55 protein-coding genes (1 of these 55 only partly in view) are annotated in these 56036 nt (G+C 73.2%); 32 read left to right on the top strand and 23 right to left on the bottom strand.

All coding sequences use genetic code 11. The annotated features are described in order from the left end of the window. Window positions 1–412 carry the 5' portion of a GNAT family acetyltransferase gene (locus OF852_RS10920; RefSeq protein WP_271119188.1) on the bottom strand. It extends 11 nt beyond the left edge of the window, so only the first 412 of its 423 coding nucleotides appear in the window; the start codon lies at window positions 410–412; its stop codon lies beyond the left edge, outside the window. A 135-nt stretch (window positions 413–547) separates the two neighbouring features. After that, entirely contained in the window at window positions 548–2650 is a 2103-nt protein-coding gene (locus tag OF852_RS10915) for a DEAD/DEAH box helicase (RefSeq protein ID WP_271119187.1), read from the bottom strand. Window positions 2651–2889: 239 nt separating this feature from the next. Between OF852_RS10915 and OF852_RS10910 the strand changes: the two genes are divergently transcribed. After that, window positions 2890–4011 carry an alpha/beta hydrolase gene (locus OF852_RS10910; protein ID WP_271119186.1) on the top strand — a complete coding sequence of 374 codons (1122 nt, stop codon included), beginning with the start codon at window positions 2890–2892 and terminating at the stop codon, window positions 4009–4011. After that, window positions 4008–5018, top strand: coding sequence for an alpha/beta hydrolase (locus OF852_RS10905; RefSeq protein WP_271119185.1), 1011 nt, complete (start codon window positions 4008–4010; stop codon window positions 5016–5018). The genes OF852_RS10910 and OF852_RS10905 overlap by 4 nt, the downstream gene beginning before the upstream one ends. A 28-nt stretch (window positions 5019–5046) precedes the next feature. On the opposite strand, the gene OF852_RS10900 is transcribed toward OF852_RS10905, so the two are convergent. Then, window positions 5047–8322 carry an efflux RND transporter permease subunit gene (locus OF852_RS10900; RefSeq protein ID WP_271119184.1) on the bottom strand — a complete coding sequence of 1092 codons (3276 nt, stop codon included), beginning with the start codon at window positions 8320–8322 and terminating at the stop codon, window positions 5047–5049. Between the two features lie 133 nt (window positions 8323–8455). Beyond that, entirely contained in the window at window positions 8456–8890 is a 435-nt protein-coding gene (locus OF852_RS10895) for a DUF2000 domain-containing protein (protein ID WP_271119183.1), read from the bottom strand. 48 nt (window positions 8891–8938) lie between these two features. Between OF852_RS10895 and OF852_RS10890 the strand changes: the two genes are divergently transcribed. Continuing rightward, on the top strand, window positions 8939–9784 hold the full coding sequence (locus OF852_RS10890; RefSeq protein ID WP_271119182.1) for a helix-turn-helix transcriptional regulator: 846 nt from the start codon (window positions 8939–8941) through the stop codon (window positions 9782–9784). A gap of 341 nt (window positions 9785–10125) precedes the next feature. Beyond that, window positions 10126–10863, top strand: coding sequence for a hypothetical protein (locus OF852_RS10885; RefSeq protein ID WP_271119181.1), 738 nt, complete (start codon window positions 10126–10128; stop codon window positions 10861–10863). Window positions 10864–10891: 28 nt separating this feature from the next. On the opposite strand, the gene OF852_RS10880 is transcribed toward OF852_RS10885, so the two are convergent. Further along, on the bottom strand, window positions 10892–11134 hold the full coding sequence (locus OF852_RS10880; protein WP_271119180.1) for a ribbon-helix-helix protein, CopG family: 243 nt from the start codon (window positions 11132–11134) through the stop codon (window positions 10892–10894). Between the two features lie 55 nt (window positions 11135–11189). Between OF852_RS10880 and OF852_RS10875 the strand changes: the two genes are divergently transcribed. The 5 genes from OF852_RS10875 to OF852_RS10855 are packed head-to-tail and all read left to right on the top strand — an operon-like array spanning window position 11190 to window position 14662. Further along, a complete protein-coding gene (locus OF852_RS10875) occupies window positions 11190–11654 on the top strand; it encodes a multiubiquitin domain-containing protein (protein WP_271119179.1) in 465 nt (154 codons plus the stop codon). Continuing rightward, window positions 11651–12034: an E2/UBC family protein gene (locus OF852_RS10870; protein ID WP_271119178.1), complete on the top strand. Its 384-nt coding sequence runs from the start codon at window positions 11651–11653 to the stop codon at window positions 12032–12034. Before OF852_RS10875 ends, OF852_RS10870 begins: the two co-directional genes overlap by 4 nt. Then, complete coding sequence (locus OF852_RS10865) at window positions 12031–13407, top strand: ThiF family adenylyltransferase (protein WP_271119177.1); 1377 nt, start codon at window positions 12031–12033, stop codon at window positions 13405–13407. The genes OF852_RS10870 and OF852_RS10865 overlap by 4 nt, the downstream gene beginning before the upstream one ends. Continuing rightward, window positions 13395–13730: a DUF6527 family protein gene (locus tag OF852_RS10860; RefSeq protein WP_271119176.1), complete on the top strand. Its 336-nt coding sequence runs from the start codon at window positions 13395–13397 to the stop codon at window positions 13728–13730. The genes OF852_RS10865 and OF852_RS10860 overlap by 13 nt, the downstream gene beginning before the upstream one ends. After that, entirely contained in the window at window positions 13727–14662 is a 936-nt protein-coding gene (locus tag OF852_RS10855) for an SDH family Clp fold serine proteinase (RefSeq protein WP_271119175.1), read from the top strand. Before OF852_RS10860 ends, OF852_RS10855 begins: the two co-directional genes overlap by 4 nt. Window positions 14663–15083: 421 nt before the next feature. Here OF852_RS10855 and yczR read toward each other — a convergent pair whose 3' ends face one another. After that, window positions 15084–16508 (bottom strand): MocR-like transcription factor YczR, encoded by a 1425-nt coding sequence (gene yczR / locus OF852_RS10850; protein WP_271119174.1) that lies wholly within the window; start codon window positions 16506–16508, stop codon window positions 15084–15086. Between the two features lie 61 nt (window positions 16509–16569). On the opposite strand from yczR, the gene yczE reads away from it, so the two are divergent. Beyond that, on the top strand, window positions 16570–17244 hold the full coding sequence (gene yczE / locus OF852_RS10845; protein ID WP_271119173.1) for a membrane protein YczE: 675 nt from the start codon (window positions 16570–16572) through the stop codon (window positions 17242–17244). A gap of 137 nt (window positions 17245–17381) precedes the next feature. On the opposite strand, the gene OF852_RS10840 is transcribed toward yczE, so the two are convergent. Continuing rightward, window positions 17382–18149 (bottom strand): MerR family transcriptional regulator, encoded by a 768-nt coding sequence (locus OF852_RS10840; protein WP_271119172.1) that lies wholly within the window; start codon window positions 18147–18149, stop codon window positions 17382–17384. A 130-nt stretch (window positions 18150–18279) separates the two neighbouring features. Here OF852_RS10840 and OF852_RS10835 point away from each other — a divergent pair, with 130 nt between their 5' ends. The 6 genes from OF852_RS10835 (at window position 18280) to OF852_RS10810 (ending at window position 23153) form a co-directional block, all read left to right on the top strand. After that, window positions 18280–19080, top strand: a complete 801-nt coding sequence (locus tag OF852_RS10835; RefSeq protein ID WP_271119171.1) for a DUF4097 family beta strand repeat-containing protein — start codon at window positions 18280–18282, stop codon at window positions 19078–19080. Further along, a complete protein-coding gene (locus OF852_RS10830) occupies window positions 19077–19712 on the top strand; it encodes a PadR family transcriptional regulator (protein ID WP_271119170.1) in 636 nt (211 codons plus the stop codon). Before OF852_RS10835 ends, OF852_RS10830 begins: the two co-directional genes overlap by 4 nt. Window positions 19713–19715: 3 nt before the next feature. Continuing rightward, complete coding sequence (locus OF852_RS10825) at window positions 19716–20177, top strand: anthrone oxygenase family protein (protein ID WP_271119169.1); 462 nt, start codon at window positions 19716–19718, stop codon at window positions 20175–20177. A gap of 74 nt (window positions 20178–20251) precedes the next feature. Then, window positions 20252–22318 carry an APC family permease gene (locus tag OF852_RS10820; RefSeq protein WP_271119168.1) on the top strand — a complete coding sequence of 689 codons (2067 nt, stop codon included), beginning with the start codon at window positions 20252–20254 and terminating at the stop codon, window positions 22316–22318. 26 nt (window positions 22319–22344) lie between these two features. After that, on the top strand, window positions 22345–22776 hold the full coding sequence (locus tag OF852_RS10815) for a FluC/FEX family fluoride channel (protein WP_271119167.1): 432 nt from the start codon (window positions 22345–22347) through the stop codon (window positions 22774–22776). Next, a complete protein-coding gene (locus OF852_RS10810) occupies window positions 22773–23153 on the top strand; it encodes a fluoride efflux transporter FluC (RefSeq protein WP_271119166.1) in 381 nt (126 codons plus the stop codon). Before OF852_RS10815 ends, OF852_RS10810 begins: the two co-directional genes overlap by 4 nt. Window positions 23154–23556: 403 nt before the next feature. Here the strand turns inward: OF852_RS10810 and OF852_RS10805 are convergent, their stop codons facing one another. The 3 genes from OF852_RS10805 to OF852_RS10795 all read right to left on the bottom strand — a co-directional run bounded on the left by OF852_RS10805 (window position 23557) and on the right by OF852_RS10795 (window position 26107). Next, on the bottom strand, window positions 23557–24432 hold the full coding sequence (locus tag OF852_RS10805; RefSeq protein WP_271119165.1) for a DUF3592 domain-containing protein: 876 nt from the start codon (window positions 24430–24432) through the stop codon (window positions 23557–23559). A gap of 22 nt (window positions 24433–24454) precedes the next feature. After that, window positions 24455–25603 carry an AAA family ATPase gene (locus OF852_RS10800; protein ID WP_271119164.1) on the bottom strand — a complete coding sequence of 383 codons (1149 nt, stop codon included), beginning with the start codon at window positions 25601–25603 and terminating at the stop codon, window positions 24455–24457. Window positions 25604–25984: 381 nt separating this feature from the next. Then, complete coding sequence (locus OF852_RS10795; RefSeq protein ID WP_271119163.1) at window positions 25985–26107, bottom strand: hypothetical protein; 123 nt, start codon at window positions 26105–26107, stop codon at window positions 25985–25987. A gap of 26 nt (window positions 26108–26133) precedes the next feature. On the opposite strand from OF852_RS10795, the gene OF852_RS10790 reads away from it, so the two are divergent. Beyond that, a complete protein-coding gene (locus OF852_RS10790) occupies window positions 26134–26421 on the top strand; it encodes a hypothetical protein (RefSeq protein ID WP_271119162.1) in 288 nt (95 codons plus the stop codon). Here the strand turns inward: OF852_RS10790 and OF852_RS10785 are convergent. The 4 genes from OF852_RS10785 to OF852_RS10770 form a co-directional block, all read right to left on the bottom strand. After that, a complete protein-coding gene (locus OF852_RS10785) occupies window positions 26418–27317 on the bottom strand; it encodes a carbohydrate ABC transporter permease (protein ID WP_442908624.1) in 900 nt (299 codons plus the stop codon). The genes OF852_RS10790 and OF852_RS10785 overlap by 4 nt on opposite strands. Continuing rightward, on the bottom strand, window positions 27314–28435 hold the full coding sequence (locus OF852_RS10780; protein WP_271119161.1) for a carbohydrate ABC transporter permease: 1122 nt from the start codon (window positions 28433–28435) through the stop codon (window positions 27314–27316). Before OF852_RS10780 ends, OF852_RS10785 begins: the two co-directional genes overlap by 4 nt. 77 nt (window positions 28436–28512) lie before the next feature. Beyond that, window positions 28513–29739 carry a sugar ABC transporter substrate-binding protein gene (locus OF852_RS10775; protein WP_271119160.1) on the bottom strand — a complete coding sequence of 409 codons (1227 nt, stop codon included), beginning with the start codon at window positions 29737–29739 and terminating at the stop codon, window positions 28513–28515. After that, entirely contained in the window at window positions 29739–30896 is a 1158-nt protein-coding gene (locus OF852_RS10770; RefSeq protein WP_271119159.1) for a LacI family DNA-binding transcriptional regulator, read from the bottom strand. Before OF852_RS10770 ends, OF852_RS10775 begins: the two co-directional genes overlap by 1 nt. Before the next feature lie 101 nt (window positions 30897–30997). Between OF852_RS10770 and OF852_RS10765 the strand changes: the two genes are divergently transcribed. Then, a complete protein-coding gene (locus OF852_RS10765) occupies window positions 30998–32890 on the top strand; it encodes a glycogen debranching N-terminal domain-containing protein (RefSeq protein WP_271119158.1) in 1893 nt (630 codons plus the stop codon). A gap of 150 nt (window positions 32891–33040) precedes the next feature. Next, window positions 33041–33265, top strand: coding sequence for a toxin-antitoxin system YwqK family antitoxin (locus OF852_RS10760; protein ID WP_271119157.1), 225 nt, complete (start codon window positions 33041–33043; stop codon window positions 33263–33265). On the opposite strand, the gene OF852_RS10755 is transcribed toward OF852_RS10760, so the two are convergent. Then, the gene (locus tag OF852_RS10755) at window positions 33262–34359 is read right to left on the bottom strand and encodes an FAD-dependent oxidoreductase (RefSeq protein WP_271119156.1); all 1098 of its coding nucleotides are present in this window, start codon (window positions 34357–34359) and stop codon (window positions 33262–33264) included. The genes OF852_RS10760 and OF852_RS10755 overlap by 4 nt on opposite strands. Window positions 34360–34530: 171 nt before the next feature. Between OF852_RS10755 and OF852_RS10750 the strand changes: the two genes are divergently transcribed. After that, the gene (locus OF852_RS10750; RefSeq protein ID WP_271119155.1) at window positions 34531–34740 is read left to right on the top strand and encodes a DUF3073 domain-containing protein; all 210 of its coding nucleotides are present in this window, start codon (window positions 34531–34533) and stop codon (window positions 34738–34740) included. Between the two features lie 21 nt (window positions 34741–34761). On the opposite strand, the gene OF852_RS10745 is transcribed toward OF852_RS10750, so the two are convergent. The 4 genes from OF852_RS10745 to OF852_RS10730 are packed head-to-tail and all read right to left on the bottom strand — an operon-like array spanning window position 34762 to window position 37699. Further along, the gene (locus OF852_RS10745) at window positions 34762–35034 is read right to left on the bottom strand and encodes a hypothetical protein (RefSeq protein ID WP_271119154.1); all 273 of its coding nucleotides are present in this window, start codon (window positions 35032–35034) and stop codon (window positions 34762–34764) included. Window positions 35035–35045: 11 nt separating this feature from the next. After that, window positions 35046–36155 carry a phosphoribosylformylglycinamidine cyclo-ligase gene (purM, locus tag OF852_RS10740; RefSeq protein WP_271119153.1) on the bottom strand — a complete coding sequence of 370 codons (1110 nt, stop codon included), beginning with the start codon at window positions 36153–36155 and terminating at the stop codon, window positions 35046–35048. Between the two features lie 40 nt (window positions 36156–36195). Next, entirely contained in the window at window positions 36196–37296 is a 1101-nt protein-coding gene (locus tag OF852_RS10735; protein ID WP_271119152.1) for a hypothetical protein, read from the bottom strand. 58 nt (window positions 37297–37354) lie between these two features. Further along, entirely contained in the window at window positions 37355–37699 is a 345-nt protein-coding gene (locus OF852_RS10730; RefSeq protein ID WP_271119151.1) for a hypothetical protein, read from the bottom strand. 183 nt (window positions 37700–37882) lie between these two features. On the opposite strand from OF852_RS10730, the gene purF reads away from it, so the two are divergent. Continuing rightward, window positions 37883–39340: an amidophosphoribosyltransferase gene (purF, locus tag OF852_RS10725; RefSeq protein ID WP_271119150.1), complete on the top strand. Its 1458-nt coding sequence runs from the start codon at window positions 37883–37885 to the stop codon at window positions 39338–39340. Between the two features lie 180 nt (window positions 39341–39520). Beyond that, window positions 39521–41383 carry an anthranilate synthase family protein gene (locus OF852_RS10720; protein ID WP_271119149.1) on the top strand — a complete coding sequence of 621 codons (1863 nt, stop codon included), beginning with the start codon at window positions 39521–39523 and terminating at the stop codon, window positions 41381–41383. A gap of 90 nt (window positions 41384–41473) precedes the next feature. Here OF852_RS10720 and OF852_RS10715 read toward each other — a convergent pair whose 3' ends face one another. Both OF852_RS10715 and OF852_RS10710 read right to left on the bottom strand, forming a co-directional pair. Further along, window positions 41474–41836, bottom strand: coding sequence for a hypothetical protein (locus tag OF852_RS10715; RefSeq protein WP_271119148.1), 363 nt, complete (start codon window positions 41834–41836; stop codon window positions 41474–41476). Window positions 41837–41900: 64 nt separating this feature from the next. Further along, the gene (locus tag OF852_RS10710; protein ID WP_271119147.1) at window positions 41901–42278 is read right to left on the bottom strand and encodes a sterol carrier family protein; all 378 of its coding nucleotides are present in this window, start codon (window positions 42276–42278) and stop codon (window positions 41901–41903) included. 37 nt (window positions 42279–42315) lie between these two features. Here OF852_RS10710 and purD point away from each other — a divergent pair, with 37 nt between their 5' ends. The 8 genes from purD to OF852_RS10670 all read left to right on the top strand — a co-directional run bounded on the left by purD (window position 42316) and on the right by OF852_RS10670 (window position 48527). After that, window positions 42316–43575, top strand: coding sequence for a phosphoribosylamine--glycine ligase (gene purD / locus OF852_RS10705; protein ID WP_271119146.1), 1260 nt, complete (start codon window positions 42316–42318; stop codon window positions 43573–43575). Continuing rightward, window positions 43572–44480, top strand: a complete 909-nt coding sequence (locus OF852_RS10700; RefSeq protein ID WP_271119145.1) for a phosphoribosylaminoimidazolesuccinocarboxamide synthase — start codon at window positions 43572–43574, stop codon at window positions 44478–44480. The genes purD and OF852_RS10700 overlap by 4 nt, the downstream gene beginning before the upstream one ends. A 166-nt stretch (window positions 44481–44646) precedes the next feature. After that, the gene (locus OF852_RS10695; RefSeq protein WP_271119144.1) at window positions 44647–45507 is read left to right on the top strand and encodes a VOC family protein; all 861 of its coding nucleotides are present in this window, start codon (window positions 44647–44649) and stop codon (window positions 45505–45507) included. A gap of 101 nt (window positions 45508–45608) precedes the next feature. Beyond that, window positions 45609–46367: an SGNH/GDSL hydrolase family protein gene (locus OF852_RS10690; protein WP_271119143.1), complete on the top strand. Its 759-nt coding sequence runs from the start codon at window positions 45609–45611 to the stop codon at window positions 46365–46367. Beyond that, on the top strand, window positions 46364–47077 hold the full coding sequence (locus tag OF852_RS10685; protein ID WP_271119142.1) for an SGNH/GDSL hydrolase family protein: 714 nt from the start codon (window positions 46364–46366) through the stop codon (window positions 47075–47077). The genes OF852_RS10690 and OF852_RS10685 overlap by 4 nt, the downstream gene beginning before the upstream one ends. Before the next feature lie 40 nt (window positions 47078–47117). Beyond that, on the top strand, window positions 47118–47363 hold the full coding sequence (gene purS / locus OF852_RS10680) for a phosphoribosylformylglycinamidine synthase subunit PurS (RefSeq protein WP_271119141.1): 246 nt from the start codon (window positions 47118–47120) through the stop codon (window positions 47361–47363). Continuing rightward, a complete protein-coding gene (gene purQ, locus OF852_RS10675) occupies window positions 47363–48061 on the top strand; it encodes a phosphoribosylformylglycinamidine synthase subunit PurQ (RefSeq protein ID WP_271119140.1) in 699 nt (232 codons plus the stop codon). The genes purS and purQ overlap by 1 nt, the downstream gene beginning before the upstream one ends. Window positions 48062–48068: 7 nt before the next feature. Next, complete coding sequence (locus tag OF852_RS10670) at window positions 48069–48527, top strand: DUF3817 domain-containing protein (RefSeq protein ID WP_271119139.1); 459 nt, start codon at window positions 48069–48071, stop codon at window positions 48525–48527. A 35-nt stretch (window positions 48528–48562) separates the two neighbouring features. On the opposite strand, the gene OF852_RS10665 is transcribed toward OF852_RS10670, so the two are convergent. Further along, on the bottom strand, window positions 48563–49732 hold the full coding sequence (locus OF852_RS10665; RefSeq protein WP_271119138.1) for a mechanosensitive ion channel family protein: 1170 nt from the start codon (window positions 49730–49732) through the stop codon (window positions 48563–48565). 248 nt (window positions 49733–49980) lie between these two features. Then, window positions 49981–50754 carry an isocitrate lyase/PEP mutase family protein gene (locus OF852_RS10660; RefSeq protein ID WP_271119137.1) on the bottom strand — a complete coding sequence of 258 codons (774 nt, stop codon included), beginning with the start codon at window positions 50752–50754 and terminating at the stop codon, window positions 49981–49983. A 134-nt stretch (window positions 50755–50888) separates the two neighbouring features. Here OF852_RS10660 and purL point away from each other — a divergent pair, with 134 nt between their 5' ends. Continuing rightward, a complete protein-coding gene (gene purL, locus OF852_RS10655) occupies window positions 50889–53210 on the top strand; it encodes a phosphoribosylformylglycinamidine synthase subunit PurL (protein ID WP_271119136.1) in 2322 nt (773 codons plus the stop codon). 158 nt (window positions 53211–53368) lie between these two features. Continuing rightward, window positions 53369–55933: a hypothetical protein gene (locus tag OF852_RS10650; RefSeq protein WP_271119135.1), complete on the top strand. Its 2565-nt coding sequence runs from the start codon at window positions 53369–53371 to the stop codon at window positions 55931–55933. The last annotated feature ends 103 nt before the right edge of the window (window positions 55934–56036 follow it).

Raw genomic sequence — 56036 nt, 5'->3', positions numbered from 1 at the left:
GGATGAGTCGCCGGCCGAGCGAGACGCTCGCGTCGCGCACATAGCCGAGCGCCGCGTAGAAGGCGAGCGCATCCTCGTTGGTGTCGCGCACCTGGAGGTTGAGCTTCGGGCAGCCGCGCTCCAGGAGCAGCCGCTCGACCTCCGCCATGAGCGCCCGCGCGTGGCCGAGCCGCTGCGCGCTGGGGTCGACGGCGAGGTAGTTGACCCAGCCGCGGTGCCCCTCGTAACCAGCCATGGCGGTTCCGATCACGGCATCCTCCTCGTCGACGCCGACGAGGAACAGCTCGCGCTGCACGGCGAGCTTCCGCTCGATGTCGCGGTGCGGGTCGTTCCAGGGGCGGACGAGGCCGCAGGCATGCCAGAGGGCGACGACCGCCTCCGTGTCGGACTCCTCGAAGGCGCGGATTCGCATCCCACCACGCTAGCCGCCGCGCTTCTCGCCCATGCCCCCGCAACAGACATGTCTCCCGCTCCAGGGACAGGCCGGTGAGGCCGTCCCCGCCGCGAGAGACATGTCTATTGCGAGAAGGGAGAAGGGAGGTGCGGGTCAGTCCTCGTCGTCGGACGCCTCGGCGAGGATCCCGGCGACCTCGGCGACGAGCGCGTCGCCCGGGCGCACCTCGGTCCACTCCGCCTCGATCTCGGCGCGCTTCAGGAGATCCTGCGTGCGGCGACGGCGGTTGAACGGCACCAGCGTGACGACGACGCCGTCCTTGCCCGCGCGGCCCGTGCGGCCCGAGCGGTGGAGGTACGTCTTGTACTCGTCGGGGGCGTCCGCCTGGACGACGAGCTCGATGTCGTCGACGTGGATGCCGCGGGCGGCGACATCGGTCGCGACGAGCACCGAGGCCCGGCCGCTCGTGAGGCGCTCGAGGTTGCGCGTGCGGCGCGACTGGTTGAGGTCGCCGTGGAGCGCGACGGCACGGATGCCCTCGTCCTCGAGCATGTCGGTGAGGTCCTCCGCGAAGGCGCGGGTGCGGGCGAACACGAGCTTCTTGCCGGGGCCGGAGACCAGCTCCGCGAGCACCGACTGCTTGTCGCGCTGGTCGAGCATGAACACGCGGTGCTCGATCGTGGAGGCGTCCTGGCCGTCGTTCGCGACCTCGTGCACGGCGGGCTCCGACAGGAACTCGTCGACGAGCGTCGCGACGCCGGAGTCGAGGGTCGCCGAGAAGAGGAGCTTCTGGCTGCCCTCCGGGGTGCGGCGGATGAGGCGCTGCACCGGCTCGAGGAAGCCGAGGTCGCACATGTGGTCGGCCTCGTCGAGCACCGTGATGGCGATCTGCGAGAGGTCGAGGCGGCCCTGCTCCACGAGGTCCTCGATGCGGCCGGGCGTGCCGATCACGATGTCGACGCCACGCTGCAGCGCACCCACCTGGCGGGGGTAGGGGACGCCGCCGTACAACTGCGTCGTGAAGAGGCCGACGCTCTGCGCGATCGGCTGCACGGTGCGGTCGATCTGGAGCGCGAGCTCGCGGGTCGGCGCGAGGATGATCGCGCGCGGGGCGCGGCCCGGGCGACGGCGCTGGCCGGGGGCGGCGTCCGCCTGCATCTGCATGAGGCGCTCGACGAGGGGGGCGCCGAAGGCGATCGTCTTGCCGGAGCCCGTGCGGCCGCGACCGAGGACGTCGCGCGCCGCGAGCACGTCGGGGATCGTCGCCGCCTGGATCGCGAAGGGGCTCACGGCGCCGAGCTCGGCGACCGCGCGGGTGATGTTGCCGCCGAGGCCGAGATCGGCGAAGGTCATTCCCTCGACGTCCTGGGCCTGGATGGCCTCCGCCTCGAGGCGCTCGAGCACGACGTCGTCGCGCTGCGCCTCCTTGGCCTTCGCCTCGGCGCTCGGGTAGAAGGAGCTGTCATCGCGGCGCACGGGGCGCTCGTCGCGGCGGTCGCGGTCGAAGCGACGCGGGGCGCGGTCGTCACGGTCGAAGCGACGCGGGCGGTCGTCCTCGAAGCGCCGGGCGGGGCGCTCCTCGCGGTCGAAGCGGCGGGGCGCGCGGTCGTCGCGGTCGTCGCGGTCGAAGCGTCGGGGCGCACGGTCGTCGCGGTCGAAGCGACGCGGCGCGCGGTCATCGCGGTCGAAGCGACGCGGCGCACGGTCATCGCGGTCGTCGCGGCGCACGGGGCGCTCGTCGCGGTCGAAGCGACGCGGGCCGCGATCGTCACGGTCGTCCCGACGGGCCGGGCGCTCCTCGCGCTCGAAGCGGCGGGGCGCGCGGTCCTCCCGCTCGAAACGGCGGGGCGCGCGGTCGTCGCGGTCGAAGCGACGCGGCGCGCGGTCGTCACGACCGCCGCGGTCCTCGCCGAAGCCACGCGCGTCCTTGCCGCGGGGCTCCCAGTTGGGGCGCTCGCCGCGTGCGGGGCGCTGCGTGCGCTCGCCGCCGCGGAAGCCGCCGGAGCCGCGGTCGTCGCGGCCGCCGCGCTCGTCACGCGAGCGCTCGCCGCGCGGACGCTCGGCGCTGTGGCCGCGGGCGGAGCGCTCCTCGGCGCTCCAGCGCGACTTGCGGCCGGCATCCCCCGACTCGGCGTCGGGGCGGTAGCCGCGGTGCTTGGGGCTCGGGCCGCCCTTGCCGGCGCGCTTGGGGGCGCCGAAGGAGCGGGCGGAGGAGTTCGAGGGCGCGCGTCGGCCGCCCTTGTCGTTGCTGGGCATGGTGATGCTGTCTTCCGGTGTTCGTCGAAATGAGGCACCGCGGGCCCTGGGGCGCGCGATGAGAACCCGGGCAGTCGTCGACCGGGGCCGTTTTCTCTCGAATGAGTCCTCGATGCGAGATGTCGCATCGATCCGGCCCGCACGACGTACAAGTGAAGCGACCCGGGAACACCGGGCATGTCGTGAGCCGACCCTCCAGAGTACCCCAGCCTGGCCTCACCTGTAAACTGGACCGCCATATGCGCCCGGCACCCCTCACCCTCGCCCTCGCGGGAGGCGCGACCCTGGCGCTCCTGGCGGGGATCGCGGCCTGCGCCCCGCAGGGCGACCAGCGCGACCGGGTGGCCGAGGGCACGACCCCCGTCTTCGAGCTCGACCCCGAGGTCCCCGTCGTCGAGGACCTCGTCTACGCGACCGCCGACGACGAGGAGCTGCGGCTCGACATCTGCCTCCCGCCCGACGATGCCGTCGCCGAGGCGGAGGACTCCGGCGAGGACCACGGCGAAGCGCCCGACACCCCTCGCGGCGACCAGCCCGATCTCGATCCGGTCCCGCTGCCGACGCCCGAGCGCGGCCCCACGGCATCCCCGACCCCCGACGAGGGCGGCGCCGTCCCCGAGGGCGAGGATGCCGAGGCGGCCGAGCAGGTCGGCCTCCGCCCGGCGATCCTCATGGTCCACGGCGGCAGCTGGACCCGCGGCGACAAGGCGGACGTGCACTGGCGAGCGACCTGCCAGTGGCTCGCGAAGGCGAGCGGCTCCCCGGTCGCGAACATCAACTACCGGCTCGCGCCCGCGCATCCCTTCCCGGCCGCCTTCGACGACGTGCGCGCCGCGGTGACGTGGCTGCGCGCGCCCGAGCAGTCGGAGCGCTACCGCATCGACCCGACGCGCATCGGCGCCTTCGGCGGCTCGGCCGGCGGCAACCTCGTCTCGCTGCTCGGCACGCGGGGATCGGGCGCGACCGACACGGGCACGCGCGTCGCGGCCGTCGTCGATCTCAGCGGCCCGAACGATCTGACCGGCATCGCCGTGAACCCCGTCTTCGAGCCCGTGCAGCGCGACTACCTCGCGTGCGCGGAGGGCGAGGTCTGCGATGCGGCCTTCGCGGCATCCCCCATCTACTCGGTCGACGAGACGGACCCGCCCTTCCTCGTCGCGCACTCGAGCGAGGAGCTCATCCCGATCCAGCAGTCGGCGCGCTTCGTGTCGGCGCTGCGCGGCGCCGGCGTCGACACGACCTTCGTCGAGGTGCGGGGCACCCGGCACTCGGTCGGCATGCTCGACGAGGAGCTGCGGGCGCAGATCGTCGCCTTCTTCCGGGAGAAGCTCGCCGACCGGCCCGCCGGCGTCGTCCCGTGAGCCCGGCCGCCGCGGGCACCGCCGCGATCACGGTCGTGCCGACGCCCGCCCGCCGGGGCGGTCGACGGAGGGGGCTCGCCGTGCTCACCTCGGCGCTCGTCCTCGCGGGCCTCGTCGGCCTCGCCGGCTGCACGCCGGAGCCGCCCGAGCGGGCGGTCCCGACGCCGTCGGCGTCGCCGCCCGCGGAGTCCGCCACCGCCTGGGATGCGCCCGCACCCGTCGTCGAGGACGGCGTGGAGGTCACCCGCGGCATCGTCTACCGCGAGGTGGAGGGCCAGCGTCTCGCGCTGGACGCATACCGGCCGCCCGGCGGCGAGCGGCTGCCGGTGCTCGTCATGGTGCACGGCGGCGCCTTCGTCGCGGGCGACCGGGCGCGGGAGCGTTTCGCCAGGTTCGGCCCCGCCTTCGCGCGCGCGGGCTGGCTCGCGGTCTCGATCGACTACCGGCTCGCCCCGCGCTGGACCTACCCGGCACCCGTCGAGGACGTCACGGCGGCGGTCGACTGGGTCCGGGCGCCCGGCGCGGTCGGACACCTCGGGGCCGACCCGGAGCGGGTGGCGCTGTTCGGCAGCTCCGCCGGCGGCACACTCGCGGCGCTCGCCGCGCTGCGGCCGGCCGGCACCGCGGACCGGGTGGATGCCGTCGTCAGCCTCTCCGGGGTCCTCGACTTCGCCGATACACGGCTCGGCGAGCTCGAGGGAGGGTCGCTCCCGAGCCTCGGGCGCAGCTTCCTCGACTGCCCGGAGGCCGCGACGGCCGCGGAGTGCCCTGCCGCCGCCGAGGCCTCCGCGGTCGGCGCGGTCGGCCCGGACTCGCCGCCCTTCTACCTCCTCACCGGCGACCGGGAGGCGATCCCCGACTCGCAGGCGCGGGGGATGGATGCCGCCCTCCGCCGGGCGGGCGTCGACAGCGTCCTTCGGGTGCTGCCCTCCGGGGAGCACGCGACCGACCTCGTCGACGACGCGGTCCTCGCCGAGATCATCGGGTTCCTCGCGGCCCGCTCCTGAGGCTCGCCCCGGCGGTCGCGGCGGGGCTCTACATCGCCGGCGTCTCCGACCCCCGCTCCGCCTCGGCGCGCCTGGCCGCCTTCGCATCCCGTCGCGTCTGCCGCCGCTCGCGGGCGCCCTCGACGAGCCAGTACAGCGAGGGCAGCACGATGAGCGTCAGCACCGTCGAGGAGACGAGCCCGCCGATGACGACGATCGCGAGCGGCTGCGAGATGAAGCCGCCGTGGCCGGTGAGCCCGACCGCCATGGGGATGAGCGCGAAGATCGTCGCGAGCGCCGTCATGAGGATGGGGCGCAGACGCCGGGCGGAGCCGTGCACGATCGCCTCCCGCGTGTCCATGCCGCGCTCGCGGTACTGGTTCACGAGGTCGATGAGGACGATCGCGTTGGTCACGACGATGCCGATGAGCATGAGCACGCCGATGAGCGAGGCCACGCCGAGCGGGATGCCGGAGATCACCTGGAGGATGATCGCGCCGGTCGCCGCGAAGGGCACCGAGATGAGCAGCAGCAGCGGCTGACGGAGGCTGCGGAAGGTCGCGACCATGACCGTGTAGACGATGAGGATCGCGGCGAGGAGGGCGAGCCCGAGCTGGCCGAAGGCGTCGGCCTGGTCGGCGGTGACGCCGCCGATCTCGGCGGTCGCGCCGGCGGGGAGGTCGACGGCGTCGAGCGCCTGGGTGACCTCGGCGGAGGCGGTCGTCAGGTCCTCCGTGGAGGGCGTGATGGTCACCGTCGCGCTGCGCACGCCCTGCACGGTCGTGATGGTCGAGGGGCCGTCGACCTGCTCGACCGTCGCGATGTCGCGGAGGCGCACGCTGTCGCCGGTCGCGGTCGGGATCTCGAAGGCGCGCAGCTCCCGCAGCGTCGTCGGGGAGTCCGGGTCGTCGATGTAGACGTCGAGCGTGTCGCCGTCGATCTGCACCGAGCCGATCGCGGAGGGCAGCATCGCCTCCGCGACGAGCCCGCCGACCTGCATGTCGCTGAGCCCGCGGTCGGCGGCCTCCTCGCGGTCGATCTCGATCGCGAGGTACGGCTGCACGGAGGAGAGGTTGCTCTCCGCCTCGGCCGTGACGTCGAGGTCGCGGACCGCGTCGAGCACGTCCTGCGCTCCCGACTCGAGGGCGTCCGCGGTCGGCGCCGTGATGTCGATCTCGATGTCGGTCGAGGCGAAGCCGGAGCCCGAGGCGGCGACCGAGACCTCGCCCACGTCGTCGAGTCCGGCGACCGCCTCGCGGACGTCCGCCTGCAGCGCCGTCTGGTCGGCATCCGCATCCGTCGTGATCGAGTAGGTGACGTCGCCGCCGCCCCCGAAAGCCGCCGCCACGCCGGAGCCGCTCGTGCCGATCGAGAGCTGCACGGTGTCGACGCCGTCGACCTCGAGCAGCGCGTCCTCGACGACCTGCGCGGCCTCGTCGGTCGCGTCGAGGCTCGTGTCGGCGGGGAGGGTCTGGGTGACGGTGAGGGTGTTCTGCCCGCTGTCGCCGATGAAGTTCGTGGTGAGCTGGGTCGCGAGCGCGCCGCTGCCGACGAGCACGAGGAGAGCCGCGAGCAGCGTCACGGCGGGGAGCTTGAGCGTGCCGCGCAGCACCGGGAGGTAGACGCGCTGGAGCCGGGTGGGCCGGTCGAGCTCGTCGACCTCCTCGGCCGAGCCGGCGGCCGCGACCGGCGCCGCATCGCCGTCGTGCCGGTGCACCTTCTTCGCGCCGAGGAACCAGTACGCGAGCACCGGCACGATCGTGAGCGAGACGAAGAGGGATGCGGCGAGCGCGATCGTGACGGTGAGCGCGAAGGGTCGGAACAGCTCGCCCGTGATGTCGCCGACGAGCGCGAGCGGGAGGAAGACGGCGACCGTCGTGACGGTCGAGGCGGTGATGGCGGCCGCGACCTCCTTCACGGCGGCCTGGATGGCGGGCAGCTTCTCCTCGCCGAGGCCGATGTGCCGCTTGATGTTCTCGATGACGACGATCGAGTCGTCGACGACGCGGCCGATCGCGATCGTGAGCGCGCCGAGCGTGAGGATGTTGAGCGTGTAGCCGGTCGCGAGCATCCCGATGAAGGTGATGAGCACGGATGCCGGGATCGAGATCGCGGTGACGAGCGTCGAGCGGATCGACAGCAGGAACACGAGGATGACGACGACCGCGAAGGCGAGGCCGAGCGCGCCCTCCGTCGCGAGGGCCTCGATGGACTGCTCGATGAAGGGCGCCTGATCGAAGACGACCGTGAACTCGGTGCCCTGGCCGAGGCCGTCGGCGAGCTCGGGGAGCAGCTCGCGGACCTCGTGCGAGACGTCGACCGTGTTGCCGTCGGGCGTCTTCGTGACGGCGATCGTGAGGGCGGGCTCGCCGTTCACGCGGGAGATGCCGGTCACGGGGTCGTCGGCGACGCTCACCTCGGCGACCTCGCCGATCGTGCTCGGCTCGGGGACCGCCGGCGCGACGGGGGCCGACGGCGCCGCCGCGTCGGGCGCAGCCGCACCGGCACCCGCACCGGCACCGGCGTCGGCACCGGCGTCAGCGCCTGCCCCGGAGCCCGCACCCGAGGCCGCGCCCCCGCTCGTCGCGCCGAGCAGCGGCAGCCGCTCGACGTCCTTCGCGGACTCGAGGCGCGATCCCGCCTGGACGGTCAGCGTCGACCCGTCCTCCGTGATCTCGCCGGCCGCGAGGAGGGCGCCGTTCTGCTGGAGCGCATCCCGGATCGCCTGCGTCGTGAGGCCCGCGTCCGCGAGCTCGTCGAGGTCGGGTCGGATCTCGAGCCGCTTGCCCGTCGTGCCGAGCAGGCTCACCTCGCGCACGTCGTCGAGCTGCTCGAGCTCGGTGATCGTCGAGTCCTCGAGCAGCGCCGAGAGCTCGTCGGAGTCGGCGTCGCTCGTGACCGCGACCTGGATGACGGGCAGATCCTCGATGGAGCCCGTGATGACCTGCGGGTCGACCGCGTCGGGGAGCTGGCCGCCGATGCGGTTGATGGCGAGCTGCACGCGCTGCTCGATGCGCGTGATGTCGGTGCCGTAGTCGAAGGTCGCGCTGACCGTGCTCGAGCCGGAGGAGGAGGTCGCGGTCGTGCCGTTGAGCCCCTGCACCGACTGGATCGCGGTCTCGATGGGCGTCGAGACGTCCTCCTCGACGACGTCGGGACTCGCGCCCGGGTAGCTCGTCACGACGACGAGCTGCGGGAAGGTCACCGAGGGGATGAGCTCCTGCTTGAGCGAGGTGAGGGCGATGCCGCCGAACACCCCGACGACGATCGTCACGAGCGCGATGAGCGCCCGGTTCCGAAGGCTGAAGACGGACAGCAGGTGCACGGGGGAGTCTCCTGATCGAGGCGCTGTGCTGGTGGGACCGCGCAACGTCGCGCCACCTCAGTATCGTCCCGACCCCCGACGGCGGCGTACTCCCGCCGGACGAACCCTGCGACATCCCAGGAAGCGCCGGGCGTCAGCGGTGCAGCCGAGCCGCCTTCGTCATCCGGTCAACCGCGTTGCGCGGGCCGTGCACCGCGACGCCCACGAGATCCAGCTCGCCGCTCGGGACGGCGCGCACGGCGGCCCGGTTCGCGGCGTCGTGTCCCGTGCCGAAGAGCTCGGCCGTGTAGACGGCCGGCCGCAGCCCGCGCTCGACCGACTTCGCGCGCACGGCCGCGAGCGTCGCCGCGTCAGCGGAGTAGAGGAGGATCGGCTGCCCGATCATGGGCGCGTACTCGATGCCGTCGGCGTCGAGATAGGGCGCCCCGACGATCTCGGGGCGGGTGAGGCCGCTCACGAGGAACGCGGCGACGTTGAGCTCCTGCCACGGCTCGAGGTCGTCGCGCAGGAGCACCGCGATGCGGGTGTCGAACCGCACCTCGGCGGCGGGGTCGTGCTGCTCGATCATGTTCTCAGGCTGACGGCGCGCGGCGCCGCGGTCTTGTACGTTTCGGACATGGACGGCGACGGGCTCGGCGAGCGGGTGCGGGCCTGGGCCCCGCGCGTCCCGCTCGTGCACGAGGTCCTCCACGCCCGTTTCGACCGCCACGCCTACCCCGCCCACGTGCACGCCGAGTGGACGCTGCTGCTCGTCGACCAGGGCGGCGTCGACTACTCGATCGGTCGCCGCGCCCGCATCGCGGACGGCGCGGTCGTGACGCTCCTCCCGCCCGGCGTCCCCCACGACGGGCGGGCCCGGGATGCGGCGGCCGGCTTCCGCAAGCGCGTCGCCTACCTGGATGCCGGCTGGCTCGGCGAGCGCGCCGTCGGCGTCGCCGCCGACCACCCCGCGATCGGCGAGCCGGCCGTCCTCCGGGTGGTGCGTCGACTCCACGCCGCCCTCGCGGTGCCCGGCGCCGAGCTCGCCGCGGAGCAGCTCGTCCACGAGCTCGGTGCGACGCTCCGGCGGCGCCTCGCTGGGGAGCCGGTGCCGGATGCCGCGCCCGCGCACGCGGCCCGGCTCCGCGAGCTCCTCGACGCCGACCTCCGCACCCCGCCGACGCTCGAGGCGGCCGCCGCGGAGCTCGGCACCCACCCCGGCGCGCTCGGCCGAGCCTTCGCGCGCGCCTACGGCATCCCGCCGCACCGCTACCTCACGGGCCGCCGCGTCGACGCGGCCCGGCGGCTCCTGCTCGACGGCACGCCGCCGGCGCTGGCGGCCGCGGAGCTCGGCTTCGTCGACCAGGCGCATCTCACGCGACGCTTCCGGCAGACGCTCGGCGTGACGCCGGCGGCCTTCGCGCGCGGTACGACCCGGCCCGGCCTCCCCACTAGACCACCTGCGCGGGATCTGGGCCGGTGACCCGACGGGATGCCGCGAGATCGCGCCCAGGCCCGCTCAAGCGCCTCGAGCGAGCGCTCGAGATTCTCCATCGGGTGACTGAAGGAGATGTCGCGCTGGGCCTTGAGCCGGGCGACGCCGTCAACTGGCGCTGTGTGTCGCATGCGATGCCGCCACCATCAGCAACCAGGGTGGCGATGCTCTCTCGCTGATCCATCCGGTTCACAGCAAGCCGCAGGCGTCATGCGGCAGCATCTGGGCGAAAAAAATGAACCCCGACCGTCACACTTTCGTGCGCTGCGTCGGGGGCTATGCCCTTTATCGTAGACCGAAGACCCGACACCCGCAACGAAGGGGCCCGTATGCACCGGCTGCGCGCCACCATCCCCGAAGCCCGCATCGCTCGCTACGACGCCGCCTGCGCCGGAACCGGCGTCGACGGGATCGAGGTCTACCGGTGGGCGAGCTCCGTCGCCCTCGCCGTGTTCGATGACCTCGCCACCCTCGAAGTGGCCATGCGATCCGCGATGGCCCGCGAACTCGCCGCCGCACACGGAGTCACCTGGTTCCGCCGGACCGACCTCCTCGACGACGACACCCTCAAACTCATCGCCGACGCCTGGAGGGTCGGACGGCTACAGGCTCTCGCCGCCGATCCGAAAGTGATCCACGGCAAGCTCGTCGCCACCTTGATGTTCGGATTCTGGGTGAAGATCCTCGGCCGCGGCACCTACCAAGGCCAGCGACCCACGAGACAACGCCGCATTTACGACACCACCCTCTGGAAGGCGGCGCTGCGCCACGCATTCCCGAACGTCGGCGACCTCGACCGGGCGCGCGTGGAAACCGCCGCCCGACGGGTCCAGTCGCTGCGCAACCGCATCGCGCACCACGAACACATCGTCTGGGGTGTCCCCCTCGCCGGAGAACGCAATCCTGACGGCAGCAGCGTGCGCCTCTCGGTCAGCGACGCCCACGACACACTGGTTGATCTCGCCGGGTACGTAGACACGGACCTCGCCGCATGGATTCGCCAGCACAGCGCCGTTCCGGCCCGCCTGACGCAGTGCCCCGTCGACGCCGGGAACTTCTTGCTCTAGACGATTCCTTCGTTGATGCGACGGGGGATCAGCGCAGCAGACCGCGCGCGCGCGCGATGCGCTCGCGCAGGCCCTCTTGGAACTTTTCGTCCTTGCTGACGGTCTCGATATGGCTCGCGATCGCGGCGCGGATGACATCCGACACAGGCTGATTCTCCACGCTCGCGACGGTCTCGAGCTGGTCGGCCTGTTCGGCGGAGAGACGAATGGTCATTGCTTTCTGCCCCGACATGCCCTCGATACTGCCACCGAACGGTGAGAACATCAACATGACTCGGTGGTATGGTATCTTGGTGGCAAACCACCGTTATGCAAGGAGTATACCCATGGACGCACAGGCCGAAGCCCGAGCGAAGAAGAGCACCATCCACATCGACGGCGACCCGTACAAGATCGCCGCCGGCCCGACCCCCGTCAGCGCGCTCCGCGCGCTGCGCCAGCCGCCCGTGTCCGACGGCAAGAACCTCTGGCTCGACATCGAAGACGAGCAGGACCAGGAACTCGACCCGACCGCCACCATCGACCTCGTCGACGGCATGCGGTTCTTCACCGAGATCGACGCGATCGCCATCCGCATCGACCGCGTCGAGTACGAGGTCTACAAGCGGAAGATGACCGGCGCCGAGCTGCGCGTCGTCCCCAGCCCCGACGTCGCCGCCGACCGCGACCTCTGGCGCGACGTGCCCGACAAGCGGGACGTCAAGGTGCAGGACGAGGACATCGTCCGCCTCAAGGACGGCATGCGGTTCTTCACTGCCCCTGGCCGCATCAACCCCGGACAGGAGTCGTGAAGCTGCCCGAGCCGGACCGCGAGTTCCTCGACCGGTCCGGCATCACCTACCGGGTCTTCGACGACGACACCGGCATGCTGAACGTCGAGCTGATCGACTTCCCCCTGCCCCCCGGGCTGAGCGCCAGCACCGCCAGCGTGCTGTTCCGCCTGTCGGCTAGCTACCCGGACACCCCGCCGGACATGTGGTGGGTCATCCCCCACCTCACCCGCATCGGCGGCGGCGTCATCCCCGCCACGGAGATCATCGAGACTCACGACGGCCGCAGCTGGCAGCGCTGGTCCCGGCACCTCGACCCGAGCGCGTGGCGGTCCGGGATCGACTCCCTGGAAAGCTACGTGCGACTGCTGCGCACCGAACTGGGGAGCGCCGCCGCATGAGCGCCACTCTCCGCCTGACCGGCCCTCTTCACGACGGGCTGGTGGTCATGGCCACCAGCCCGATCGAGACCGGCGCCGTCCTCCTCGCCCACCAGCTCACCCTCGATGACGGCACCGTCATCCTGTTCGGCGACGACCTCATCGCCGTCCCCGACGACGCGTACGAGATCCGCACCGACCGGGCCCTGCAGATCACCTCCGACGGGTACATCCACGCGCTCAAGACCGCCCGCGACCGCGGCATGATCGCCCTCTGGGTGCACAGCCACCCCGGCGATCGCGCCATCCCCCGGCCCAGCACCCACGACCGCCGTGTGAACGAACAGCTCGAACCGCTCTTCGGCGACCGCACCGAAACCGAGCAGTACGGCTACCTCGTCGTCAGCCACGACGCCGGCGCGCTCACCTTCACCGGCGAGCTCAGCGGACAGGTCACCACCTCGATCACCCGAATCGCGGTGAGCTGGCAGCGGTGGATCTTCCGCCCCGCCTACGACGCGCCCACCGGCGCCGACCGGGCCCTGTTCGACCGGAACATCCGCGCCTTCGGTGACGGCATCCAGAGCACCATCAGTGGCCTCACCGTCGCCATCGTCGGCGCAGGCGGCACCGGTTCCGCCACCGCCGAACAGCTCACCCGGCTCGGGGTCCGCTCGTTCATCCTCATCGACCCGGACACCCTCTCCGACTCCAACACGACCCGCGTCTACGGCTCTACCCCCGCCGACGTCGGTCGCCCGAAAGTCGACGTCCTCGGGGACTACCTCGAGCGCATCGCCCACGGCGTGCACACCACCCGCATCCAGGGCTCCATCCTCACCGAGGCCGTCGCCCGCACCCTCATCGGTGCGGACGTCGTGTTCGGCTGCACCGACGACAACGCCGGCCGGCTGCGCCTGTCCAGGCTGCCGTATTACTACCTCACCCCCGTCATCGACTGCGGCGTGCAGATCCCCTCCGACCAGGACGGACTCATCTCCGGCGTGTTCGGCCGGGTCACTACCCTCCACCCCGGGGCGGCGTGCCTGGCCTGCCGGGACCGCATCGACTTCGCTCTCGCCGAAGCCGAAACCCGATCCGCCGAGGAACAGCAGCGGCTCGAGAAGGAGGGATACGCGCCCGCACTGCCCGGGGTCGAACCCGCGGTGGTTACCTTCACCACCCTCGTCGCCGCGACCGCCGTCAGCGAACTGCTGGAACGCCTCGTAGGCTACGGCGATACCCCTACCCCGTCCGAACTGATCCTCTACATCCACGACCGCACCCTCCGAGGCAACATCGAGGACCCGCACACCGGCCACTATTGCGACCCGGCCACCCGCCGGATCGGCACCGACGCCGACATGTTCCTGGGGCTGAATTGGGCATCCTGAACCGACTCCGCTACTGGCGGCGCCTGAAAGCCGACCTCACCGCCCGCTCCGCCGCCGACATCCCCGACCGGCTCCCCGCACGGCACGGGGTCATCGTCGGCACCGACAACCACCCCAAATGGCTGGTGTTCGACTGCCCGTGCCGGCGCGGACACCGGGTGATGCTGAACCTCGACCCCGGACACACGCCCCGCTGGCGCGTCAGCGCCACCACCCCGCTCACCCTGCACCCCAGCGTCGACGAGCGCAGCCCCGTCGGGCACTGTCACTACGTTGTACATGAAGGCCGCGTGCGCTGGATTGAACGAACGGATCGACGATGACCACCCCCGACGCTGAACCCGCAGACCACCCCGGGTACGTCCCCACGCCCCCGCCGCGCCCCGAACCGACCCCGGCGCCCAAAGGCCCCACCCGCACACCGCTGTACGAAGCGATGAACGCGGAACGGTATGCCCGGCAGACCCTCATCAAAGCAATCGAGAAGGTCACCGACACCACCCTCATTTGCTACGTCGCGTCGCACCCGCAGATCGACCGCACCGACGTCGTCGGAATGGTCGACCTGCTGCACAACATCACTCCCGGCACCGCGATCGACCTACTGCTGCACTCCCCCGGCGGCAACATCGACGCCGCCGAGAAGCTCATCCAGCTGATCCGCAAACGCGCCGGCAGCTCGCCCGTCCGGGTCATCGTCCCCGACTACGCCAAGAGCGCGGCCACCCTCATCGCGCTCGGTGCCAACACCATCGTCATGTCCGACTCCTCCGAGCTCGGCGCGATCGACCCGCAAGTCGACCTCCCCGACTCCAACGGTCACATGCAGCAACTCTCCGCGCAGAGCTACCTCGACGCGTTTCACCTCCACGCTGAACGACTCAAAGACAAACCCGACGACCCCGTCGCCCGGCTCATGCTCGGCAAGATGGAACCGGCCACTGTCCGCAAGCTAGAGCGCATGATCAAACGATCCCGCTCCATCGCCGAAGCCCTCCTCGGCCAGGTGATGATCAATGACGACGCCCGCGCCACCGAGATCGCCAACCAGCTCAGCGACACCAAGAAGTGGCACTCACACGGGCAGATGATCTCTCACGAGACCGCACGGGGTCTCGGCCTGAACGTCACCTACCTCGCCCCGCACGACGAACTCTGGGCGATGTACTGGCGACTGTTCTGTCTGCAACTGTGGTCCACCACCGGCAAAGCCAAGCTCTTCGAAAGCTCGTGGGCCTCTCTCGCCATGTCCTGACCACCACGCCCTTCTGATTCCATCCACTCGTCCACTCGCGGCTGCGGAATCGCTGCCGTTGGCCTTCGTGGAAACTGGCGCTCGCGAAGTTGGAATCCTGCCGGGCTATGACTGGTCGGGGTCGGAGGATCTGTGCGGGGCAGAGCAATTGTTCGGCTAGTCGCCCGGCGAAATGCGAGGTAGTGAAGGCTTCCCCGCATCACATCTTGGCGGGCGGATTTCCGGCGGGCGACCCTGTCGGAGCGCATCGCGATCCCGCGCCACTGCTCGAGCTTGTCGAAGCACAGCTCGACAACGTTGCGGCGGCTCCATCCTCAGAAACAACGGCCCGATCGCAGCCCAGGCTTTATCCGAGGTCACATCACGCGACGCGCGTTCACGGCCTGCTCGCGCGGAGGCCGAAGGTGCTCGGCAACACGGCCTACACCACCTGCGCGAGATCCGCGCCCGTGACCGCGACGGGGTGCCGCGAGATCTGCGCCCAAGCGCGTTCGAGCGCCTCGACCGAGCGCTCGAGGTCCTCGATGGGGTGGCTGAAGGGGATGCGGAGGTAGCGCTCGAAGACCCCGTCGAGCCCGAAGCGGGGACCGGCCGCGATGACGACGCCCTCGCTCCGGGCCGCCAGCGCGAGCTGCGAGCTGACGGGCGTGCCGAGGTTCACCCATGCGGTGAGCCCGCCCTCGACGTGCGGCATCCGCCAGGCGGGCAGCCGGTCGGCGAGGAGCGCGGCGAGCCGGTCGCGGTTCTCGCGGAGGAAGATGCGGCGGTCGGCGAGGATCTGCTCGTAGTCGGGCAGCAGGTCGGCGACGATGAGCTGGTCGAGCACGGGAGTGCCGAGGTCGTAGGTGAAGCGCATGCGCGCGATGCGCTGGATGATCTCGCGGTCGGCGCGGATCCAGCCGATGCGCAGCCCGCCCCAGACGCTCTTGCCGACCGAGCCGATCGTGATGACGGGACCGCCGAAGATCGCGAAGGGCGGCGCCTCGGGCTGTCCGTCGAGGCCGAGCCCGCTCATGGTCTCGTCGATGACGAGCGTGGTGCCCTGGCGCTGCGCGAGCGCGATGACCCGGCGCCGCAGCTCAGGGCTCATCGAGCGTCCGGTCGGATTGTGGAAGTCGGGCATGAGGTAGGCGAGCGTGGGGCTCGTGCGTTGGATGGCCTGCTCCATGGCGAGCTCGTCCCAGCCGTCCTCGGTGGAGACGCTCACCGGCACGAGCCGGCCGCCGGCCGCGCGCAGCGCCTCGAAGGCGTGCGGGTAGCTCGGCGACTCGACGAGCACGCGGTCGCCGCGCCCGAGCAGGGTGCGGGCGACGTGCGCGATCGCGCTCTGCGCGCCGACCGTGACCATGATCTCGTCGGCGCTCGTCGGGAGCCCCCGCCGCGTGTAGCGGTCGGCGAGTCCCTGGCGGAGGATGTCGAGGCCGAGCGCGTCGAAGCCGGACTCCCCGAAGTACTGCGGCAGCAGCACCGCGGCCCGCTCGGTCGCGCCGAGCACGGCGGGGATGCCGGGCATGGTCGCCTTCGAGAGGTCGAGGAACTCGGGGGTCGTGGTGACGCCGGGGTCGGGGGCGCGGGCGGGGAGGCGGACGACGCTGCCCGAGCCGCGGAGGCTGTCGACGTAGCCGGTGTCGCGGAGCTGCCCGTAGGCGGCGCTCACGGTCGTGCGGCTGAGCTGCAGCTGCGCCGCGAGCTCGCGCTCGGCCGGCAGCCGCGTGCCGAGCGGGATGCGGCCGTCGATGACGAGGAGGCGGATCCGGTCGGCGAGCGCGCCGTAGGCCGGACCGGTGGTGGCATCGCGCCAGCCCGTCGCCAGGGTGGCCAATGAGCGCGAGGAGAGGGATGCCATGCCGCCACGGTACCCGGATTGGCACCTTGCATGAAGACCAATCGGGGAATTGGATTGCATCATGTCCCAGCGCCTGCTCCTCACCCGCCGCATCGCGCAGCTCCTCGTCGGCCTCGTGCTGTACGGGATCTCGCTCGCGATGATGGTGCGCGCCGGCCTCGGCGTCGCCCCGTGGGACGTGCTGACGCAGGGCATCGCCAAGCAGACCGGCCTCGGCTTCGGCCTCATCACGGTGCTCGTCGGCGCGGTCGTGCTCCTCGCCTGGATCCCCATCCGCCAGAAGCCCGGCATCGGCACCGTGCTCAACGTGCTCATCGTGGGGCCGGCGGCCGACCTCGGCTTCCTGTTCATCCCCGAGATGCCGGGCGGCGTCGAGGCGCTGCCCGCCCGCATCCTGCTCTTCGCCGCGGGGCTCGCCCTGCTCGCGGTCGCGACCGGCCTCTACATCGGGGCGCGCTTCGGGCCGGGCCCGCGCGACGGGCTCATGACCGGCATCCACGCGCGCACCGGCTGGCCGGTGTGGGTCGTCCGCACGGCGATCGAGATCGCGGTCCTCGGCACCGGCTGGCTGCTCGGCGGGAACGTCGGCCTCGGCACGGTCGCCTTCGCGCTGCTCATCGGCCCCATGGTCGGCGTGACCCTCCCGCTTCTCCGGGTGCCGGAGCCCGTTGCTCCCGAGGCGACGGCACCCGGGGATCCCAGCTCCCCCGAGTCGACGAAGGAGGTGCCTGCATGATCACGCTGCTCTGCCTCGCGTCGCTCGCCCTCTGGGCGGGCATCGCGACGGTCGTCGTGGTCGAGCGCGACGGCTACCGCGCACTCCCGACCGATCCGCTCCGCATCCCCTGAGCCGCCGGCGCGGCCCGCCGGCGCTCAGCCGAGCTCGCGCTCGACGTGCACCGCGAGCGCGTCCCGCACGAGGCGCGCGCCCGGCTGGCCGCCGTAGTTCGCGGCGAACCGCGGGTCGGCGACGTACATCTCGCCGAGTCCCATCAGGTACGCCGCGAAGCCCTCGCGGTCAGCGCCGCCGTCGCCGGGCGTGCCGGGCACGGCGCGCAGCCAGGCGGCGTGCCGCGCGGCGAGCGCCTGCGCCTCCTCGCCCGCCGGGTCGACGCCTCGCGCGGCGGCCTCCCTCCAGGCGGTCGAGAGCTCGGCGACGCGCGCCTGCCAGTCGCGCTGCTCGACCTCCGTCATGCCGCGCCACCAGGCGTCGCCGCGCGCGGCGGCCTCCTCGCCCCAGCGCTCCTGGACCTCCGCGCGGTGCTGCGCGTGGTCGAATCCCTCGAACATCTCCTCGGCCATGGGCTCCACTCCCTTCTCCATCTGCTCGATGGTGCGCTCGACCGCGGCGATCTGCCGCGCGAGCCGCTCCTGCTCCCGGCCGAGCTGCGCCAGGTGGGTCCGGAGCGCCGGCACGTCCTCGCGCGCTCCATCGAGGATGCGCGCGATCTCGGGCAGGCCGACGCCGAGCTCGCGGAGCAGCAGGATGCGCTGCAGCCGGACGAGCGCCTCGGCGTCGTAGTGCCGCATCCCGCCGCTCGAGATGCGGCTGGGCACCAGGAGACCGAGCTCCCCGTAGTGGCGGAGCGTGCGGCTGGTGGTGCCCGCGATGCGGGCGATCTCCTGGATGCTGCGGTCCATGCCGTTCACGGTAGGGGTTGACGCGGCGTCAACCGCAAGCCCCGGTTCTCGACGAACGCTTGCGCGACGCGGGAACGCGATATATCGTGACTCGCACACCACGCGATATATCGCGAGAAGGGAGGCCGAGATGGCCCAGGAGAAGTGGCTCGTCGACGGCCCCAAGTCGATCGACGTCGAGGGCGTCCGCGCCCTCAAGGTCGGACTCGTCGGCGGCAGCGTCGACATCGTCGCCCGCGACGAGCCGGGCGTGCGCATCGAGGTGCACGGCGTCACCGGCAAGCCGCTGCGGATCACCCTCGACGGCGACCGTCTCGAGGTCGACCACCCGCAGCTCGGCTGGGAGAACTGGACCGACCTGTTCCGCAGCTTCACCGGCAAGGACCGCGCCGAGCTCAGCATCGCCGTCCCGCGCGACGTCGCCCTCAAGCTCGGCGTCGTGAGCGCCACCGCCCTCGTCAGCGGCCTCCGCGGCGACGTCGCCGCGAGCACCGTCTCCGGCGACCTCGTCATCGACGGCGTCGTCGGCGACCTCAAGCTCAACGCCGTGAGCGGCGAGCTCGCCGTCCGCGGCCACAGCGGCAGGGTCGGCGTCAACACGGTCTCGGGCGACGTCGCCGTCTCGGGCGAGGTGCGCGAGTTCTCGAGCGACGGCGTCTCCGGCGACGTCCTCCTCGACCTCGACGGCACCCCCGACACCGTGCGCATCAACACCGTCTCCGGCGACGTCAGCGCCCGGCTCGCCCACGGCGTCCCCGTCTCCTTCACGATCAACACGGTCGGCGGCAAGCTGCAGCTCGACGAGCTCGCGGTGCGCGGCGTCCGCGGTCGGTACACTCACCGGATCGGCGAGCTCGACGGCCGCTGGCTCGACTTCACGGCCAACACCGTCTCGGGCGACGTCAGCGTCCTCCACGGGGCGCTCGCATGACGCCCCCCGTCTTCGCCCACGGCCACCTGCGGCTCTACCTGCTGAGCCTGCTCGCCGAGCGATCCATGCACGGCTACGAGCTCATCCAGGCGCTGAGCGACCGCTTCGGCGGCACCTACGTGCCGAGTGCCGGCACCATCTACCCGCGGCTGGCGAAGCTGCAGGACGAGGGGCTCGTCGAGAAGACCGTCGACGGCCGCAAGTCCGTCTACGAGATCACGCCCACCGGCCGCGCCGAGCTGCAGTCGCGCGAGCACGAGCTCGACGGCATCGAGTCCGCCGTCGACGACTCGGTGCGCCGGCTCGCCGACGAGGTCCGCTCGAGCGTCGGGGATGCGATGAGGTCGCTTCGCGCGGATCTCGCGAACGCGGCGCGGGAGGCCCGCCAGGACGCCCGCCGCGAGGAGCGACGCGCCCACGTCGAGGAGCAGAGCGCGCCCGGGGACGCCCGCACGGCATCCCGGCTGCAGCTCCACGAGGCCGAGCTGCTGCTCGGCGAGTTCCGGCAGGAGCTGCGCGCCGAGCTGCGCGGCGCGGCCGCCTCGGCGACCCTCGACCGCGAGGCGGTCGAGCAGCTCCGCGAGGGGCTGCAGCGCGTCCGGCGCGAGCTGCTCGCGCACCTGAGGGGGTAGCGGATGGCGGCGCAGGTGCTCGGGGTCGTCGCGGTCGTGTTCGCGGGGCTCGCGGCGGGGATCTTCTACGCCTTCTCGACGGGCATCATGCGCGGGCTCGACCGCGCGAGCGACGGCACGTACGTCGAGGGCATGCGCGACATCAACCGCGCCGTCCTCAACCCGCTGTTCCTCGGGGCGATCTTCGCGCCGACGCTCGCCTTCGGCTCGGCGATCCCCGCCGTCGTCGCCGAGGGCTCGCCGCTCGCCGCCTGGCTCACGGTCGGGGCGACCGCCGCCTCCGTCGCCGCCGTCTTCGTGACGATCAGCGGCAACGTGCCCCTCAACGAGGCGCTCGAGCGATCCCGCGACGAGGATGCGGCGGCACGCGACGCCTTCCACCGGCGCTGGCTCGGCCTCAACCACGTGCGCACGGCGCTGACGGTCGGGGCGCTCGTCCTCGGCGCGGTCGCCCTCGCGGCCTGAGGCCCCGCCCGCACGCCGGGATCCTCACGGAATCCTGACGCCTCCCGCTCTTGATTCGAGACGGCACAGGAGTAATGTCGCCGCTCGTGACAGATGCAGGGCGCTCGCCGAAGCGCTGGCTGATCGGCGAGCCGCTCTCGACCGACAAGCTCGAGGGGCAGCTCCTGCCGAAGCGCTACGCGCTCCCCATCTTCGCGAGCGACCCGCTCTCCTCGGTCGCCTACGCGCCGCAGGAGCTGCTCATGATCCTGCTCCTCGGCGGCACCGCCTTCCTCGCCTTCGCGCCGCCGGTCGCGGCCGCCGTCGTCGTGCTGCTCGTGGTCGTCGTCGTGTCGTACCGCCAGCTCATCAAGGCGTACCCCTCGGGCGGCGGCGACTACGAGGTCGCGCACAAGAACCTCGGCGAGAAGCCGGGGCTGATCGTCGCGGCGGCGCTCCTCGTCGACTACGTCATGACGGTCGCCGTGTCCGTCTCCTCCGGCGTCGACAACATCATCTCGGCCCTCCCCGAGCTCCACGCCTGGCGGGTGCCGATGGCGGTCGGCTTCATCGCGGTGCTCGCGGCCGTCAACCTCCGCGGCGTCCGCGAGTCGAGCAAGGCCTTCGCGATCCCCACCTACCTCTTCGTCGGCTCGGTCGCGATCATGATCGTCACGGCGCTCGTCCGCACCGCCCTCGGCGACCCGCCGGTCGCCGAGAGCGCCGGCTTCGAGGTGCAGGTCGAGCAGACCTCGCAGGCGGCCTTCGTGCTGCTGCTGCTCCGCGCCTTCTCGAGCGGCTGCTCGGCGCTGACCGGGGTCGAGGCGATCTCGAACGGCGTGCCCGCGTTCCGCGTCCCGAAGATCCGCAACGCGCAGCGCACCCTCATGCTGATGGGCGGCATCGCGATCGCGCTCTTCGTCGGCCTGACGGCGGTCGCGCTCATCTCGGGCGTGCGGTACGCGGAGGACGCCTGCCACCTCGTCGGCTTCGCCGACTGCGAGTCGACCCCGCAGCGCTCGCTCATCGCCCAGGTCGCGGCGAGCGTCTTCGGCGGGGCCAGCATCCCGTTCTTCGTCATCCAGGCGGCGACGGCCGCGGTGCTGCTCCTCGCCGCGAACACCGCCTTCAACGGCTTCCCACTGCTCGGCTCGGTGCTCGCGAAGGACGGCTACGCGCCGAAGTCGCTCTCGACCCGCGGCGACCGGCTCATCTACTCGAACGGCGTCATCGCGCTCGCGCTCGCCGCGGTCGTCATCGTCGCGGTCGAGCGGGCGGATGTGACGGCCCTCATCCAGCTCTACATCATCGGCGTCTTCGTCTCCTTCACGCTCGGGCAGTCGGGCATGGTGCGGCACTGGTGGCGGCTCCTCCACGAGGGGGATGCGGCGCTCGAGCCCGGCGAGTCGCCGCAGCCCCGCCGGGCGCTGTGGCGCAGCCTCGCGATCAACGCCTTCGGTGCGGCGATGACGCTGAGCGTGCTCGTCGTCGTGACGATCACGAAGTTCACGCACGGCGCCTGGATCGTCTTCGTCGTGATGCCGATCCTCTACGTGCTCATGCTCGGCGTGCACCGCTACTACCGGGATGTGGAGGCCGAGATCGAGGCCGACGAGACGACCGCCTTCGGTGCGGACGGCGACCACGCGATCGTCCTGGTCGGGCGCATGCAGAAGCCCGTGCTCAAGGCCCTCGACTACGCGATCTCGGCGCGGCACTCCTCGATCGAGGCGGTGCACGTCGCGATCGACGACGTGTCGGCGGAGCGTCTCGAGCGGCAGTGGGAGGAGCTCGGGATCCAGGTGCCGCTCCGCATCCTCGACTCCCCGTACCGGGACATCAGCGTGCCGCTCATCGGGTACATCAAGGCGCGCCGCGAGGAGCACGGCAGCGAGGTCGTGACCGTCTACACGCCGCAGTACATCGTCGGGCACTGGTGGGAGAACCTCCTCCACAACCACAAGGCGCGCCGCATCCGGCACAAGCTCATGCTCGTGCACGGTGTCATGGTGACCCTCGTGCCCTGGCTGCTCGACTCCTCCGATCTCCTCTACGGCCGCCGCTCGCGCCCGCTGCCCGGGCAGGAGCGCCGCGGCGAGCCGGTGCGCCCGCCGAAGCGGGTCGTGCGCAAGCCGATCGCGCCCGCCAGGCGTCGCCGGTGAGGGACGGGATGCGGGGGCCGGCCGGGATGCGCGCGTCCCGGGAGCAGGCGTCCGCCGTCGCGGCGGTCGCGGCAGGCGGCGTGCTCGGCTCGGGGGCGCGGCTCGCGCTCGACGCCCTCCTGCCGCACGCGGACGCGACCTGGCCGTGGTCGACGCTCACGGCGAACCTCCTCGGCGCGCTCGCCCTCGGCATCCTCGTGGCGGGCCTCTGGCCGGTGGCGCCCGCCTGGCTGCGGGCGGGGCTCGGGGCGGGGCTGCTCGGCAGCTTCACGACATTCTCGGCGCTGGCGCTCTCGCTCCTCGCGATGGCGGAGGCGGGCGCCGCGGGACTCGCCGCGCTGTACCTCGTCGTGTCGCTCGCGCTCGGGCTCGCGGCCGCGTGGCTCGGTCTGCGGCTCGGGGCGACGCTCCACGGCCGGCGGCTGCGCCGCGGCCCGGCGATCGGGGCGGACGAGTGAGCGGCGGCCTCGTCGTGGCGGCCCTCGCGCTCGGGGCGCTCGGCGCGGCGCTGCGCTACGCCGTGACGCTGGCCTTCGCGGGTCGGCCGGCGCGGCTGCCGTGGGCGGTGCTCGTCGTGAACGTCGCGGGCTCGGCGGTCGCGGGCGCCGTGCTCGGGCTCTCGGAGGCCGGGATCCTGGATGCCGCCCTGCGGTACGTGATCGTGAGCGGCTTCTGCGCGGGGCTCACGACCTTCTCGACCTTCTCCGTCGAGACCGTGCAGCTCGTGCTCGAGCGGCGCGCGCGGGCCGCGCTCGCGAGCGTCGCCTCGAATCTCGTGCTCGGCGTCGGCGCGGCGGCCCTCGCCTGGGCGGCGGCACGCGCGCTCGCCGGCTGACGTCCCGGCGCGGGCTGCCCGCACCCCGCACCCCGCACCCCGCACCCCGCACCCCGCACCCCGCACCCCGCACCCCGCACCCCGCGAGGGGTCCCATATGACGACTTCGAACCTCCGAAACCCGTCATATGGGACCCCTCACCCGCGCAGACGGGCGCGTCTCGCGCGAAAGGTCGGAGTCCGCCCCTGACGACGCCCATAGCGGACGGAAATCGAACCCTCATCGGAAGCGCGCTCCGCATCCCGCGCTTCCCGCCCGCGAGGGGTCCCATATGACGGGTTCGAGCCTCCGAAACCCGTCATATGGGACCCCTCACCCGCGCGTGCGAGCGCTCCTCGCGCGAGGTGGGAGGGGTCGCCGGCGCGGCGCACGCACGGCACCCGGGATGCGCCCCCGCGGCGCCTAGAACCGGTGCGCCGAGTAGGCGGCCGGGTCGGCGCCCTCGCCGAGGGCGACGAAGATACGCCGGCGGTCCTCCGGGCGGGCGGGGTCGAACAGCACCGTCACCTGCTGCCCGAGGCGCGGCGCCGCGGTCCGCCGGAATATCCCCTGCTCGACGACCCAGCGGGGCGTGCCGGACTGGTCGACGAAGCGCACCGTCCACGGCATCCCGACCCGGTCGGAGTCGCCGTGCGGCACCTCTGCCTCGGTGACCTCGCCCGGCACGCGCCGCCCGCTGACGAGCAGCTCGCGGATGAGCGCCTCGCGTCCGCTCGCGGCGCGTCGCGTGCTCGCCCCGAGCGCGATCACGAGGATCGCGAGGACGATCGCGAGCGCCGGAACCCAGTACACGGCCCAGTACGCGATCCACTCCCATGCGCCCCACGGCTCATCGTTCCCGAAGCTCGGGTCGACCGCGACGCCGACCGCGAAGGGCTCGGTCCACATGGCCGCCGCGAGCGAGACGCCGACCGCGCTGCCGACGAGGGCGATGGGGGCGGGGCCGATGCCGGCCAGCCGCAGGCCGGGGCCGCCCGCGAAGCGGCGGTTCCAGTACGCGTAGAACGCGCCCGCGGCGATCCCGCCGAAGACGCCGGCCGGGATGAGCATGCCCGAGGAGGCCGCCCCGAGCGGCATCGAGGTCTCCCAGCCCGCGAACACGCTGTTGAGGCTCATGATCCGGAAGGTGTCGAGGGCGGATCCGAAGCCGAGCCCGAACACGGCGCCGGCGATGAGCAGGAGGAGGCCGCCGAGCACGGTGAGCAGGAGCGCGCCCGTGCTGCCGCGCTGGCGCTCCCGCCGCTCGCGGCGGACGGCGGCCGGGTCGACGGTGCTCATGCCCCGACCCTATCGGCGGGCCTCAGCGGGACGGCCAGGCCCAGGGCGGCCCCTCGAGCGGGCCCGTGTCGGCGATGCGCGTCTCGCCGTCGGCCTTCACGAGCTCGTGATGCGCGGCGCCGTGCCGCCGGAGCCCGGCGGCGAGATCGGCCGAGTGGCTCACGACGACGATCTGGGATTCCTCGGCCGCCCGGCCGATCATGGCGGCGAGCGGCTCGATGAGCTGCGGGTGGAGGCTGCCCTCCGGCTCGTTGAGGACGAGCAGCTCCGCGGGCCGCGGGCTCAGCAGCGCGGCGGCGAGGAGCAGGAAGCGGAGCGTGCCCTCGCTGAGCTCGCCGGCCTCCATCGGCCGCAGCATCCCCGGCTGCCGGACGCGCAGCGCGAAGCGGCCGTCGACGGGGGCGACCTCCTCGAGGCGGCTGCCGTCGAGGGCGTCCGCGACCGCCGCATCCAGCGCGTCCCCGTCGCCGATCTCGCGGATCGTCTGCAGCGCGGCCGCGAGATCGGCGCCGTCGGAGGCGAGCACGGGCGTGCGCGTGCCGACGCGCGGGGTGCGGGCGGGGGCGTCGCGGTCGGTGCGGAGGGCGTCGTAGAAGCGCCAGGCGCGCAGCGATCGACGGACGCTGAGGACCTCCGCCGCCTCGCGCGGGTCGCCCAGCTCGGCGACGACGCTCGACCACGGCGGCAGCCGGAGCTCGGTGTCGCGCCAGCCCTCCGCCCCGCGCGTGCGCACGAGCGGACCGCGCCGCTCGGTGAGGAGGGTCGCCGGGCGCAGCAGCGGCCCCGACCAGACGGCCTCCGACTTGATCTCGGGATCGCGCGAGAAGGCGCTGCGGGAGGGCTGCGGGACGCCGAGGTCGATCGCGTAGCCGAAGTCGTCCGAGCCGACCCCGAGTCGCAGGGCGACCGGCTGCTGGCGGACGCCGCCCTGCGTCGCGACGCCGGGGCGCGGACCGCCCTCGGGGCCGGCCCACAGGGTGGAGGCCAGCCCGCCCTCCTCGGCGAGCGCCGCCACGATCCGCCCCTCGCCGGCCGCCGCGAGGAGCCGCAGCGCGCGGTACAGGCTCGACTTGCCGGCGCCGTTCGCGCCCGTCACGAGCGTCAGGCGCTCGAGCGGCACGACGAGCGAGCGGAGGGAGCGGTAGCCGTCGACGGCGATCGCGGTGAGCATGCCGCCACCCTAGGCGCGGCGTCTGACGCGCGCGTCGGGGTCCTGGTATCGCGGGGAACCCCTGCTGCAGACCGACTTCACCGACGAGCCCGCCGCACGCGACGCTGTCTCGCCGGCCCTCGACCCGGTCACGATCGCGGCATGCAACGCAGGCCTCGGCGACACGGTGGTCGCGTCGATGACGTCGAGACTGGACGCGACGGTCAAGCTTCGTTGCGGCGACTCGGGAGCAGGCTATGTTCACATCCGGAGTCGGCACCAGTCGGAGTGGATCAGCCAGATGCCCGGGCCGGGCCTTTGGGACGACTTCATGCTGTGGACGTCGAGAAATGCGCTGGCATCGCCGAGCCGCACGTCGACGCGGCCAGGGAACAAGCGCTGCTACTCGACGCCGATCGAGTTGTACCGCACCGTCAATGGCAAGCCGAGGTACTGGAAGACCATCAACCCGAGCGTCTTCGTCTCGCGCAATAATCGGATCGTCATCACCTCGATTCCGAGCACGACCTCACGTTGCTGAAGAGACCAGGATGCCGACCGCACTCGAGTTCACGGCGAACTACACCGACTGGCCATTCAACGACTACGTCGACCCCGACGCGAGCCCGGTCCGGCACCTTCCGGCCGACCTCAGAGACGAGCTGCGCGCCTGGGCTCGGCGCTTCCAGCTCGAGTTCGACGAGATGGCCGGCGACTTCCGAGAGCCGGGACAGCGCGAGAGCTTCGACGCCGAGTACGACCGGCTCGCGCAGCGCCTCCGCGAGCACGGCCTCGAGTTCACGACGGCACGCTGGTGGGGCGAGACCACCGGCCCCTAGCCCTTCTCCGCGCCCTCCGAGGTCGACATGATGCGCCGCTGGAAGACGAAGAACAGCACCGCCACCGGGATCGACATGAGCACCGCCGCCCCGAGCTGCAGCGGATACTGGTTGCCGGATCCGAGCTGCCCCGAGGTGAGGGATGCGACGCCCGTCGTGAGCGTCGCGAGGTCGGTGTCGTTGCGCGAGACGACGAAGTGCGCGAACTCGTTCCAGGAGCCCTGGAAGCTCAGGATGAACAGCGTCACGAGCGCCGGCCGCGCCATCGGCAGCACGATCGTCCAGAAGGTGCGGAACACGCCCGCGCCGTCGATGCGCGCCGCCTCCTCGACCGACACCGGGATCGACTCGAAGAACTGCTTCATGATGAAGATGCCCGCCGCGTCGATCATGATCGGCACGATCATGCCCGCGTAGGTGTTGTACATCCCGAGCTCCTTCAGCACGAGGAACCGCGGGATGAGGAGCACGACGTTGGGCACCGCCATGACCGCGATGAGGGCGGCGAAGATCGCACCGCGCCCCCGGAACTGCAGCCGCGCGAGCGCGTAGCCCGCGAGCGAGTCGAAGAACACCCGTCCCGCCGTCACGAAGAGCGTGACGAGGAGCGAGTTGCCGGCCCACTGCAGCAGCGGCACCGAGGTGAAGAGGCGCTCGTAGGCCGCGGTCGACCAGGTCTCGGGGATGAGCGAGAGCGCGTTCTGGGTGGCGTCGGCATCCGTCTTGAAGCTGCCGGAGACGGAGATGAGGAAGGGGTAGATGTAGACGAGCGCGAGCGCGATGAGGATGAGATACCCGGCGCCCGCCCCGAGGAGGACGCGGGGGCGCACCCGGCGGCGGCGCCCGGCGACCGCCCGGGCGGGGGCGGGGGGCGCGGTGCCGGTCGCGGCGCTCACGGCCGTCCTCCCTCGCGCGCGACGGGCGCGGCGCCCGCCTTCGCCGCCTCGGCATCCGCCTGGAGCCGGGCGACCGCCTTCTCGGCCCGCCGCACCCCGCCGCGGCCGCGATCCCGATCCCGCAGCACGAAGCGCTGCAGCAGCGTGAAGGCGACGATGATGCCGAACAGGATGAAGGAGATCGCGGCGCCCTCGCCCCAGTTCAGCTCGCGGAAGGAGGTGAGGAAGGCGAGGTAGGCGGGCGTCAGCGTCGTCTTGCCGGGGTCGCCGTCCTGGATCAGGTACACCTGGTCGAAGACCTGCCAGGTGCCGATGAGGCCGAGCGTCAGCACCGTGAACAGCGTCGGCTTCAGCATCGGCAGCGTCACCGAGAAGAACTTGCGGACCGACCCCGCACCGTCGATGGACGCGGCCTCGTCGATCTCGCCCGAGATGTTCTGGAGGGCGGCGAGGAACAGCAGCATGAAGGTGCCGGAGGTCGTGAACACGGCCATGATGATGAGCACCGTCATGGCGACGCTCGGCCCCGACAGCCAGTCCCACCAGGTGAGGCCGAGCGGGCCGGCGCCCGCGAGCGCCTCGGGCGGGCCGGCGACGCCGAGCCCCGCGAGGGCGCCGTGGATGAGGCCCGTCGAGTCCGCCATCCAGTTCGGCCCGTCGACGCCGAGGACGGCGAGGGTCGCGTTGACGGCGCCCGAGCCGAGGAACAGCCACAGGAAGATCGTCGTGATCGCGATCGAGGAGGTCACGCTCGGGAAGTAGAAGGCGGTGCGGAAGAAGCCCCGCCCGCGGAGCACCCGGCGGTTCACCTGCACGGCGAGGAACAGCGCGAGCGCCGTCTGGAGCGGCACCACGAGCAGGACGTAGAAGAAGTTGTTGCGGAGCGAGAGCCCGAAGTCGCGCTGCGCGAGCCCCGACTCGACGAGGATCGCCGCGTAGTTGTCGGCGCCGACGAGCTCGTTGCGCTGCAGCGGCGAGCCGAGTCCGTTCCAGTCCCCGAAGCTGACGTAGAGCGCCAGCAGGATCGGCAGCACCAGGAACACGCCGATGATGAGGATCGCGGGCGCCGTGAACGCCCAGCCGTAGCGGGCCTCGCTGCCGCGGATGCCCTTCGCCATGTGCTCGCTCCTTCCGTCAGGACGGCGGGTGGTCCCGCCGGGGGCGCGAGGTCGCGCCCCCGACCGGACCGGTCCGGCTACCCGTTGGCCTCGTCGAGGGCGGCCTGCAGGTTCGACTGGAGCGAGCCGAGCAGCGCCGCCCCGTCCGCCTTGCCGAGGTCGCCGAGCTGCGAGTTGAAGTCGGAGACCACCGCGGCGGCGCCGTCGAAGTTGACGGGGCTGACCGCGTACTCGGCGCCCGCCACGAAGGAGGCGTTCTCGGGGTACTTCTCGGCGTACTCAGCCGCCGCGGCCTCCGTCGAGGGGATGACGCCGAAGGCGTCCGCGAAGGCGAGCTGCTGCTCGTCGCCCGTCAGGTACTCGACGAGCGAGGTCGCGGCCTCCGCGGTGTCCGAGTCGGCGGGGATGCCCCAGCAGTTCGTGAAGGAGAAGGTCGCCTTCCCCGCGGGGCCGGCCGGGAGCTCGTACGCGGCGTACTCGGTGTCGGGGAAGTCGCCCTCGATGCCCTTGATCCACGGCCCCTCGATCACCATGGCGGCCTTGCCGGCGCCGAGCGCCTCGCCCGACCAGCCGGCGTCGATGTCGGCCGGGAACCGCAGCACGCCCTCGTCGTAGAGCTTCTGCACGTACTCGAGTCCCGCGAGGTTCTCGGGGCTGTCCGCGGTGACGGTCGTGCCGTCGTCGTCGACGAGGCCGCCGCCCGCCTGACCCATGAAGACGCCGATGCGCTGGTACTCGGCGCCGAAGCTCAGGCCGACCGCGTCATCCGTCGTCAGCTTCGTCGCGACCGCCTCGAGCCCGTCCCAGTCGGTCGGGATGTCGGCGTCGGTGAGGCCGGCATCCGCCCACAGCTCCGTGTTGATGATGAGGCCGAGGGTCGAGAAGTCCTTCGGGGCGCAGGTGAAGGCGCCGTCATAGGTGAAGGTGTCGACGAGGCCCGGGTAGAAGTCGCCCGCGTTCGGGAGGTCCTCGGCGTAGGGCTGGAGGTAGCCGTTGGCGCCGTAGGTCGCGAACTGGTCCCAGCTCATGTAGAAGACGTCGGGGGCGTCGTCGCCCGCGAAGCCCTGCGCGAGCTCCTGCGTCAGATCGCTCGCGGCGACCACCTCGACCTCGGCGCCGTTCTCCTCGGCCCAGGCGTCGGCGGCGGCCTGCACGGCGGCCGTCTCGGCGTCGCCGCTCGAGCCGATGAGCATCGTCAGGGAGGCGCCCTCCGGGCCCTGGCCTCCTCCGCCTCCCGAGCATCCGGCGAGCGCGGCGACGGCCCCGATCGCGATGACGGCGGCGCCCAGCTTCCTGGTGTGCATCAGTGTTCCTTCCGTTGCGATGCGCCGGCGTCCTCGCCGGCGGCGGGTTCCTCATCGATGGGCGCCAGGTGACTCGACCGGCGGACGACGAGCTTGGGGGTCACGAGCCGGCGTCCGGGGCCCGCGGATGCGGTGCCGGACGGCAGCACGCGGGTCCCCTCCGTTCCCATGAGCAGTTCGAGGGTGGCGGCGGCGACCTCGTCGAGGCGCTGGTCGACACTCGAGAGGCCGACGGCCTGCGCGACGGGGGTGTTGTCGAAGCCGATGACGGGGAACCGCGGGTGCCCGGCCTCGCGGACGGCCATCATGGCGCCGAGCGCGAGCGAGTCGCTCGCGCAGACGAGCGCCTCGAGCCCGGCCCGCGCAGGGTCGCCGCCCGCCTCGGCGAGGCGCTGCTCGACGGCGCGGCGACCGGGGGCGACCCCCTCCTCGGCCTCGATGCTCAGCGCGGCGAGGGCGGCATCCCCCGTCCCGAGCCGCTCGGCCATGGCCTGCGCCCAGCCGCGGCGGCGGTCGTCGCCCGTGCCGGAGCCGGCGGGCCAGCCGAGCCAGCCGACGCGCTCGTGGCCGCGCCCGAGGAGGTGGCGGGCGGCATCGCGGGTGCCGGCGGCGCCGTCGACGTCGACCCAGCGGCGCGCCGGATCGTCCTCGCCCTCGCGGCCCCAGGGGCGTCCGAACGCGATGAACGGCACCCGCTCGGCGGCGAGCCAGGCGATGCGCGGGTCGTCGTAGCCGGTCGCCGTGACGACGAGCGCGTCGACGTCGGCGCCGTCCCGGAGACGGCGGTACTGCGCGATCTCCTCGGCCTGGTCGGCGGCGGTGAAGAGCATGATCCGCATCCCGCGGGCGTCGGCCTGCTCGGCGAGCGCGTGCAGGTAGCGGTCGAGCACGGAGCCGGAGACGCCGTTGCGGCTCATGGGGTCGAGGCGGATGCCGATGGTCGAGCTCGAGCGGGTGCGCAGCCGGCGGGCGCTCGCGTGGGGTCGGTAGCCGAGCTCGTCGATCGCGGTCTGCACCCGCTCGCGGGTCGCGTCGCGCACGATCGAGGGCGTGTTGAGGACGTTGGAGACGGTCTGGCGGGAAACCCCGGCGAGCTTCGCCACGTCGTCGACGGTGGGCAGCGAGGCGGTCTGCCCGCCGGATGCTCGTGCCGTCATCGCGTCTCCCTCGACTCGATCCCGACCGTTCTTTGAACGATCAAATCATCGGTGTTATGTTACCCGCAGAACCGGACCTGTCAACGAGGACCAGCCAGCTCATGCCCCACCACCCCGACGAGGAGCCGCGGCTCCAGCCGCTCCTCCACGACGCCGCGATCGTGCTCCGCGCACCCGCCCAGGCCTGGTCGCGGCCCGACGGCCGCATCGGCGCCGCCCCCATCGACGGCATCTACCTCTCGGATGTGCGCGTCGTCTCCGCACTCGCCGTCGCCATCGCGGGGCGCGCGGGCGAGCACATCGCGACCTCCCTCGAGGCGGCCGACCGCCTCCGCGTCACGAGCCTCCACCGCGAGCTCGACGACGACCGCGTCGCCGACCCCGACCTCCGCTCCGAGCTCGAGCGCACCGCGCTCGCCGACGGCGTGCTCGACGAGCTCACGATCGTCTCCCGCCTCGACCGCGAGCTGCGGCTCGACATCGAGGTGCGCCTGCGCCCCGCCCTCGACCCCATGGACGCCGTCAAGCAGGGCGCCCCCTCGATCCCCGTCGAGGCGCTGCCCGAGCCGGACGGCGCCGTCTGGTCGGGGGATGCCGTGACGGCCCGCGTGCAGGCGCCCGGCGCCGAGGTCGCGATCGGGCAGGCGGGGGTGCTGCTCCGCATCCCCCTCGCCGTGCCGCCGCGCGGCCGCGCCACCGCGAGCTGGCGGATCCGCGCCGAGGACGCCGACGCCGTCGTGCGCCCCGCCGTGGGGCCCGCCCCCTGGGCCGCGCCCGACGCGCCCGACGACGACCGACTGGGCCGCTGGCTCGAGCGCGCCCTCGGCGACCTCGACGCGCTCCGGCTCCGCACCGCGCACGGCGAGGACGAGTTCCTCGCCGCCGGCGCCCCCTGGTTCCTGACGCTCTTCGGCCGCGACTCGCTGTGGGCCGCCCGCCTCCTCCTCCCGACCGGCACGGCGCTCGCCGCCTCCACGCTGCGCGTGCTCGCCGGGCTCCAGGGGCGGGATCGGGTGGCGGCGACCGCCGAGCAGCCCGGCAAGATCATGCACGAGCTGCGCCGCGGCACGCTCGAGATCCCCGGCGAGGGCGTCAGCCTCCCGCCGCTCTACTACGGCACCGTCGACGCGACGCCGCTCTGGATCTGCCTCCTCCATGACGCCTGGCGGCACGGGATGCCGGAGGCGGAGGTGCGCGAGCTGCTCCCCGCGCTGGAGGCGGCGCTCGCCTGGATGCGCGACTTCGGCGACAGCGACGGCGACGGCCTCCTCGAGTACGTCGACGAGACCGGCACGGGCCTCTCGAACCAGGGCTGGAAGGACTCCGGCGACAGCGTCCAGTGGCGCGACGGCCGGCTCGCCGACGGCCCGATCGCGCTCTGCGAGGTGCAGGCCTACGCCTACGAGGCGGCCGTCGGCGGCGCCGAGCTGCTCGACGCGCTGCGCGGCGCGGGCGCCGGCGAGACCTGGCGCGCCTGGGCGGGGCGGCTCCGGCGCCGCTTCGGCGAGCGCTTCTGGGTCGAGGACGAGACCGGCCGCTATCCGGCGATCGCGCTGGATGCGGCGAAGCAGCCGGTCGACTCGCTCACCTCGAACCTCGGCCACCTGCTCGGCACCGGCCTCCTCGATCCCGCGGAGTCGGCGCTCGTCGCCGCCCGCCTCGCCTCGCCGCAGCTCGCCTCCGGCTTCGGGCTGCGCACCATGTCGACGCTCGAGCGCGGGTACTGGCCGCTGTCGTACCACGGCGGCAGCGTGTGGACCCACGACACCGCGATCGCGGTCCACGGGCTCGCGCGCGAGGGCTTCCACGAGGAGGCGGCGCTGCTCGCCGAGGGGCTGCTGCGCGCCGCAGCCGCCTTCGGGTACCGGATGCCGGAGCTGCACTCGGGGGATGCCGCGGGCGAGCGGGCGGCCCCGGCCCCCTATCCGGCGGCCTGCCGCCCGCAGGCCTGGAGCGCCGCCGCCGCCGTCGCCGTGCACGCCGCGCTCCGCTGACCCTCTCCTCACCCGCGCACACGCACGCGCACACGCACACGCACACGCACACGCACACGCGACAGTGCCCGAACAGCCTCGAGCGCGCCCCAAACTCCGGGCGCGCTCGAGGCTGTTCGGGCACTGTCGGCGGGGGATATGGTCGGGAGCGTGAGCGGCAGCGAGGCGACGGAGCACGTGGAGCGGCACCGGGACGGCAGCATCCGCGGGCGCGGGCTCATGCTCGACTGCGAGATGCACGGCGAGTGGATGTGGTTCCGGCTCGACGGGACCCGCATGCGCTCCGGCGAGTTCGACCGGGGCCGGCGGGTGGGCATCTGGACCACCTACGACCGGGCCGGCGACCCCTACAAGGACACCGACTTCGGCGACTAGCCGAGGCTCGACAGCGTCGCCACGACCTGGCGCGCGATCGTGCGCCCCACCTTGTTCGCGCCGATCGTCGAGGCCGTCGGCCCGTAGCCGGCGAAGAAGATGCGCGAGTTGCGCCACGACGCGCCCTGCCCGACCGTCACGCCGCCCGACTTCTCGCGCAGCTTGAGCGGCGCGAGGTGCCGGAGCTCCGGCCGGAACCCGGTCGCCCAGATGATCGTGTCGATCTGCTGGAACCGGCCGTCCGCCCACCGGACGCCGTCCGGCTCGATCGAGCTGAACATGGGCTCCGCGACGAGGAGGCCGCGATCGATCGCGGCCTGGATGCGGCGGCTGCGCGGCACGCCGGTCGTCGAGACGATCGAGGGCAGCGCCCGACCCGCGCGGGCGGCCTCGTCCTGCTGTGCGACCGCGGCGCCGCCCGCCTCGATGTTGAGCTCCTGCTCCTCGAGGAACTCGATGGGTCGACGCGAAACCCAGGTGATGCTCTCGGCGACCTTCTCGAGCTCGAGCAGGAACCCGATCGCGCTCGTGCCGCCGCCCACGACGGCGACGCGCTGCCCGCGGAGCTGCTCGGCATCCACGTAGTCGACCGTGTGGAGGTGGCGGCCGCGGAAGGAGTTCATCCCCGGGTACCAGGGGATGAAGGGGGCGCCCCAGGTGCCGGTCGCGTTGACGAGGATCCTCGTCGTCACGTCGACCGGCCCGTCGCCCTGGTCGAAGGTGACCCGGAACCCGTCGAGCAGCGAGGTCACGCGCGTCACGTCGGCGGGGCGGACGACCTGCAGAGCGTAGTGCTTCTCGTAGCGGGCGTAGTAGTCGGCGACGACGTCGCGCGCGGGCGCCTGCCGGTCGGCCGTGTCGAAGCTCACGCCGAGCTCGTCCATGCCCGGGAGGTCGTTGACGCGGTGCGCGTAGCCGAGGCGCAGCGCCTCCCAGCGGAACTGCCATGCGCCGCCGGCGCCGGGACCGCGATCGAGCAGCACGACGTCGTTGCCGGGGTCGAGCCCGAGGCGCCGGAGGTAGTAGGCGACCGAGAGACCCGCCTGCCCCGCGCCGACGACCACGACGGAGGTGTCGAATCCCGGGGCGGTCACCCGGCAAGGGTAGCGAACACGGCGCACTCCCGGCCGGGAGTCCGGTGTCCGATCGGGATGCGGCCGGCCGCTCCGGCGGACCCCGGCGGCCAGGCGCGTGGAGCCTCGCGTGATAGACTGCCCGCCAGATTTCTGTCCTGTTCGCCATCCTGAATCATGAGGGGGTCACGCATGGGGCGCGGCCGTCAGAAGGCAAAGCACACCAAGGTCGCTCGCGAGCTGAAGTACTTCAGCCCCGACACGAACTACGGTGCCCTGGAGAAGGAGCTCGGCGGCAACCCGCGACTCGAGGAGGACCTCGAGAAGTGGTCGGAGTACGCCGACGCCGAGGGCGACGACGAGGCCGACGAGTACGGCACGGGCGAGTCGAAGTCGGCCTGAGCCGACTCCGCCCCGTCGGGTCTAGAAGAACCCGATGAGGTCGAGCAGCGGCCCCGCGAACAGCACCCACGCGGCGAGCGAGACGGCGCCGAGCACGATCCCGCCGAGCGCCCGCCGCCGCGCCTCCGGCTCGCGGCGACGCGAGGAGACGCCGAGCACGATCGCGACGACCGGCACGACCCAGATGAAGCCGAGCGCGAGCGAGGCGATGCCGAGCCCCAGGCTCCAGGTGCCGCGGATGCGCGGGTCGGGCGGCGTGGGATCGCCCGCGACGCGGGGCAGCGTGCCGCTCACGAGCGCCGCCGTCAGTCCGCGTAGCGGCCGGTGAGGCGCACGGCGCCGCCGTCGACGCCCTTGGCGCCCTGCTCCCAGCCCTCGCCCTGGGGCGCGTCGCCGCCGAGGGCGACCCGTCCGACCTCCCAGGCCGGCATCCCGTCGATCGCGAGCTTCGCGACGACGTCGTCGGCGACCGCGGGGGCGACGACGGCGAAGAAGCCGATGCCGAGGTTCCAGGTCGCCTCCGCCGACTCGAGCGGCGAGCCCTGCATGTCGAGGAGCACCCGGAAGACGGGCGCGGGCGACCAGGTGCTGCGCTCGAGCTCGGCGCGCGAGCCGCGGGGGAGAACGCGGGCCAGGTTCGCGGCGATGCCGCCGCCCGTCACGTGGCTGAGCGAGTGCACGCCCGCGCCGAGACGCGGATCGGCGAGCACGCGCAGCAGCGGCGAGGTGTAGAGCCGGGTCGGCTCGAGGAGCACCTCGCCGACCGTGCCGCCGAGCTCCGCCGAGTGGTCGCGGAACCCGATCCCGCGGGAGGCGAGGATGTGGCGCACCAGCGAGTAGCCGTTCGAGTGGAGGCCGCTCGAGCCGATCGCGAGGACCACATCGCCGTCCTGGACCCGGTCGGCGCCGAGCACGGCATCCGCCTCGACGGCGCCGACCGCGGCGCCCGCGACGTCGTAGTCGTCGACCCCGAGGAGGCCGGGGTGCTCGGCCGTCTCGCCGCCGACGAGCGCGGTGCCCGTGTCGGAGCAGGCGCGCGCGATGCCGGCGACGATGTCGGCGATGCGCTCCGGCACCACCTTGCCGCAGGCGATGTAGTCGGTCATGAAGAGCGGCTTCGCGCCGACCACGACGATGTCGTCGACGACCATGCCGACCAGGTCCTGGCCGATCGTGTCGTGCTTGTCGATCGCCTGCGCGATCGCGACCTTCGTGCCGACCCCGTCGGTGCTCGTCGCGAGCAGCGGCCGCGTGTAGGCCTTGAGGAAGGACACGTCGAAGAGCCCGGCGAATCCGCCGACCCCGCCGAGGACCTCGCTGCCGTGCGTCCGCGCGACGGCGGACTTCATCAGCTCGACGGCCAGGTCTCCTGCGGCCGTGTCGACGCCGGCCTCCGCGTAGGTGTTCCCGCTCACGAGCCCAGGGTACCGGGGGCGGCGGAGGCCGCCGGTCCGCTCAGACGTCGAGGGCCCACATCCGCTTCGCGAAGGCGAGTCGCTCGGGCGTGCACGTCACACCGGGGTAGGTGGCCCAGTAGCTCGGATCCTTGACCTTGGTCATGCAGTCGGCGCTCTGCTCGTCGGGCCAGCTCGCGTCGTCGCCCGTGAACGCGGAGGGCACCTTCACCTCCACGTAGAGGCGCTGGAACTCCTCGTTCTCGAGGAGGCGCGAGCCCATGCGGTTCTGGACGACGTGCGCGTACTCGTGGAGCATGAGCTGCTTCCAGTCGAGGCCGTAGCGGGCGCGGAGGTCGGCGTCGGAGAGCCCGCGGAGGCGCTCGGCGACGTGGATCGTGGCAGGGTCGCGGCCGAGGACGCAGGCGAGGACGTCCTTCCCCTTGCACTTGCGGTCGAAGACGATCTTCGCGCGGAGGCCGCTGATCCGGTCGACGACCTCCTCGGCTCGGGTGCCCGTGCGGTTGCCGCGCCGCTCCCCCTTCGCGCTGAAGGTCGACCTCCACTCCGCGACCTCGGCGCGCGCGCCGTCGAGGGCCGACCGCATGGAGGCGACCGCGGACTCCACGGTGCCGGCCGCGAAGCGGTCCTCGCCCGCGCCGGCGACGCGCTCGGTGTTCCACTCGAGGTCGCTCTCGAGCGAGCCGTGGCTGTAGCCGAAGTAGTGCTTGCGCTGGAAGGCCGCGGTCTCCTCGAGCACCGCATCCCATTCGTCGAGCGCCGCGGCGAGCGCGGTCGCGTCATCGTCCTCGCCGGTCCCGAAGCCGGGCGAGGTGCTGCCGCTGCCGCCGCCCGCGAGCGCCCCGACGAGCACGACGGCGCCGAAGCCGACCGGCAGCACGACGAAGAGGCCGACGAGGACGAGCACGATGGCGACGATCGCGCCGCCCCCGCCGCGCCGGGGGGCCGGCGCGTCGGGGCGCGGGGCGGCCTGCTGCGGCGCGGGATGCTGCGGCACGGCCTGCGCGGGCGGCACCGGCACCCAGAACTGCCAGCCATGCGGCGCGGGCGGCCAGGCGGGGTCCGGTCGCCAGCCCTGCGGCGGCTGCCAACCCGGTGGGGGCGTCGGCCAGCCGGGCGGCGGGTTGAAGGCGTACAGCACGGGCCCATCCTCTCTCGTGATGAGCCCGACTCGGGACTTCGAGCGGACGTCGGCCGGATCAGCCGAGGTAGTACAGGAAGATCCCGAAGACGACGATGCCGGCGACGATGACGAGGCAGCCCGCGCCGCCCCCGGCGATCGCGAGCTTCGCGCCGTGCGAGAGGCCGCCCTGCGCGGGCTGCGAGACCGGCAGCTGCGAGTCGTACGGCGAGGCGATGATCCGCACCCCGGGCGCCGCGGCGACCGGCTCCGGGGCGGGCGCCGCCGCATCCCCGACGGGCTCCCAGAAGGTCCAGCCCTCCGGGGCGGGTGGCCACGCGGGATCCGGCGTCCACCCGGGAGGCGGCGTCCAGCCCGCGGGCGGTGCAGGCCAACCGGGCGGTGGCGAGAAGCGGTACTCCACGGGCCCATCCTCCCCTGCTCGCGGCGCGAAGCGTCGTCGAGGCAGCCCGTGTCCGCCCAGGACGTGAGCTTCGACGTCCCCGCTCCAGACCCGGCCGTCCGCACGGCGGCCCGCACTGTGGGAGAATCGACCGTGCCCGGTCGGGCACCCGTCACCTCGCATCCACCTGGAGTCTCCACCCGCATGTGCGGCATCGTCGGCATCGTCTCCTCCGGCCCGGTCAACCAGCAGGTCTACGACAGCCTCGCCCTCCTCCAGCACCGCGGTCAGGACTCGACCGGGATCGCGACCAGCGAGGGCAGCATCATCCACATGCACAAGGCCCGCGGCCAGGTGCGCGAGGCCTACCGCACGCGCGACATGCGCTCGCTGCTCGGCACCATGGGCCTCGGCCACGTGCGCTACGCGACCCGCGGCGACGCCGGCAAGGAGACGGAGGCGCAGCCGTTCTACGTGAACGCGCCCTACGGCATCGTCCTCATCCACAACGGCAACCTCACGAACACGCGCGAGCTCACCGAGGAGCTCTTCCGCGTCGACCGCCGGCACCTCAACACGAGCTCCGACACCGAGCTCCTCGTGAACGTGCTCGCCCACGAGCTCCAGGCGCAGGTGCGCGGCACCGACCTCGACCCCGACCAGGTCTTCGACGCGATCGAGACCCTCCACGAGCGGGTCGAGGGCTCCTACGCCGCGATCGCGCTCATCGCCGGGCAGGGACTCCTCGCCTTCCGCGACCCCTACGGCATCCGCCCGCTCGTCCTCGGCAAGCGCAGCGCCGGGCTCGTCGGCGAGGAGTGGGTCGTCGCGAGCGAGTCGCTCGTGCTCGAGTCGGGCGGCTACGAGGTGGTCCGCGACGTCGCCCCCGGCGAGGCGATCTACATCAGCCGCTCGGGCGAGATGTCCTCGCGCCAGTGCGCGAAGGCGCCCCGCCTCATCCCCTGCTCCTTCGAGTACGTGTACCTCGCGCGTCCCGACTCGATCATGAACGGGATCTCGGTCTACGACGCGCGGCTGCGTCTCGGCGACCGGCTCGCCGACACGATCGCCGCCCACGCGCCGGCGGGCGACATCGACGTCGTCATGCCGATCCCGGACTCCTCCCGCCCGGCCGCCATGCAGGTCGCGCGGAAGCTCGGCATCGAGTACCGCGAGGGCTTCTACAAGAACCGCTACGTCGGCCGGACCTTCATCATGCCGGGCCAGGAGCAGCGCAAGAAGAGCGTCAAGCAGAAGCTCAACGCCATGAGCTCCGAGTTCAAGGGCAAGAACGTGCTCATCGTCGACGACTCGATCGTGCGCGGCACCACCTCGAAGGAGATCGTCGACATGGCCCGGCAGGCGGGCGCGAACTCGGTGACCTTCACGAGCGCGGCCCCGCCAGTCCGCTTCCCGCACGTCTACGGCATCAACATGCCGAGCCGCGAGGAGCTCGTGGCCGCGGGCCGCAAGATCCCCGAGATCGCGCTCGAGCTCGGCGCCGACCACCTCATCTACCAGGAGGTCGCGGACATGCAGTCGGCGATCCTCGAGGGCAGCTCCATCGAGGCGCTCGAGATGAGCTGCTTCACGGGCGAGTACGTGACCGGCACCGTCACGCCGGAGTACCTCGCCTGGGTCGAGGCGAACCAGCTCAGCTGAGCCGTCGACGCCTCGCCGCGGTGCGGTAGGGTGACCGCATGCTCGCGACCCGCTCCGCCTCCTGGTGGCCCGCCTCCTAGGCGGACCGACGCGCGCACCACGCACGACCGCCGAACCCGGCGGTCGTTTCGCGTCTCTGCGGGACGGATGCCGGCCCCGACCGAGAAGGACCCCGCACCGATGACCGCGCTCCTCGCATCCCTCCTCCACGACGACGCCCTCCCCTTCGCCGTGCTGCACCGCCGCGGCGCCCCCGAGGTCGACGTGCTCGTCGGCGACGTCGTCGACGTCGAGCGGCTCGCCGACATCCCGCTCGAGGGCTCGACGGTGCTCGCGCTCGTCCCGTTCCGCCAGGTCCGCGAGCGCGGCTTCGACGCGCACGACGACGAGGCGCCGCTGCGCTGCCTCGTGGTGCGCGAGCGCGAGCTCGTGCCGCTCGCGGAGGCGCTGGCGCTGCTCCCCGCCGAGCCGGTCGCGATCGAGGCGGCCGGCTTCGACATCCCCGACGCCACCTACGGCGCGACCGTGCGCCAGGTCATCGAGGAGGAGATCGGCCGCGGCGAGGGCGCGAACTTCGTGATCCGGCGGGACTTCGTGTCGAGCACGCGGGCGGCCCCCGGCGAGGCGGTGCTGAGCTGGATGCGGGCGCTGCTCGAGCACGAGCAGGGCGCGTACTGGACGTTCGCCATCCGCACGCCCGGTCTCGCGGCGGCGGGCGCCACCCCGGAGCGCCACGTGAGCGTCGACGACGGCACGGCCCGCATGAACCCGATCTCGGGCACCTTCCGGCACGGCGCGACCGCGCCGACGGGCGAGGCGCTGCTCGAGTTCCTCGCCGACGTCAAGGAGAGCGAGGAGCTCTTCATGGTGGTCGACGAGGAGATGAAGATGATGAGCGCCGTCTGCCCCGACGGCGGCCGCATCCTCGGCCCGTACCTCAAGCAGATGTCGCGCCTCACCCACACCGAGTACGTGCTCGAGGGCCGCACCGACCTCGACGTGCGCGAGGTGCTGCGCCTCACGATGTTCGCCCCGACCGTCACGGGCTCGCCGATGGGCAACGCCTGCGCGGTCATCGCGCGGCACGAGACGGCGCCGCGCGGCTACTACTCGGGGGTGCTCGCGCTCTTCGAGCCGGGCGCCTCGCCGGGTGCCGAGGGCTACTCGCTCGACGCCCCCATCCTCATCCGCACCGCCTACCTCGACGACGCGGGCCGCGTGACGGTGCCCGTCGGGGCGACGCTCGTGCGCCACTCGACGCCCGAGGGCGAGGTCGCGGAGACCCACGCGAAGGCGGCCGGCGTGCTCATGGCGATCGGCGCGGTCGAGCGCCCCGCCGCCGCGCCGGCACCCGTGCTGTACGAGGAGCCGGGCGTCGCGGAGGCGCTCGCCTCGCGCAACGACCGGCTCGCCGCGTTCTGGCTGCGGCCGCAGTCGCCGCCCGCGCCCTCCGAGCTGACGGGCCTCTCGGCGATCGTCGTCGACCACGAGGACCAGTTCACGACGATGCTCGCCCACCAGCTCCGGCACCTGGGGCTGGATGCGCGGGTCGTCCACTGGGATGCGGTGCCCGAGGGAGCGTCGGCCGATCTGGTCGTCTTCGGGCCCGGCCCGGGCGACCCCCGGCGTCTGCAGGATCCGCGCATGGCGACCCTGCACCGCCGCCTCGGCGAGCGCCTCGACGCCGGCCTCCCCACGCTCGCGGTGTGCCTCAGCCATCAGGTGCTCGCGATGCGCGAGGGGCTCGAGATCGAGCCGCTCCTCGCGCCGCGCCAGGGCGTGCGGCTTGAGGTCGACGTCTTCGGCGAGCGGCCGGCGATCGGCTTCTACAACACCTTCGCGGCGCGCGTCGAGCCGGGCCCGGATGCGGCCGCCGGCACGCGCACGCGTCACGGCCTCGAGGTGAGCGCGGATGCGGCGACGGGCGTCGTGCACGCGCTCCGCGGGCCGAAGGTCGCGAGCGTGCAGGGGCACCTCGAGAGCGTGCTCTCCTCGGACGGCCTCGCGACGCTCGAGCGCCTCGTCCGGCACGCGGTCGCCTAGCCTCCCCCTGCTTCGGGAGGGTCTTCGGCATCCCGGCGGCGTGTCGCGGCCGCACCGGCGGCGTGTCGGCGGAAAACCCTCCCGAAGGGGCTAGTGCTCGGGCTCGGGCGGCGCGGCCGGCGCCGCGGGAGCCCGCTCCACCTCGCGCTCGACGACGACCGTCTTCGCGCGCCGACGCGAGACCGCATCGACGACGAGGCCGATCACCGCGCCGAGGAGGATGCCGGCCGGCACCCCGTACAGCGCGAAGTAGCCGAAGAGCGCCGCGAAGCCGACCCTCGGATCGGCGGGATAGAGCCCCGTGACGAACAGGGTGGCGAGGAGTCCGGCGAGCGCGCCGAAGACGATGAAGACGCCGAGCTTGGGAGCTCGACGGATGCTGACCCGGGTCGACCCGTGGGACTCTGGCCGATCGAGGTCAGGCGCAGGGCCGCCTGCCGTCGAATCGTTCATGCCCCGATTCTCCCAGAGCCGCCTGGGCGCCGGCGACGCCGCGTCCGCGGGGAGACCGGATCGCCTACCCGAGCACCGTGGGGTCGTCCCAGGCGAGCGGCAGATGGGCCGAGAGGTCGGCCCGCGAGCCGGAGGCCGACACGCTCGCCGCGGCCACCGCATCCCCCCAGGCGAGCGAGCCCGTCGCGAGCGCGATCCAGGTCTCGGCGTCCGTCTCGATGACGTTCGGCGGGGTGCCGCGGGTGTGCCCCGGCCCCTCGATCGCCTGCACCGCCCCGAAGGGCGGCACCCGCACCTCGACGGACGCCCCCGGCGCCGCGTCCGCGAGCACCTGCAGCAGGTACCGCACGGCGAGCGCCGTGCCCTGCCGATCCGTCTCGCCCGCGACGGCCTGCCGCACGGCCGCCTCCCCGACGATGGCCACGATCCTCGACTTCGCCATGCACTCCACGCTAACAATGCGCCGGTAGCCTGTTGCGGTGAAGATCCTCGTCCTCGGCTCCGGCGCGCGCGAGCACGCCATCGTCTCCGCCCTCCTCGCGGAGGATGCCGGCCACGAGATCGTCGCCGCCCCCGGCAACGCGGGCCTCGCACAGCAGGTCGAGACCGTCAAGATCGACGCCTCCGACCCGAAGCTGGTCGCCGAGTTCGCCGCCGACAACGCCTTCCAGCTCGTCGTCATCGGCCCCGAGGCGCCGCTCGTCGCGGGCGTCGCCGACCGCGTGCGCCGCGCCGGCATCCCCGTCTTCGGGCCCGACCGGGCCGCCGCCGCGCTCGAGGGCTCGAAGGCCTTCGCGAAGCGGATCATGTCGGAGGCGAAGGTGCCGACCGGCGGCGCGGTGCAGGCGACGACGGTCGAGGAGGTCGAGGCGGCGTTCGCCGAGTTCGGCGCCCCCTACGTCGTCAAGGCCGACGGGCTCGCGGCGGGCAAGGGCGTCATCGTCACCGACGACCGGGAGGCCGCCCTCGACCACGCGCGCTTCTACCTCCAGCAGGGCGGGGTGCTCGTCGAGGAGTTCCTCGACGGCCAGGAGGTGTCGCTGTTCCTCCTCGCGGACGGCCACGACGTGCTCCCGCTGAGCCCCGCGCAGGACTTCAAGCGCGCCGGCGACGGCGACACCGGCCCGAACACGGGCGGCATGGGCGCCTACTCGCCGCTCCCCTGGCTCGCCGAGCGCTGGGAGAGCGAGGCCGACTTCGTCGACGAGGTCGTCGACACGATCGCGCTCCCGACCATCCGCCGACTCGAGGACGAGGGCACCCCCTTCGTCGGCCTCCTCTACTGCGGCCTCATCATCACCGAGCAGGGCATCCGCGTCATCGAGTTCAACGCGCGCTTCGGCGACCCCGAGACGCAGGTCGTGCTGCCGCGCCTCGAGACCCCGCTCTCGGGGCTGCTGCTCGCCGCCGCGACCGGCGCGCTCGGCCGCCTGCCGTATCCCGCCTTCTCGCCCGACGCCGCCGTGACGGTCGTGCTCGCGAGCGAGGGCTACCCGGAGAGCCCCGTCACGGGGCGCGAGATCACCGGGCTCGACGAGGTGCGGGATGTCGCGATCGCGCACGCCGCGACCGCGCTCGTCGACGGGCGCTTCGTCGCGACGGGCGGCCGCGTGCTCAGCGTCGTCGCGCGCGGCGCCGACTTCGCGGCGGCCCGGGCGAAGGCGTACGCGGCGCTCGAGGTCATCGGGCTCGAGGGATCGCACTACCGCCGCGACATCGCGGAGAAGGTCGCCCGATGACCGGCGACTCCGTCGAGGGCTGGGACCACGTCTACTCGGGCAAGGTGCGCGACCTGTACCGCTCGCCCGAGCAGCCGGGCCGCATCCTCGTCGTCGCCTCCGACCGGGTGAGCGCCTTCGACCACGTGCTGGAGCCGGGCATCCCCGGCAAGGGCGCGCTGCTCACGCGCCTCAGCCTCTGGTGGTTCGACCAGCTGCGCGAGCTCGTGCCGAACCACCTCGTCGAGGATCACGAGATCGCGGGCGGCGCGCGCGCGCTCCTGCCCGAGGCCGTCGCCGACCGCGCGATGCTCGTGCGAGAGCTCGACATGCTGCCGATCGAGGCGGTCGTGCGCGGGTACCTCGTCGGCTCCGGCTGGAAGGAGTACCAGGCGACGCAGTCGGTCTGCGGCATCCCCCTCCCCGCCGGCCTCGAGAACGGCGACCGCCTCCCCGAGCCGATCTACACGCCCGCCTGGAAGGCGCCGCTCGGCGAGCACGACGAGAACATCAGCTACGAGCGCACCGTCGAGCTGGTGGGCGAGGCCGATGCGGCGGCGCTGCGCGACACCTCGCTCGCGGTGTTCCGGGCGGCCTCGGCGATCGCCGAGCACCGCGGCGTGATCCTCGCGGACACCAAGTTCGAGTTCGGCCGGGATCGGGATGCGGGGCCGGACGCGCCGATCGTCCTCGCCGACGAGGTCCTCACCTCCGATTCGAGCCGCTACTGGGATGCCGAGGCGTACGCCCTCGGCGGGCCCGGCCGGCTCGCGAGCTTCGACAAGCAGATCGTGCGCGACTGGCTCGCCGCGAACTGGGACGAGGGCTCGATCCACCCCGCCCCCTTCCTGCCCCACGAGATCGTGGAGCAGACCGCGGCGCGCTATCGCGAGCTCATCGAGCGCCTGACGGGCCAGGCGGCCTGATGCCCGGGCGTCGGGCGCGAGTCCGCGTCCGATGTCGCCCTCCTCGTCCCTGCCGTTCTGCGGGAGATCCGGCTCGACGCGCCGGCGCGCGGCCACGGGCGGCGCGGATGTCCTGCACGACGGCTCGCCCGGGAATGGTTGATGCGTCACCCATGTTGGGTCGGGCATGACCGAGCTGCTCGCCGCCGACACCGCCATGGGCCAGGTGACGCTCAACGTCGCCGACCTCGACGCCATGACCGCGTACTACCGCGACGGCGTCGGCCTCGACGTCCTGAGCCAGGAGGGCGGGCGCACCGTCCTCGGGCGCGGCGCCGTGCCGGTGATCGTGCTCGAGCACACGCCCGAGCTCCGGCACGCCGGACCGCGCGACGCCGGGCTCTTCCACACCGCGATCCTCTTCGACAGCCGGGCCGCGCTCGCCGCCGCCGTCTCCTCCGTCGCGCGCCGGCATCCCGGGACCTTCACCGGATCGAGCGACCACCTCGTCTCGCAGGCCTTCTACTTCGACGACCCCGAGCACAACGGCGTCGAGCTCTACTGGGACCGCGACCGCACGCAGTGGAGCTGGGTGCACGGCCGGGTCGAGATGGGCACCGTCTTCCTCGACCCGAACCGGTTCCTCGCCGAGCACCTCACCGAGGCCGGCGCCGAGGAACCCCGGCAGGGCGAGGCCGTCGTCGGGCACGTGCACCTCAGCGTCGGCGACGTCGAGCGGGCGCGCGAGTTCTACGTGCGGCGGCTCGGCTTCGAGGTCAGCGCGGAATACGCCGACACCGCCCTCTTCGTGAGCGCCGGCGGCTACCACCACCACATGGCGATGAACGTCTGGCGCAGCCAGGGCGCCGGCCGCCGCCAGCGCACCCTCGGCCTCGGGCAGGTGGACATCGTGGTGCCGACCGCCGACGACCTCGGCGAGCTGGGCGAGCGGATGGCGCACCACGGCATCCCGGGCCGCGACGACGGGCGGACCCTCGCCTTCGACGACCCCTGGTCGAACCTCGTGCGGGTGCGCGCGGCGACCTGAGCCCCGTGAGGTGGGTTTCTCCGCATTCGCCGCACGGATCCCCGCGGCGAATGCGGAGAAACTCACCTGAATGTTCGGGCGGCGTGGCTAGAATCCCGCGGGTGGACGCCCCTCGCTTCCTCTCGCTCAGCCGCGTGATCGCGGCCGCCCAGTGGCCCGTCGTCATCCGGCAGGCCACCGAGCTCCGCGCCATCGTGCCGCGCCTGCCCGACGCCGAGCGCCCGTGGCGTGGTGAGATGCCCGGCCCCGACCCGCTGCGCCTCCTCGTGCTCGGCGACTCGACCGCGGCCGGGGTCGGCGTGCAGACCCAGGAGGACGGCCTCCCCGGCGCCCTCGCCGCCGAGCTCGCGGAGCGCCTCGGCCGCGGTGTGCACTGGCGCGCGGTCGGCGAGAACGGGGCGAGCTCCCGCGCGCTCCTCGACCGCTTCATGGAAGAGGCGCTCGCGGAGCCCGCCGACCTCGTCTTCCTCAGCGCCGGCGCCAACGACGCCCTCCAGATGCGCTCGACGCGCGTCTTCAGGCGGGATGTCGAGGAGCTGCTCGATCGGCTCGGCGAGGCCTGGCCGCACGCGACGATCCTCATGTCCTCGCTGCCCGCCTTCGTCCACTTCGACCTCCTGCCGGAGCCGCTCGCGACCTCCCTCTGGCGGCACACCCGCGCCCTCGAGCGCGCCGCCCGCCGCGTCGTCGCGCGCGATGAGCGGCGCCACATGTCGCCGCCCGCGGGCGTCTACACGGAGGGCTTCTTCGCCGAGGACCTCTTCCACCCGAGCGCGAGCGGCTACCGCCATTGGGCCGAGTTCGCGATCGACGACGCCTGGGATGCCGGGGTCGGCGAGCGCCTGGAGCTCGCCCGATGAGCCGCGCCCCCGCGATCCTGCTCTCCCCGGTCGTGCTCGCGCAGGCGCGGCGGCTGCGACGCGAGGTGCCGCACCTCGACCCGCCCCCGCCTCCCTGGACGGGCGCGACGGTCGGCGGCGCGCTCCAGCCGGAGGCGCGGCGGCTCGTCGTGCTCGGCGACTCGACCGCGGTCGGCACCGGCGTCGAGCGCGCCGAGGACGCGCTCGCCCCGCGGGTCGCCGCGATCCTCGCCGACACCGGGATCGACGACGGCCGCGGCGTCGTGTGGACGGCGGTCGGCGAGCACGGCGCCACCGCCGACCGGATCCGCGGCGCGCACCTCGGGGATGCCGTCGCCGAGCGCCCGCACGTCGCCGTCATCGCGGCGGGCTGGAACGACGCCATGCACCTCCGCTCCCCGCGCGCCTACGCGGGCGACCTCCGCGAGATGGTGCGCGAGCTGCGTGATGCACGGCACGGCTGCCGGATCGTGCTGCTCGCCCCACCCCGCTTCGGCGCGTTCCCCGGACTCCCGCAGCCGCTCCGCCGCGCGCTCGGGCGCGCCTCCGAGGGACTCGTCCGCGCCGCCGCGCGCGTCGCCCGGGAGGAGCGCACCGCGCTCGCCCGCGGCTTCGACGGCGCCTCCACCGCGGCGGACGGATTCCACCCGGACGCCGCCGGCTACGCGGCCCTCGCGGACGGCATCCGGCGGGCCCTCCGCTCCCGGTAGACTGACGGCATCCCACCCCCGACCCGCCAGGAGTCCACGAGTGCCCACCATCGTCGTCGAGGTCATGCCCAAGGCCGAGCTCCTGGATCCGGCCGGCAAGGCCGTCGCCGGGTCGCTCGCGAAGCAGGGCCGCAGCCGCGTCACCGACGTCCGCATCGGCAAGCGCTTCGAGCTCACGGTCGACGAGATCACCGAGGAGACGCTGGCCGAGGCCCGTGCCCTCGCCGAGGACCTGCTCTCGAACGGCGTCATCGAGGACGTCGTCGCGGTGAAGGCCGCCGAGTAGTGCGCGTCGGCGTCGTCACCTTCCCCGGATCGCTCGACGACCGGGACGCGCGGCGCGCGGTCCGGCTCGCGGGCGCCGAGCCGGTCGCGCTCTGGCACGACGACCACGACCTCCAGGGCGTCGACGCGATCGTCCTCCCCGGCGGGTTCAGCTACGGCGACTACCTCCGCTGCGGCGCCATCGCGGCGCAGTCGCCCATCATGCGCGAGGTCGTGGATGCGGCCGGCCGCGGCACCCCCGTGCTCGGCATCTGCAACGGCTTCCAGATCCTCGTCGAGGCGCACCTGCTCCCCGGCGGCCTCATCCGCAACGACCACGGCGACTTCATCTGCCGCGACCAGGTGCTGCGGGTCGAGAACGCGTCGACGGCGTGGACGAACGGCTTCACGCGGGGGCAGGAGATCACCATCCCGCTGAAGAACGGCGAGGGCGGGTTCATCGCCGACGCCGAGACGCTGAAGCGGCTCGAGGGCGAGGGCCAGGTCGCCTTCCGCTACGTCGGCGTCAACCCGAACGGCTCGCTCGACGACATCGCCGGCGTGACGAACGCGGCGGGCAACGTCGTCGGCCTCATGCCGCACCCCGAGCACGCGGTGGAGGCCGGGTTCGGCCCCGACACGGCGGCCGCCATGCGCTCCGGCGTCGACGGCCTCACCTTCTTCACGAGCGTCATCCGGTCCTCGCTCGCGCGGGCGTGACCGGGGCGTGAGCCCGAAGTCGCTCTTCCGTCTCGTCGCGATCGCCGAGGCGGTCACCTGGACCCTGCTCATCGCGGGGCTCGCGATCCGCGCGGTCGAGCCGGAGCTGCGAGTCGCGGTCACGGTCGGGGGCGGCATCCACGGCTTCGTGTTCCTCGCCTACGCAGCGACCGCCGTCGTCACGGCGCTCAACCAGCGCTGGAGCCTCGGCACCGCGGTGCTCGCGGTCGGCAGCGCGGTGATCCCCTACGCGACCATCCCGGTCGACGTCTGGCTGCACCGCTCGGGGCGGCTCGAGGGCGCATGGCGCGTCGAGGCGGGAGACGACCCGCGGGATGCCCGCGCCGTCGACCGGCTGCTGCGCTGGTTCCTCGCCCGGCCGCTCGCCTTCCTCGGCCTCGCGCTCGCGCTCGTCACCGCGGTCTTCGCGGCGCTGCTCCTCGCCGGCCCGCCCGGCGGGCAGTAGCTCGGCGGGGCTCCGCCGCCGACGGCCCGCGGGACTCAGTCGCGCGCGGGCACGACGGGCATTGACTGCGTGAAGGCCTCGTTCCTGGCGTCCGCCTCGGGGCTGCCGCTGAAGAGCCCCTCCGTCTGCGAGGCGGCCGCGCGGCGCGCGGGGCGTGGCGAGGCATCCTCGCGGCGGCCGAGTTCGAGCCGCTGCACCGGGAGCCCCCGTCGATCGGCCGACACGAGCTGCTCGACCATCGCCTCGCGCACCTGGCAGCGCAGGTCGAAGAGCGTGCCGGCGTCCGCCGCCGTGACGAGGATGCGCACCCTGATGAGCCCCCCGACGGCATCCGTCACCTGGAGCACCTTGGTGCGGCCGTCCCAGAGCTCGCTCTCCGCGAGCACGGCGTCGAGCCGATCCCGGAGCCCGCGGAGGTCGACGCGCCAGTCGACGTCGAACTCGACGGCGCCGAGCAGCTCGCTCTCGCGCCGGGTCCAGTTCTGGAACGGCGTCTGCGTGAAGTAGGTGCTCGGGAGCACGAGCCGCCGGTCGTCCCAGAGCCGCACGACGACGTAGGTGAGCGTGATCTCCTCGATGCGGCCCCACTCCTCCTCCGCGATGACGACGTCGTCGACCCGGATCGCGTCGGAGAACGCCAGCTGCAGGCCGGCGAAGACGTTCGCGAGCGTCGACTGCGCGGCGAGGCCCGCGACGACGGAGGCGAGCCCGGCCGAGGCGAGCACGCTCGCGCCGACCGCCTCGACGCCCGGGAAGGTCAGCAGCACCGCACCGACCCCGACGATCGCGACGGCGATGAGCGAGATGCGCCGCAGGATCGAGACCTGGGTGCGCACGCGCCGCGCGACGCGGTTGTCGGCCATGTCCATGGGATGCCGCTCGAGCACGACCTCGAAGCCGAAGGAGACGACGCCCGCGATGAGCCAGGCGACGGAGGCGATGATGAGGATGCGGGCGCCGTGCTCGATCGTCGGGAGCGCGGCGCGCGCGGGCAGCGTCAGCTCGACCGCGATGAGCAGCGCGACGACGACGAGGAGCGCGCGCAGCGGCCGCAGCACGCGGCCCATGAAGCGCGGCGACCATCCGCGGCGGCGGGCGAGGAGGCGGATCGGGAGGCCGAGGATGGCGGCCGCGACGACGCCCAGGGCGAGGGCGAGCGCGGCCGCGATCGCGAAGGACGGCCAGGAGACGAGGGCGAAGGGCACGGGCGGGGGCCTTCCGTGTCGGCGGACTCGGGCACCGCTCCGTCGCGGACGACCAGGCTAACCATCACCTGCCGAGCTGCACGGCGCATCCCCGCGGACTCCCACCTCGCGCCAAGCCGGGTGCGCGCGCCCGGGCCGACGTCGCACCGGGCCGCGCCGAACGCCCTTCGGACACCCGTGCCGCCGAGGGACGGCGACGCACCGCCGTCCCTCGCGCAAGAGACATGTCTCCTGCGGATCGGACAGCGTCAGTTGAGGGCGGGGGTGTCCTCGGGGATGACGCCGTCGGCGTAGAGGGATGCCGCGAGGTCGCGGTAGGCGCGCAGGGCGACGCGCTGCGTCAGCGGCCCGTAGGAGATGCGGGCGACCCCGAGCGACTCGTACTCGGCCGCCGTGAGCGCGCCGGGGAGGCCGATGACGCTGAGCTTCTGCGGCCCGAAGGCGTCGACGAGGGCCGAGACCGTCTCGCGGTCGAGGGCGCCCGGCACGAAGACGAGGCTCGCGCCCTCCGCGAGGAAGGCCGTCCCGCGCTCGATCGCATCCGCGACCTTCTCCTCGTGGGGCTTGTCGCCGCCGCGGGCGATCGCGTCGGTGCGCGCGTTGAGCTGGAAGGCGACGCCCTCCGCCTCCGCCGCCTGCACGATCGCGCGGACGCGGGCGACCGACTCGTCGAGGGGCTTCAGGCGATCCTCGACGTTCGCGCCGACGACGCCGAGGCCGATCGCGCGGCGGATCGTCTCGCCCGGCTCCGCATAGCCGTCGTCGAGGTCGGCCGTGACCGGGAGGTCGGTCGCGGCGACGATCGCCGGGAGCGCGCCGAGCGCGGTGTCGAGCGGCATCCCGCCGTCCTCGTAGCCGAGGCTCGCGGCGATCGAGTGACCCGCCGTCGCGATCGCCTTCGTGCCGGGGAGGTCGGCGACGACCTTCGTCGTGATCGCATCCCAGACGTTGACGACCCGGAGGATCTCGGGTGCCTCGTGGAGCTGCTGGAGGGCGGTGGCCTTCTGCGTGGTGTCGGTCATGCCTCGACGCTAGCGAGCGAGGGCGTCCCGGCGCCGGGCGCCCGGTGAACGCTCGGGGGCCGTCCAGCCGCTGTCGCGCCGGTAGGATTCAGGGGTCGCCCGGCACGCCCTCGATCCAGGAGCATCAAGCCCACGTGAGCACTTCCGCCGCCACCCCCCACGTCGTCGACTCCGTCGAGAACGCGACGGCCACGCCCGAGCGCGAGCAGCCCTACGGCGCGCTCGGCCTCAAGGCCGACGAGTACGAGCGGATCCGCGAGATCCTCGGCCGCCGCCCCACGAGCGGCGAGCTCGCCATGTACTCGGTCATGTGGAGCGAGCACTGCTCCTACAAGTCGTCGAAGGTGTGGCTGCGCCAGTTCGGCCAGAAGGTCTCCGACGACATGCGGAAGAACCTCATGGTCGGGATGGGCGAGAACGCCGGCGTGCTCGACATCGGCGAGGGCTGGGCGGTCACCTTCAAGATCGAGAGCCACAACCACCCGAGCTATGTGGAGCCCTTCCAGGGCGCCGCGACCGGCGTCGGCGGCATCGTCCGCGACATCATCTCGATGGGCGCCCGACCCGTCGCCGTCATGGACGCCCTCCGCTTCGGCGCGATCGACCACCCCGACACGGCGCGCGTCGTGCCCGGCGTGGTCTCGGGCATCTCGTTCTACAGCAACTGCCTCGGCCTCCCGAACATCGGCGGCGAGACCTGGTTCGACCCGGTGTACCAGGCGAACCCGCTCGTCAACGCGCTCGCCGTCGGCGTGCTCCGCCACGAGGACCTCCACCTCGCGAACGCGCGCGGCGTCGGCAACAAGGTCGTGCTCTTCGGCGCGCGGACGGGCGGCGACGGCATCGGCGGCGCCTCCATCCTCGCCTCCGAGTCCTTCGAGGAGGGTGCGGGCCGCAAGCGCCCCGCCGTCCAGGTCGGCGACCCCTTCGCCGAGAAGGTGCTCATCGAGTGCTGCCTCGAGCTCTTCCAGGGCGACCTCGTCGAGGGCATCCAGGATCTCGGCGCCGCCGGCATCTCGTGCGCGACGAGCGAGCTGGCCTCCAACGGCGACGGCGGCATGCAGATCTCGCTCGACGAGGTGCTGCTGCGCGACCCCACGCTCACCGCCGAGGAGATCCTCATGTCGGAGAGCCAGGAGCGCATGATGGCGGTCGTCACGCCCGAGAAGCTCGAGGGCTTCCTCGCGGTGACCGCGAAGTGGGATGTCGAGACGAGCGTCCTCGGCGAGGTCACCGACACCGGCCGCCTGCGCATCGACTGGCACGGCGAGACGATCGTCGACGTCGACCCCCGCACGGTCGCCGTCGACGGCCCCGTCTACGAGCGCCCCCTCGTGCGCCCGACCTGGATCGACGACGTCAACGCCGACACGGCCTCCGTGCTCGAGCGCCCCACCGAGGGCCCCGCGATCAAGGCGCAGGCGCTGCAGCTGCTCGCGAGCGCGAACCTCGCCGACACGTCGTGGATCACGAACCAGTACGACCGCTACGTGCTCGGGAACACGGCCCTCTCGACGCCCGACGACGGCGGCATGGTCCGCGTCGACGAGGAGTCGGGCCTCGGCTTCGCCGTCGCGACGGATGCCAACGGCCGCTACTGCTACCTCGACCCGTACCAGGGCGCGCAGCTCGCGCTCGCGGAGGCGTACCGCAACGTCGCCGTCACGGGCGCGACGCCCGTCGGCGTCTCGGACTGCCTGAACTTCGGCAGCCCCGAGAACCCCGAGGTCATGTGGCAGTTCAGCCAGTCCGTCACCGGGCTCGCGGACGGCTGCCTCGAGCTCGGGATCCCGGTCACGGGCGGCAACGTCTCCTTCTACAACCAGACGGGCGACGTCCCCATCCACCCGACGCCCGTCGTCGCGGTGCTCGGCACGATCGACGACGTCGCACGCCGCGTGCCCTCCGGCTGGCAGGACTCCGGCGACAACCTCTACCTGCTCGGCACGACCTCCCTCGAGCTCGACGGCTCGCAGTGGGCGGGCGTCGTGCACGGGCACCTCGGCGGGCGCCCGCCGGCGGTGTCCCTCGGGCGCGAGCAGGAGCTCGCGGCGCTGCTCTCGGCGGCGGCCCACGAGGGGCTGCTCAACGCCGCGCACGATCTCGCCGACGGCGGGCTCGTGACGGCGCTCGCCGAGGGGGTGCTGCGCTTCGGCGTCGGCGCCCGCGTGTTCCTCGACGAGCTCATGGAGCGCGACGGCGTGGATGCGGCGACCGCCCTGTTCAGCGAGTCGACCGGGCGCGTGCTCGTCGCGGTGCCGCGCGAGGAGGACGTGAAGTTCACGCGCCTCTGCGAGGGTCGCGGCTACCCGGTGCTGCGCGTCGGCGTCACCGATGCGCGCGGCGCGGAGGCGGCGCTCGAGGTGCAGGGGCTGTTCACGGCGAGCCTCGAGGAGCTGCGCGGCGCGCACGCCTCGACCCTGCCGGAGCACTTCGGGCAGGTCCGCGCGGTCTAATCGCCGGTGCCGTCGTCGGGTTCCGGCGGCGGGCGCCCCCGCACCCCGTACACCGGCCATGCCCCCGGACTGGGGATCACGCGCCGGCGTGTCGCTGCGGGAGCATGGACGGGCGCGAGACGCCGGAGGGGGTCCGGCCTCGTGCGCATGGGGGGAACATGCGGGCAGTCGCCGCCATCTCGGCGGGCGCCGTCGCGCTCGTCGTCGCGACGCTGCTCTCGGCGGCGGGCGCCCAGGCGTCCCCGGACCCGGACCCGGTGGAGACGGATGCCGCGGCCGGCATGCTCGCCGAGCACGCCCACGACGCCGCACCCGCCTCCCTCGAGGACGACGCCGCCCGGCACGAGGGGGAGCCGCGCCTCGCCGTCCGCGGACGCCTCGAGCTGATCCTCCCGGAGGCCGAGCTCGGCGACGACGGCCACGAGCACCTGCCCGAGACCGACCAGCCGGTCGCGTCCGTCCTCACGGAGGAGGGCACCCGCATCCGCCTCGAGGCCGCGCCCGCCGGGGCCGGCGCCGGCGCCGTCGTCGCGCTCGAGCTCGCGCTCCCCGCCGCGCTCCTCGCGGAGGCCGGCGAGAGGGCCGAGGAGGCCGCCGCCGAGTCCGCCGCCGAGGACGAGCCGCTCACCGAGCAGGACGAGGCCGGCGCCGTCGCCGCCGCCGTCGCGGAGGAGCAGGCCGAGCCGCTGCCCGTCGTCGCCGCGCAGGTCGCCGAGCCGGCTCCCGCGCAGCGCGCGCCCGCCCTCGAGCACCGCCTGTACATCGCCGTCGTCGGGCCGAAGGGCGGCGCCGCGCACGGCAGCTTCGCCGACGCCGCCGTCCGCTCGCTCGTCGCGCAGGTCGGCGACTACTGGACCGCGCAGTCGGGCGGCGTCATCAGCCGCGTCGGCATCGCCGGCCTCACCCGCTACACCTCCGCGATCGACTGCGGCTCGGGCATGACGAGCGTCACGCGCTGGTGGGATGAGGCGGGCCCGCGCTTCAACGCCGACCCCGACCGCTTCTTCGCCCCCGGCACGGGACGCCACCTCGTCGTCCTCACCCCCGACGGCGGCGACAGCTGCCGGCGCTCGCTCGGCTTCGTCGGCCTCGGCACGCTCGGCGAGACGAGCGACGACGGCGGCCTCATCCAGTCGCTCGTCGGCACCCGCTACGACGCCCACACCCTCGCGCACGAGCTCGGGCACAACATCGGGCTCGGCCACGCGAACGTCCACACCTGCGAGATACCGGACACCCTCGAGGGCACGCGCGACGGCGCCGGCCCCTGGGCGCCGACCGGCTGCCGCGTCGACCCCTACCTCGACCAGTACGACGTCATGGGCTTCTCGATCGCCGACCAGCCCCGCATCCCCTCGCTCTCCGCCCCCGGCCTCGACCGTCTCGGCTTCCTCGGCGACGACTCGCGCGAGGTGCTCGCGCTCCCCGCCGGCCAGAGCGACGCCGTCGCCTCCCGCACGATCCGCGCCATCGGCACCGGCAGCGGGCCGCGCGTGCTCCGCATCGTCGAGCCCGGCACCGGCGTCCTCTACTGGGTCGAGCTGCGGACCCCGGTCGGGCAGGATGCCGGCATCAAGGCCATGCGGGATGCCGCCGGCTTCTGCGGCAAGGGATCCTGCGCGACCGAGGACGGCTACGCGACCCGCTTCGGCGACGGCATCCGCATCCTCAAGCTCGACCCGAGCCGCAGCACCGCACCCGACACCCTCGCGCTCACCTCGCAGCACGCGACGAGCCGCCAGGGCTACCGCGACCTCGCGATCGACACCGACGGGAGCTGGGCGAGCCGCTCCGGCCGGATCCGCCTGGATGTCGAGTGGTCGGGCACGACGAGCGCCCGCGTTCGCGTCGAGCTGAGCCGCGAGCCGAAGCTCGGCGCGGCGCCGCTCGGGGCCGCCATCGCGAAGGACGGCGCGCGGCTCACGGTGGTGCGCGCGCGCTTCCGCCTCCCCGGCGTGACGACGACGACCCGCTGGTACGTCGACGGCCAGCTGCGCGCGACGGGCACGAGCCTCACCCCGACCGCCGCCGACAGCGGGCGGCAGATCACCGCCCGCGTCACCGCGAGCCGCGCCGGCTTCGCCGACGGCGTCGCCGAGACGCCCGCGATCCGCTGGACGAGCGGCTGGAGCGAGCGGCAGAACCATCGCGTGCGCCTCATGCTCACCGCCGAGGGCGCCGCCTCGGGCCAGGATGCCGAGGGCGAGGCCGTCATCATCGCCGACACCGGCAACCTCCCGGCCGCGGGCACGGTGCGCTTCCTCGACCCCGCGACCGGCGGCCTCTACCCGGGCACCTGGACGCTCGACGAGGACGGCACGATCGCCGCGCCGCTTCCCGCGGGGCTCGCCGCCGGCACGCGCGAGCTCGCCGTGCGCTGGACGCAGGCGGGCACCGGGCTCGCGCTCGACTCGGCCCCCGTGCCGCTCGTCGTCGGACGCGGGAGCACCACGGCATCCCTCGACGTCGTCGAGCAGACCGCCGCCTACGCGACCCTGCGGGCCCGTATCGGCGGCTGGCGGGGGCTCGCCCCGACGGGCGTGCTGCTCTTCACGGCCGAGGGCCGCACGCTCGCGCGCGCCGCCCTCGAGCCGGGCAGCGGCGGCGTCATCACGGTGCACGTGCCGACGCGCGACGCCGCGAACCGCGAGATCGCGGTCACCTACCTCGGCGACGAGAGCTTCCGGCGGAGCACCTCGCCCGCCGCGACGATCGGCGGCTGACCGGAGCGGCGGCCACCCGACCCCTTCCGAAATGCAGGACCGATCGCGCAGTCTCCCCGTCGCCCCGGTGCCCCGTCCGGCTGCAGATCGCCGCCATCCTGCA

It is taken from the genome of Homoserinibacter sp. YIM 151385 (assembly GCF_027912415.1).
In the GTDB taxonomy this organism is placed as follows: Bacteria; Actinomycetota; Actinomycetes; order Actinomycetales; family Microbacteriaceae; genus Schumannella.
The sequence above is the reverse complement of the archived record's forward strand: the minus strand, read 5'-3'. Positions and strand labels throughout refer to the sequence as shown.

Coding starts and splice junctions, on each gene's coding strand:
- OF852_RS10915 (WP_271119187.1), bottom strand. CDS start 2,650: ATGCCCAGCAACGACAAGGGCGGCCGACGCGCGCCCTCGAACTCCTCC.
- OF852_RS10910 (WP_271119186.1), top strand. CDS start 2,890: ATGCGCCCGGCACCCCTCACCCTCGCCCTCGCGGGAGGCGCGACCCTG.
- OF852_RS10895 (WP_271119183.1), bottom strand. CDS start 8,890: ATGATCGAGCAGCACGACCCCGCCGCCGAGGTGCGGTTCGACACCCGC.
- OF852_RS10890 (WP_271119182.1), top strand. CDS start 8,939: ATGGACGGCGACGGGCTCGGCGAGCGGGTGCGGGCCTGGGCCCCGCGC.
- OF852_RS10885 (WP_271119181.1), top strand. CDS start 10,126: ATGCACCGGCTGCGCGCCACCATCCCCGAAGCCCGCATCGCTCGCTAC.
- OF852_RS10880 (WP_271119180.1), bottom strand. CDS start 11,134: ATGTTGATGTTCTCACCGTTCGGTGGCAGTATCGAGGGCATGTCGGGG.
- OF852_RS10875 (WP_271119179.1), top strand. CDS start 11,190: ATGGACGCACAGGCCGAAGCCCGAGCGAAGAAGAGCACCATCCACATC.
- OF852_RS10865 (WP_271119177.1), top strand. CDS start 12,031: ATGAGCGCCACTCTCCGCCTGACCGGCCCTCTTCACGACGGGCTGGTG.
- OF852_RS10855 (WP_271119175.1), top strand. CDS start 13,727: ATGACCACCCCCGACGCTGAACCCGCAGACCACCCCGGGTACGTCCCC.
- yczR (WP_271119174.1), bottom strand. CDS start 16,508: ATGGCATCCCTCTCCTCGCGCTCATTGGCCACCCTGGCGACGGGCTGG.
- yczE (WP_271119173.1), top strand. CDS start 16,570: ATGTCCCAGCGCCTGCTCCTCACCCGCCGCATCGCGCAGCTCCTCGTC.
- OF852_RS10840 (WP_271119172.1), bottom strand. CDS start 18,149: ATGGACCGCAGCATCCAGGAGATCGCCCGCATCGCGGGCACCACCAGC.
- OF852_RS10835 (WP_271119171.1), top strand. CDS start 18,280: ATGGCCCAGGAGAAGTGGCTCGTCGACGGCCCCAAGTCGATCGACGTC.
- OF852_RS10830 (WP_271119170.1), top strand. CDS start 19,077: ATGACGCCCCCCGTCTTCGCCCACGGCCACCTGCGGCTCTACCTGCTG.
- OF852_RS10825 (WP_271119169.1), top strand. CDS start 19,716: ATGGCGGCGCAGGTGCTCGGGGTCGTCGCGGTCGTGTTCGCGGGGCTC.
- OF852_RS10820 (WP_271119168.1), top strand. CDS start 20,252: ATGTCGCCGCTCGTGACAGATGCAGGGCGCTCGCCGAAGCGCTGGCTG.
- OF852_RS10815 (WP_271119167.1), top strand. CDS start 22,345: ATGCGCGCGTCCCGGGAGCAGGCGTCCGCCGTCGCGGCGGTCGCGGCA.
- OF852_RS10805 (WP_271119165.1), bottom strand. CDS start 24,432: ATGAGCACCGTCGACCCGGCCGCCGTCCGCCGCGAGCGGCGGGAGCGC.
- OF852_RS10800 (WP_271119164.1), bottom strand. CDS start 25,603: ATGCTCACCGCGATCGCCGTCGACGGCTACCGCTCCCTCCGCTCGCTC.
- OF852_RS10790 (WP_271119162.1), top strand. CDS start 26,134: ATGCCGACCGCACTCGAGTTCACGGCGAACTACACCGACTGGCCATTC.
- OF852_RS10780 (WP_271119161.1), bottom strand. CDS start 28,435: ATGGCGAAGGGCATCCGCGGCAGCGAGGCCCGCTACGGCTGGGCGTTC.
- OF852_RS10775 (WP_271119160.1), bottom strand. CDS start 29,739: ATGCACACCAGGAAGCTGGGCGCCGCCGTCATCGCGATCGGGGCCGTC.
- OF852_RS10770 (WP_271119159.1), bottom strand. CDS start 30,896: ATGACGGCACGAGCATCCGGCGGGCAGACCGCCTCGCTGCCCACCGTC.
- OF852_RS10765 (WP_271119158.1), top strand. CDS start 30,998: ATGCCCCACCACCCCGACGAGGAGCCGCGGCTCCAGCCGCTCCTCCAC.
- OF852_RS10750 (WP_271119155.1), top strand. CDS start 34,531: ATGGGGCGCGGCCGTCAGAAGGCAAAGCACACCAAGGTCGCTCGCGAG.
- purF (WP_271119150.1), top strand. CDS start 37,883: ATGTGCGGCATCGTCGGCATCGTCTCCTCCGGCCCGGTCAACCAGCAG.
- OF852_RS10720 (WP_271119149.1), top strand. CDS start 39,521: ATGACCGCGCTCCTCGCATCCCTCCTCCACGACGACGCCCTCCCCTTC.
- OF852_RS10715 (WP_271119148.1), bottom strand. CDS start 41,836: ATGAACGATTCGACGGCAGGCGGCCCTGCGCCTGACCTCGATCGGCCA.
- OF852_RS10710 (WP_271119147.1), bottom strand. CDS start 42,278: ATGGCGAAGTCGAGGATCGTGGCCATCGTCGGGGAGGCGGCCGTGCGG.
- OF852_RS10700 (WP_271119145.1), top strand. CDS start 43,572: ATGACCGGCGACTCCGTCGAGGGCTGGGACCACGTCTACTCGGGCAAG.
- OF852_RS10695 (WP_271119144.1), top strand. CDS start 44,647: ATGACCGAGCTGCTCGCCGCCGACACCGCCATGGGCCAGGTGACGCTC.
- OF852_RS10685 (WP_271119142.1), top strand. CDS start 46,364: ATGAGCCGCGCCCCCGCGATCCTGCTCTCCCCGGTCGTGCTCGCGCAG.
- OF852_RS10660 (WP_271119137.1), bottom strand. CDS start 50,754: ATGACCGACACCACGCAGAAGGCCACCGCCCTCCAGCAGCTCCACGAG.
- OF852_RS10650 (WP_271119135.1), top strand. CDS start 53,369: ATGCGGGCAGTCGCCGCCATCTCGGCGGGCGCCGTCGCGCTCGTCGTC.